This is a genomic window from Blautia difficilis (assembly GCF_014297245.1).
In the GTDB taxonomy this organism is placed as follows: Bacteria; Bacillota; Clostridia; order Lachnospirales; family Lachnospiraceae; genus Blautia_A; species Blautia_A difficilis.
Genome location: NZ_JACOQG010000020.1, coordinates 1 through 57671, shown reverse-complemented (window position 1 = coordinate 57671; position 57671 = coordinate 1). Strand labels below are relative to the sequence as shown.

At 41.8% G+C, this 57671-nt stretch carries 49 protein-coding genes and 5 pseudogenes (1 of these 54 running past the window's edge); 7 read left to right on the top strand and 47 right to left on the bottom strand.

Annotated features, from left to right (window positions below):
• Both tsaB and tsaE read right to left on the bottom strand, forming a co-directional pair.
• Window positions 1-59, bottom strand: the start of a protein-coding gene (tsaB, locus tag H8Z82_RS11965; protein ID WP_019160855.1) for a tRNA (adenosine(37)-N6)-threonylcarbamoyltransferase complex dimerization subunit type 1 TsaB. It extends 655 nt beyond the left edge of the window; the window shows 59 of its 714 coding nt (coding positions 1-59); its start codon is at window positions 57-59; its stop codon lies off the left edge, out of view.
• Window positions 56-496: a tRNA (adenosine(37)-N6)-threonylcarbamoyltransferase complex ATPase subunit type 1 TsaE gene (tsaE, locus tag H8Z82_RS11960; protein ID WP_019160854.1), complete on the bottom strand. Its 441-nt coding sequence runs from the start codon at window positions 494-496 to the stop codon at window positions 56-58. The genes tsaB and tsaE overlap by 4 nt, the downstream gene beginning before the upstream one ends.
• A gap of 90 nt (window positions 497-586) precedes the next feature.
• On the opposite strand from tsaE, the gene H8Z82_RS11955 reads away from it, so the two are divergent.
• A complete protein-coding gene (locus H8Z82_RS11955) occupies window positions 587-1105 on the top strand; it encodes a peptidylprolyl isomerase (RefSeq protein WP_019160853.1) in 519 nt (172 codons plus the stop codon).
• Window positions 1106-1176: 71 nt separating this feature from the next.
• Here H8Z82_RS11955 and H8Z82_RS11950 read toward each other — a convergent pair whose 3' ends face one another.
• Complete coding sequence (locus tag H8Z82_RS11950) at window positions 1177-1833, bottom strand: YigZ family protein (protein WP_186995244.1); 657 nt, start codon at window positions 1831-1833, stop codon at window positions 1177-1179.
• A 354-nt stretch (window positions 1834-2187) separates the two neighbouring features.
• Between H8Z82_RS11950 and H8Z82_RS11945 the strand changes: the two genes are divergently transcribed.
• Window positions 2188-4755 carry a transglycosylase domain-containing protein gene (locus H8Z82_RS11945; protein WP_186995243.1) on the top strand — a complete coding sequence of 856 codons (2568 nt, stop codon included), beginning with the start codon at window positions 2188-2190 and terminating at the stop codon, window positions 4753-4755.
• A 78-nt stretch (window positions 4756-4833) separates the two neighbouring features.
• On the opposite strand, the gene H8Z82_RS11940 is transcribed toward H8Z82_RS11945, so the two are convergent.
• The 4 genes from H8Z82_RS11940 to ftsH all read right to left on the bottom strand — a co-directional run bounded on the left by H8Z82_RS11940 (window position 4834) and on the right by ftsH (window position 10751).
• A complete protein-coding gene (locus H8Z82_RS11940; RefSeq protein ID WP_019160850.1) occupies window positions 4834-5769 on the bottom strand; it encodes an ROK family glucokinase in 936 nt (311 codons plus the stop codon).
• A gap of 68 nt (window positions 5770-5837) precedes the next feature.
• Window positions 5838-6773: an HPr(Ser) kinase/phosphatase gene (gene hprK / locus H8Z82_RS11935; RefSeq protein WP_019160849.1), complete on the bottom strand. Its 936-nt coding sequence runs from the start codon at window positions 6771-6773 to the stop codon at window positions 5838-5840.
• A gap of 78 nt (window positions 6774-6851) precedes the next feature.
• On the bottom strand, window positions 6852-8708 hold the full coding sequence (gene uvrC / locus H8Z82_RS11930) for an excinuclease ABC subunit UvrC (protein WP_186995242.1): 1857 nt from the start codon (window positions 8706-8708) through the stop codon (window positions 6852-6854).
• A gap of 105 nt (window positions 8709-8813) precedes the next feature.
• Window positions 8814-10751, bottom strand: a complete 1938-nt coding sequence (gene ftsH, locus H8Z82_RS11925; protein ID WP_019160847.1) for an ATP-dependent zinc metalloprotease FtsH — start codon at window positions 10749-10751, stop codon at window positions 8814-8816.
• Between the two features lie 225 nt (window positions 10752-10976).
• On the opposite strand from ftsH, the gene H8Z82_RS11920 reads away from it, so the two are divergent.
• Window positions 10977-12458, top strand: a complete 1482-nt coding sequence (locus tag H8Z82_RS11920; protein ID WP_019160846.1) for a DUF1846 domain-containing protein — start codon at window positions 10977-10979, stop codon at window positions 12456-12458.
• A gap of 236 nt (window positions 12459-12694) precedes the next feature.
• Here the strand turns inward: H8Z82_RS11920 and H8Z82_RS11915 are convergent, their stop codons facing one another.
• The 7 genes from H8Z82_RS11915 to H8Z82_RS11885 form a co-directional block, all read right to left on the bottom strand.
• Window positions 12695-13504: a carbon-nitrogen hydrolase family protein gene (locus tag H8Z82_RS11915; RefSeq protein ID WP_186995241.1), complete on the bottom strand. Its 810-nt coding sequence runs from the start codon at window positions 13502-13504 to the stop codon at window positions 12695-12697.
• A 162-nt stretch (window positions 13505-13666) separates the two neighbouring features.
• Window positions 13667-14683, bottom strand: a complete 1017-nt coding sequence (gene galE / locus H8Z82_RS11910; RefSeq protein WP_186995240.1) for a UDP-glucose 4-epimerase GalE — start codon at window positions 14681-14683, stop codon at window positions 13667-13669.
• Window positions 14684-15025: 342 nt separating this feature from the next.
• Window positions 15026-16120 (bottom strand): phosphotransferase enzyme family protein, encoded by a 1095-nt coding sequence (locus tag H8Z82_RS11905; RefSeq protein WP_019160843.1) that lies wholly within the window; start codon window positions 16118-16120, stop codon window positions 15026-15028.
• A 4-nt stretch (window positions 16121-16124) separates the two neighbouring features.
• Window positions 16125-17051 (bottom strand): sugar phosphate nucleotidyltransferase, encoded by a 927-nt coding sequence (locus tag H8Z82_RS11900; protein ID WP_019160842.1) that lies wholly within the window; start codon window positions 17049-17051, stop codon window positions 16125-16127.
• A gap of 159 nt (window positions 17052-17210) precedes the next feature.
• A complete protein-coding gene (locus H8Z82_RS11895) occupies window positions 17211-18089 on the bottom strand; it encodes a carbohydrate ABC transporter permease (protein WP_019160841.1) in 879 nt (292 codons plus the stop codon).
• Between the two features lie 13 nt (window positions 18090-18102).
• Window positions 18103-19008, bottom strand: a complete 906-nt coding sequence (locus tag H8Z82_RS11890; protein WP_186995239.1) for a carbohydrate ABC transporter permease — start codon at window positions 19006-19008, stop codon at window positions 18103-18105.
• 250 nt (window positions 19009-19258) lie between these two features.
• Window positions 19259-20509 (bottom strand): ABC transporter substrate-binding protein, encoded by a 1251-nt coding sequence (locus H8Z82_RS11885; RefSeq protein WP_019160839.1) that lies wholly within the window; start codon window positions 20507-20509, stop codon window positions 19259-19261.
• A 256-nt stretch (window positions 20510-20765) separates the two neighbouring features.
• On the opposite strand from H8Z82_RS11885, the gene H8Z82_RS11880 reads away from it, so the two are divergent.
• On the top strand, window positions 20766-21665 hold the full coding sequence (locus H8Z82_RS11880; RefSeq protein ID WP_186995238.1) for an AraC family transcriptional regulator: 900 nt from the start codon (window positions 20766-20768) through the stop codon (window positions 21663-21665).
• Between the two features lie 18 nt (window positions 21666-21683).
• On the opposite strand, the gene H8Z82_RS11875 is transcribed toward H8Z82_RS11880, so the two are convergent.
• From H8Z82_RS11875 to H8Z82_RS11850, 6 genes are all read right to left on the bottom strand, one after another.
• Complete coding sequence (locus H8Z82_RS11875) at window positions 21684-22940, bottom strand: ABC transporter substrate-binding protein (protein WP_243176467.1); 1257 nt, start codon at window positions 22938-22940, stop codon at window positions 21684-21686.
• A gap of 143 nt (window positions 22941-23083) precedes the next feature.
• On the bottom strand, window positions 23084-24421 hold the full coding sequence (locus H8Z82_RS11870; protein ID WP_186995236.1) for a sensor histidine kinase: 1338 nt from the start codon (window positions 24419-24421) through the stop codon (window positions 23084-23086).
• An 8-nt stretch (window positions 24422-24429) separates the two neighbouring features.
• A complete protein-coding gene (locus H8Z82_RS11865) occupies window positions 24430-25098 on the bottom strand; it encodes a response regulator transcription factor (protein WP_186995235.1) in 669 nt (222 codons plus the stop codon).
• A gap of 240 nt (window positions 25099-25338) precedes the next feature.
• Entirely contained in the window at window positions 25339-27108 is a 1770-nt protein-coding gene (locus tag H8Z82_RS11860) for a Na/Pi cotransporter family protein (protein ID WP_186995234.1), read from the bottom strand.
• Window positions 27109-27450: 342 nt separating this feature from the next.
• Entirely contained in the window at window positions 27451-27951 is a 501-nt protein-coding gene (greA, locus tag H8Z82_RS11855) for a transcription elongation factor GreA (RefSeq protein ID WP_008705914.1), read from the bottom strand.
• A 111-nt stretch (window positions 27952-28062) separates the two neighbouring features.
• Window positions 28063-28653: a TetR/AcrR family transcriptional regulator gene (locus H8Z82_RS11850; protein ID WP_019160833.1), complete on the bottom strand. Its 591-nt coding sequence runs from the start codon at window positions 28651-28653 to the stop codon at window positions 28063-28065.
• A gap of 526 nt (window positions 28654-29179) precedes the next feature.
• Between H8Z82_RS11850 and H8Z82_RS11845 the strand changes: the two genes are divergently transcribed.
• Window positions 29180-32374 (top strand): YhgE/Pip domain-containing protein, encoded by a 3195-nt coding sequence (locus H8Z82_RS11845; RefSeq protein ID WP_186995233.1) that lies wholly within the window; start codon window positions 29180-29182, stop codon window positions 32372-32374.
• A 60-nt stretch (window positions 32375-32434) separates the two neighbouring features.
• On the opposite strand, the gene H8Z82_RS17770 is transcribed toward H8Z82_RS11845, so the two are convergent.
• From H8Z82_RS17770 to H8Z82_RS17765, 3 genes and pseudogenes are all read right to left on the bottom strand, one after another.
• Window positions 32435-32725, bottom strand: coding sequence for a DUF4368 domain-containing protein (locus H8Z82_RS17770; RefSeq protein WP_330607954.1), 291 nt, complete (start codon window positions 32723-32725; stop codon window positions 32435-32437).
• Window positions 32699-33733, bottom strand: a pseudogene (locus H8Z82_RS11840) (DNA primase family protein); the annotation flags it as partial. The pseudogene H8Z82_RS11840 and the gene H8Z82_RS17770, both read right to left, overlap by 27 nt.
• Before the next feature lie 15 nt (window positions 33734-33748).
• Window positions 33749-33937, bottom strand: a complete 189-nt coding sequence (locus H8Z82_RS17765) for a hypothetical protein (RefSeq protein WP_330607951.1) — start codon at window positions 33935-33937, stop codon at window positions 33749-33751.
• Between the two features lie 90 nt (window positions 33938-34027).
• On the opposite strand from H8Z82_RS17765, the gene H8Z82_RS17160 reads away from it, so the two are divergent.
• Complete coding sequence (locus tag H8Z82_RS17160) at window positions 34028-34183, top strand: hypothetical protein (RefSeq protein ID WP_207724663.1); 156 nt, start codon at window positions 34028-34030, stop codon at window positions 34181-34183.
• A 135-nt stretch (window positions 34184-34318) separates the two neighbouring features.
• Here the strand turns inward: H8Z82_RS17160 and H8Z82_RS11835 are convergent, their stop codons facing one another.
• The 24 genes and pseudogenes from H8Z82_RS11835 to H8Z82_RS11720 form a co-directional block, all read right to left on the bottom strand.
• On the bottom strand, window positions 34319-37021 hold the full coding sequence (locus H8Z82_RS11835; protein ID WP_186995232.1) for a translation factor GTPase family protein: 2703 nt from the start codon (window positions 37019-37021) through the stop codon (window positions 34319-34321).
• Between the two features lie 194 nt (window positions 37022-37215).
• Window positions 37216-37332 carry a terminase gpP N-terminus-related DNA-binding protein gene (locus tag H8Z82_RS11830; RefSeq protein ID WP_147641545.1) on the bottom strand — a complete coding sequence of 39 codons (117 nt, stop codon included), beginning with the start codon at window positions 37330-37332 and terminating at the stop codon, window positions 37216-37218.
• 126 nt (window positions 37333-37458) lie between these two features.
• Entirely contained in the window at window positions 37459-38109 is a 651-nt protein-coding gene (locus H8Z82_RS11825) for an ABC-2 transporter permease (RefSeq protein ID WP_186995231.1), read from the bottom strand.
• Window positions 38106-38951: an ABC transporter ATP-binding protein gene (locus H8Z82_RS11820; protein WP_186995230.1), complete on the bottom strand. Its 846-nt coding sequence runs from the start codon at window positions 38949-38951 to the stop codon at window positions 38106-38108. Before H8Z82_RS11820 ends, H8Z82_RS11825 begins: the two co-directional genes overlap by 4 nt.
• Before the next feature lie 3 nt (window positions 38952-38954).
• A complete protein-coding gene (locus H8Z82_RS11815) occupies window positions 38955-39326 on the bottom strand; it encodes a GntR family transcriptional regulator (protein WP_128866604.1) in 372 nt (123 codons plus the stop codon).
• 120 nt (window positions 39327-39446) lie between these two features.
• Window positions 39447-40697, bottom strand: a complete 1251-nt coding sequence (gene uraA / locus H8Z82_RS11810; protein ID WP_019160827.1) for a uracil permease — start codon at window positions 40695-40697, stop codon at window positions 39447-39449.
• Between the two features lie 117 nt (window positions 40698-40814).
• Window positions 40815-41150: an LbetaH domain-containing protein gene (locus H8Z82_RS11805; RefSeq protein WP_186995229.1), complete on the bottom strand. Its 336-nt coding sequence runs from the start codon at window positions 41148-41150 to the stop codon at window positions 40815-40817.
• 174 nt (window positions 41151-41324) lie between these two features.
• Window positions 41325-41480: pseudogene (locus tag H8Z82_RS11800) on the bottom strand (metal-dependent transcriptional regulator); the annotation flags it as partial.
• A 21-nt stretch (window positions 41481-41501) separates the two neighbouring features.
• On the bottom strand, window positions 41502-43235 hold the full coding sequence (locus H8Z82_RS11795) for an ABC transporter ATP-binding protein (RefSeq protein WP_186995228.1): 1734 nt from the start codon (window positions 43233-43235) through the stop codon (window positions 41502-41504).
• 3 nt (window positions 43236-43238) lie between these two features.
• Window positions 43239-44318: pseudogene (locus H8Z82_RS11790) on the bottom strand (ABC transporter ATP-binding protein); the annotation flags it as partial.
• Window positions 44319-44564: 246 nt separating this feature from the next.
• Window positions 44565-45176, bottom strand: a complete 612-nt coding sequence (locus tag H8Z82_RS11785) for an MptD family putative ECF transporter S component (protein ID WP_019160819.1) — start codon at window positions 45174-45176, stop codon at window positions 44565-44567.
• Window positions 45177-45308: 132 nt separating this feature from the next.
• Window positions 45309-46343, bottom strand: coding sequence for a helix-turn-helix domain-containing protein (locus H8Z82_RS11780; RefSeq protein ID WP_243176466.1), 1035 nt, complete (start codon window positions 46341-46343; stop codon window positions 45309-45311).
• Between the two features lie 3 nt (window positions 46344-46346).
• Window positions 46347-46859, bottom strand: a pseudogene (locus tag H8Z82_RS11770) (ATP-binding cassette domain-containing protein); the annotation flags it as partial.
• Between the two features lie 107 nt (window positions 46860-46966).
• The gene (locus H8Z82_RS11765; RefSeq protein WP_005341167.1) at window positions 46967-48133 is read right to left on the bottom strand and encodes an AAA family ATPase; all 1167 of its coding nucleotides are present in this window, start codon (window positions 48131-48133) and stop codon (window positions 46967-46969) included.
• A 205-nt stretch (window positions 48134-48338) separates the two neighbouring features.
• Window positions 48339-48638: a CD1845 family protein gene (locus H8Z82_RS11760; RefSeq protein WP_186995227.1), complete on the bottom strand. Its 300-nt coding sequence runs from the start codon at window positions 48636-48638 to the stop codon at window positions 48339-48341.
• The gene (locus H8Z82_RS11755; protein WP_119243844.1) at window positions 48635-48937 is read right to left on the bottom strand and encodes a hypothetical protein; all 303 of its coding nucleotides are present in this window, start codon (window positions 48935-48937) and stop codon (window positions 48635-48637) included. Before H8Z82_RS11755 ends, H8Z82_RS11760 begins: the two co-directional genes overlap by 4 nt.
• 134 nt (window positions 48938-49071) lie before the next feature.
• Window positions 49072-49200 (bottom strand): annotated as a pseudogene (locus H8Z82_RS17385) (ABC transporter ATP-binding protein); the annotation flags it as partial.
• 120 nt (window positions 49201-49320) lie between these two features.
• Window positions 49321-49623 carry a tyrosine-type recombinase/integrase gene (locus tag H8Z82_RS11750; protein ID WP_243101784.1) on the bottom strand — a complete coding sequence of 101 codons (303 nt, stop codon included), beginning with the start codon at window positions 49621-49623 and terminating at the stop codon, window positions 49321-49323.
• Between the two features lie 904 nt (window positions 49624-50527).
• On the bottom strand, window positions 50528-50920 hold the full coding sequence (gene rpsI, locus H8Z82_RS11745) for a 30S ribosomal protein S9 (protein WP_008705974.1): 393 nt from the start codon (window positions 50918-50920) through the stop codon (window positions 50528-50530).
• A 17-nt stretch (window positions 50921-50937) separates the two neighbouring features.
• On the bottom strand, window positions 50938-51366 hold the full coding sequence (gene rplM, locus H8Z82_RS11740) for a 50S ribosomal protein L13 (protein WP_008705976.1): 429 nt from the start codon (window positions 51364-51366) through the stop codon (window positions 50938-50940).
• 345 nt (window positions 51367-51711) lie between these two features.
• Window positions 51712-52452 carry a tRNA pseudouridine(38-40) synthase TruA gene (truA, locus tag H8Z82_RS11735; protein WP_019160800.1) on the bottom strand — a complete coding sequence of 247 codons (741 nt, stop codon included), beginning with the start codon at window positions 52450-52452 and terminating at the stop codon, window positions 51712-51714.
• 286 nt (window positions 52453-52738) lie between these two features.
• Complete coding sequence (locus tag H8Z82_RS11730; protein WP_118572419.1) at window positions 52739-53683, bottom strand: NmrA family NAD(P)-binding protein; 945 nt, start codon at window positions 53681-53683, stop codon at window positions 52739-52741.
• Window positions 53684-53702: 19 nt separating this feature from the next.
• On the bottom strand, window positions 53703-54896 hold the full coding sequence (locus tag H8Z82_RS11725) for an MFS transporter (RefSeq protein WP_019160798.1): 1194 nt from the start codon (window positions 54894-54896) through the stop codon (window positions 53703-53705).
• A 66-nt stretch (window positions 54897-54962) separates the two neighbouring features.
• Window positions 54963-56312 carry an aminomethyltransferase family protein gene (locus tag H8Z82_RS11720; RefSeq protein ID WP_044997035.1) on the bottom strand — a complete coding sequence of 450 codons (1350 nt, stop codon included), beginning with the start codon at window positions 56310-56312 and terminating at the stop codon, window positions 54963-54965.
• A gap of 143 nt (window positions 56313-56455) precedes the next feature.
• On the opposite strand from H8Z82_RS11720, the gene H8Z82_RS11715 reads away from it, so the two are divergent.
• Window positions 56456-57649 carry a hypothetical protein gene (locus tag H8Z82_RS11715; RefSeq protein ID WP_186995226.1) on the top strand — a complete coding sequence of 398 codons (1194 nt, stop codon included), beginning with the start codon at window positions 56456-56458 and terminating at the stop codon, window positions 57647-57649.
• Window positions 57650-57671: the final 22 nt, after the last annotated feature.

The following is a 57671-nucleotide window of genomic DNA, read 5'->3' as shown; positions in this document are numbered from 1 at the left end:
TCTTCAATAACTGCTACAGATGCGACAATTCCTGAACTGTCCAATGCTAAAATCTTCATTTACTATTTACCTCATTTCCTGTCACTGTGATTCTTCGATAGTCAAATCCTTTTTCCAGGTCTTTCTCAATCGTGATCTGAATAAGATTTTCCGGAAGTATCTCTTCAATAAGATTTGCCCATTCAATCAGGCAGATTCCCTGTCCAAAAAAATAATCATCATAACCGATTTCTTCCATCTCTTCAATGTCGCCAATACGATAAACATCAAAATGGTACAGCGGAAGACGTCCGGTCTCATATTCCTGTATAATTGTAAAAGTCGGACTACTGATAGGTTCTGTAATTCCCAGTCCTGCCGCTACTCCCTGAGTGAAAACAGTCTTTCCCACTCCCAAGTCACCGGTCAGAGTATAAATCTGTCCCGGTCTGGCATTTTCGCCGATTTTCTTCCCTACACAGAAAGTTTCCTGCGGGGTATTTGTCTCTATAATCATGTTTTCCACCTTTTTCTTGCAGAATTATTCTGTGCATATTATAATAGAGCGAACAAGGAAATACAATACTTTTTGAAAAGGAGAATCACTATGGCAAATCCAATCGTTACTATTACCATGGAGAACGGCGATGTGATGAAAGCTGAATTATATCCTGAAATCGCCCCAAATACAGTAAATAATTTTATCAGTCTTGTAAAAAAGAACTTCTACGACGGACTGATTTTTCACCGTGTGATCAATGGCTTTATGATCCAGGGCGGATGTCCCAACGGAAATGGAATGGGAGGCCCCGGATATAGCATCAAAGGCGAATTTACCCATAACAAATTCAAAAATGATCTGAAACATACTGCAGGTGTACTGTCCATGGCAAGAGCTATGAACCCAAATTCTGCAGGCAGCCAGTTTTTTATCATGCATAAAAACGCTCCACATCTGGATGGAGAGTACGCAGCGTTTGGCAAGATCACAGAAGGCATGGATGTGGTAAACCGAATTGCAGAGGAAGATACCGATTATAATGACAGACCTCTGGATGAGCAGAAAATCAAAAGTATGACTGTGGATACTTTTGGAACAGAGTATCCGGAACCGGAAAAATGCTGATTCTAAATATATAAAATTTCAGGGAGCAGTCCTGCAGATACTAAGTATCTGTAAGGCTGCTCCCTGTTACTTTATTCCTGAAAAATTTCTATTTCGCCATTTACCACTGCATAATACAAATCTCTGTCTTTTTTTAATCTGGCACGTCCATTGGTAGCCTGGGTAATCTTTTTTTCTGTAATCTGGATCTGGTCAGAAGGGACAAGGAGATGAACTACCACTTTATCTGTATATTCTGTGTCCAGAATAGGAAACCTTTGTTCTCCGGCTATATATTGGATTTTTCCGATCCCTGTGTAATCCGTAATTATTTCCATGGAAATCCCATGGGTTTTCTCAATTATCGTGCTGACCGCCAAACCTTCCTGGAGACTTTTTGAATAAGCACGTACCAAACCGCCGGTTCCCAGCAGAACCCCGCCAAAATATCTGGTAACTACTGCTGCCACATTATAAATATCTTCTCCCAGAATCACATCCAACATAGGCCGTCCTGCAGTTCCTGAGGGTTCACCATCATCACTGCATCTGGTATATTCCCTGTTTTTTCCTACAGAATACACGTAACAATTATGTCTGGCATCCCAATATTTTTTTTTCATTTCTTCTATAAATGCCAGAGCCTCTTCTTCTGTATTCACCGGACGCACAGTAGCAATGAATCTGGATTTTTTTTCAATAATCTCGCCTTCACCGCCTTCGTATACCGTTTTATATTTTTCAAGCATTTAGGATTCCTCCGTTTTTACTGTAAGCAAAGTATTTTATGATTTACAATTACTGTTCACACACACCTATCCCGCGAGGTGTTTTGGCATAAATATGCCAAAATCCCGAGACATACAAGCCAAAATTCCATTGCGCAGGCAATCTGGAATGAATTTTGGCTACGTTACTGTGAACGGAGTGAACAGTAACGATTTACAGTGTATCACGGATTACAAAAAAAAGCCAGTATTGTATATACTAATGAACAGATAAAACGATAGACCTGATAACAGATTATCTCTATTTTTTTATTTTATGCTTTATTTACTTATTCTTATTTGATATAATTAAACGGATTATAAAGGAGGTCTAACATGAACTATGGTAAAAAATCCGCAGCGCAGAAGCGAAATTCTCTGATTTCCCGTTCCTCCATGATGGGAAAACGTGCCAGGGTTTCGTTCATCAGATTGCTGTTTGTATCTCTGATCGCACTCTGTATCGGAGTGACCTGTCTGGGAATCGGATCTTTTAAAGGAGTTATTGATAATGCTCCTGATGTAGATGACATTGATATCATGCCCTTAGGTTATGCAACATTTCTCTACGATGATCAGGGCAATCAGATCCGTAAACTGGCTGCTCCCGATGCCAACCGACTGCCTGTAACCCTGGAACAGATTCCGGTAGAATTGCAGCATGCAGTGGTTGCTATCGAGGATGAACGATTTTATGAACATAATGGTATCGATGTCCGAGGGATTCTCCGCGCAGGCGTAAAAGCTCTCACAAGCGGCGATTTTTCTGAAGGTGCCAGCACGATCACCCAGCAGCTGCTTAAAAATAATGTTTTCACCAACTGGACCAGTGAATCTACCCAGCTTGAACGTTTCACACGTAAATTCCAGGAACAGTATCTTGCCATTCAGGTGGAGAAAAAAACTGATAAGGATACCATTCTTGAAAACTATCTGAATACGATCAACCTTGGTGCCGGTGCATATGGTGTACAGGCTGCTGCCAGACAATATTTTGATAAGGACGTATGGGATCTTAACCTTTCTGAATGTGCAACTTTAGCAGGTATCACCCAGAATCCTACAAAATTTAATCCTATCCTTAATCCTGACAGTAACAAAAAACGTCGGAAAGAAGTTCTGCAACATATGCTTGATCAGAACTATATTACTGAAGAACAGTATAAAGAAGCTCTTGAAGATGATGTATATTCCAGGATTCAGGCTGCCCAGGAAAAACACTCCGGCAATTCCAATACCATTTATACCTATTTCGAGGATGAACTGACAGACCAGATCATTAATGACCTTATGAATATTAAGGGTTATACAAAAACCCAGGCTACCAACCTGCTTTACAGCGGCGGTCTTAAAGTCTATACCACCCAGGATTCTGCTATCCAGAATATTCTGGATGAGGAATATGCCGATCCTTCCAATTTCCCGGATCAGGTACAGTACGAACTGGATTTTGCCCTTACTGTCACAGATCCTGAGGGCAATCAGGTTAACTACAGCAAAGAAATGCTGCAGCTTTATTTCCAGAATGAGGATCCGAATTTTGATCTTCTTTTTGACTCTCCTGAAGAAGGACAGACTTATGTAGATCGTTATAAAGAGAATATTCTGGCTGACGGCAGCAAAATAGTTGCAGAACGTGTAAATTTCGCACCACAGCCTCAGTCCTCTATGAGTGTCATCGATCAGCATACAGGTTATGTAAAAGCCCTGATTGGCGGGCGCGGCGAAAAAACAGCCAGCCTGACCCTAAACCGAGCTACAGACACTACCCGTCAGCCAGGTTCAACATTCAAAATTGTATCTACCTATGCTCCTGCATTAAATGAAAAGGGCATGACACTTGCTACTACTTTTGAAGATGAACCATATACCTATCCGGACGGATCTCCAGTCAATAACAGTACACGTTCCTATGAAGGAACAACTACTATCCGTACAGCAATTCAGAACTCCGTTAACGTTGTTGCGGTAAAATGTCTGGAAGAAGTAACTCCTGATCTGGGATTGAAATATCTGGATAACTTTGGATTTACCACCCTGGCACACGGAACAGAAGCAGATAAGGATGCCAATGGCAATATCTGGAGTGATGCAAACCTTGCCACAGCACTTGGTGGTATTACCAAGGGTGTCACAAATGTAGAATTATGTGCTGCCTATGCATCTATCGCAAATAGTGGCAATTATATCAAACCAATTTACTATACCAAAATCCTGGATCATAACGGTAATGTACTGATCGAGAATACTTCTGTAGAGCGTTCTGTAATCAAGGAAAGCACTGCTTATCTCCTTACAAGTGCTATGGAGGATGTTGTCAAATACGGTACAGGTACCGCCTGCCAGCTTGATAATATGGCTGTAGCCGGTAAAACCGGTACTACTGAAGCTTATAACGATGTTTGGTTTGTGGGATATACCCCTTATTATACCTGTGCAATATGGTCCGGTTATGATAACAACGAAAAGCTTCCTGATTACGCACGTAAATATCACCGTAATCTTTGGAAAAAAGTTATGACAAGAATCCATGAGGGACTGCCTCAAAAAGATTTTGAGAAACCTGCAAGTGTAGAAAAACTGAGCATCTGTGCTATCTCTGGACTTCTTCCAAGAGCCGGCTGTCCTGTAACCACAGAATATTTCGATGTAGGTACTATGCCAACAGAATACTGTGAAGAACACTTCTACGATGAAAGCAGTTATGATTATGATACTTCAGATCAGACAAATTCTTCCAGCACAGACACTTCTGATGCCGAAAATACAGACACTTCTGATGATAGCACCGATGGCACTGAAAACACGGATGGCACTGACGGTGACAACAACACCAGTGAAGATGATAATACTGGTAATACCGGTGATGATGACGATGATAGTCAGTATCAGATTGATTATTAATTACTCTTCAAAAAAACCACATTCTGCAAAAACAGAATGTGGTTTTTTAATTTTCTAATTTTATCTATATCTTCTTTATCAGATCACCATTCTGGCAGATCCATAAATTCCTGCATCATTTCCCAGCTTTGCCAGAATGATCGGAGTTTCCTTGCATGCTGAGAATGCATACTTTTTATAATGTGTTTCAATACAATCGATCAAAGGCTGTCCTGCTCTGGAAACGCCACCACCTATTACAATTGCCTCCGGATCAACAACGCAGGCAAACACAGCAAGGGCACTTCCCAGCTTCTCTCCAACCTCATCCATAACTTTTGCAGCCAGCTTATCCCCTTCTTTGTATGCATCCAGAACATTTTTCGCAGAAAGTCTGGAAAAGCCACGAAGAACACTCTCTTCATCACTAGCTTCCATAGCTCTTTTTGCCACACGTACAATGCCTGTTGCAGATGCATACTGTTCCAGACAGCCCCTGTTTCCACAGTTGCATTTCTCTGTCTCATCATGCTGGACTGCAGCATGACCAATCTCTCCTCCAGCTCCATGGGAACCAGAAATAATTCTGCCATCCAAAATAATTCCGCCCCCAACACCAGTACCAAGGGTAACCATAATTACATTTTTGGCTCCTGCTGCCGCGCCCTTCCAGGCTTCGCCGAGAGCAGCTACATTGGCATCATTGCCTGCCATAGATGGAAGACCTGTCAACTCTGTCAGCTCTTTGGTCACCGCTTTAAATCCCCAGAAGAGATTTACTGCACACAAAACCTCCCCTTTATCATTGACCGGTCCCGGAACGCCAATTCCCACACCATCGATTTCTGCCTTATCCAGCTTTCGTTCTTCGATCTTATCCAAAATTGTTTTCGCAATATCCGGAAGAATGGCCTCGCCGTTATTCTCCTTACGCGTAGGAATTTCCCACTTTTCCATCAAAATACCATCTGTCTGAAAAAGTCCGCATTTTATCGAAGTACCACCTACGTCAATTCCAAAACAATACTTTCCCATATTAGCCTCCATTATTTATCTTTTTTCAGTATTTGTACCGTGCCTTCTTGCCCGGTCATACTCATGTATTATTTAGTCTCCCGTTTCTTGGCAATATTAGCCTGTACTCGCTTATAAAGCTCCTCCGCCGCATTATAACCCATTTTTTTCTGTCGATGGTTAACTGCCGCAGATTCAACGATAATTGCCAGATTTCGTCCCGGACGAATTGGCAGGGAATGGCATACTATCTTATTGCCCAGATATTCCGTGTATTCCTCATGAAGTCCCAGACGATCATACTCTTTATCTCTGTCCCACTCCTCTAGCTTGATCACCAGATCCACCGACTGTGTATCCTTAACACTCTCAACACCAAAAAGAGTCTTTACATCAATAATTCCAATACCCCGAAGCTCAATAAAATGTCTGGTAATATCCGGTGCAGAGCCAACCAGAGTAACATCACTAACTTTTCGAAGTTCTACCACATCATCGCTTACCAGACGGTGTCCTCGCTTGATCAGTTCCAGCGCAGCTTCACTTTTACCGATTCCACTCTCACCTGTAATAAGTACACCTTCACCATATACATCCACCAAAACACCATGAATAGAAATACAGGGTGCCAGCTGAACTCCCAGCCAGCGGATAATCTCAGCCATAAAACTTGATGTTGTTCTCTCTGTCACAAATGTAGGCACATGATATTTCAACGCCAGATCAATCATATCCTGAGATGGTCTGGTCATAGTACTGAAAATCACACACGGAATCTTGCTTGAAATAAACCTCTCATATTTAAACTTACGTTCTTCGTCACTGAGCTGCATCAGATAAGTATACTCCACATATCCGATAATCTGCACACGTTCATTTGCAAAGTGCTCCAGATACCCTGTAAGCTGAAGTGCCGGTCTGTTGATCTCAGCAGTTTTTATCCAGATCTCAGCCAGATCAATTTCGGGAGTAAGATTGTGAAGTCCCAGCTCCTGTACTAATTTTGTCAACTGTACACCCTTCATTTGTTTTCTCCTTTTCAGTTAAAATCTCCTGTTTTTTATTATAGCACACTCCTATATATAATGTAACCCTTAACCTGATTACTTACTATTTGATACATGAAAAAAATCATATACCTGCTGTGCACTTCCTGCATTCATACTCTCTGTCTCTGTCAGTTCTTCCAGGGAGGCATCCCGGATATTTTCCAGGGATTTGAATTTCCGCATCAACGCCTTACGTCTGGTTTCTCCGATTCCCGGAATATCATCCAGCAGAGAATGTACCTGTTCTTTGCTTCGCAGAGACCTATGGAATTCTATAGCAAATCTGTGGGCTTCATCCTGAATTCTGGTGATCAGACGAAAGCCCTCGCTTCCTGCATCAACAGGAATTTCCGCATTGTTATAATAAAGCCCCCTGGTCCTGTGATGCTCATCCTTTACCATACCACATACCGGAATATGAATTCCCAGTTCTTCCAGAACCTTCAGTGCAATATTCACCTGTCCTCTGCCTCCGTCCATCAGAATCAGATCCGGCAAAATAGAAAAGCTGTCAAACTCATCCTTTCCTTCATGGGTGAAACGTCTGGTCAATACCTCTTCCATGCTGGCATAGTCATTGGGGCCCTGCACCCACTTAATCTTAAACTTACGGTAATCACTACGTTTTGGCTTTCCTTTTTCATAAACTACCATAGAGCCAACAGATTCAAATCCACTGATATTAGAAATATCATAAGCCTCCATCCTTCTGATCCCGGAAAGTCCCAGCCAGGTCTCTATCTCATGGACAGCACCGATGGTTCTGCCCTCCTCACGTCTGATACGTTCTCTGTCTTTATCCAGAACCATTCTTGCATTTTCTTCTGCAAGCTCCACCAGTTTTTCTTTGGTTCCTTTTTTCGGCACCCGGATATATACTTTCTGTTTTCTCCTGGAAGTCAGCCATTCTTCAATAATCGAAGCGTCCTCTATTTCTCTCTGGAGCATGATCTCCCTGGGAATAAAAGGTGTCCCTGCATAAAATTGTTTGATAAAGCTGGATAACACCTGCGATCTGGTATCTCCCCTTGCCACTCTAAGAAAGAAATGTTCTCTGCCGATCAGTTTACCTCCTCGGACAAAAAACACCTGCACTACCGCGTCCTGCTCACGCAGATCCAAACTGTCATCCATGGCAGCTGCAATAATATCCTTATCTTCTTCCCCGTAGCTTGTAATTTTCTGTCTCTCTCCAATCTTCTGAATACTACGGATAAGATCCCGGTATTCCATAGCATCTTCAAACCGCATTTCTTCGGATGCTGTCATCATTTTCTCTGTAAGCATGTCAATGGTATCCTGAAAATCTCCATTTAAAAATTTCAACAGTTTACTGATGCTCTTTTTGTACTCCTCAGAAGTTACATATCCCTGACAGGGAGCAGCACACTGTTTCATATGATAATACAGACATGGTCTGTCCTTTCCACAGTCCTTGGGAAGAACACGGCTGCATGAACGAACTTTATACAGCTTGCGCACCAGTTCGATCACATCCTTTACTGCCCCTGCACTGGTATAAGGGCCAAAATATTTAGCTTTATCCTTACGCATTCTCCTGGCAAACAGTACTCTGGGATACTCTTCATTTACCGTTACTTTGATAAAAGGATAACTTTTGTCATCCTTAAGCATGGTATTATACTTTGGCCGATGCTCCTTGATCAGATTACACTCCAACACAAGAGCTTCCAGTTCAGAGTCTGTAATGATATATTCGAATCTGGATATATGTGTTACCATCTGTTCTATTTTGGCCCCTTTATTCCGGCTACTCTGAAAATACTGCCGAACCCGGTTTTTCAGGCTTACTGCCTTTCCCACATAAATGATCTCATCCTTCTCGCCATGCATAATATAAACCCCCGGTTTCCCCGGAAGCTTCTTTAATTCTTCCTCTATCTGAAACAATATCTATTACCTGTTCCTTTCACTTACCATAATATCAGAAGCATTCATTAGAGAGTCATAATAAAGGCTGTTACATCATTTTTAACGTAACAGCCCATTTTTCATCTATTCTTCTGTTTTATCTTGCAGTTCAAACTCGTCCAGATTCTCCGGAATATCCATTCCCATCTCCACAGCACGAAAAATCTTCATAAACTCTTTGCCTGTGATCGTTTCCCTTCGGATCAGATATTCAGCAATCCTGTCCAGTGCTGCTCTGTGACTGCCAAGAAGCTGCTTCGCCTCCTCATAAGAATTATGAAGAAGTATCATTACTTCATGATCTACCTCTGTTGCTGTATCATCTCCACAATTCAGCACAGCTCTTCCGCTTAGATACTGATTCTCCTGTGTAGCCAGTCCCATCAGTCCAAATTTCTCAGACATACCATATTGCGTAATCATAGCTCTTGCCACCTTGGTAGCCTGTTCGATATCATTTGCCGCACCTGTAGTCACTGTATCAAAAACCAGCTCTTCTGCTGCACGGCCGCCAAGATAACCTACAAGCATAGCTTCCAGTTCCTTCTTGGTATTAAGATATTTCTCTTCCTCAGGTACCTGCATAACATATCCCAGCGCTCCCATGGTTCTGGGTACAATGGTAATCTTCTGTACTGGCTCTGCGTCTTTCTGCAGTGCACTGACCAATGCATGTCCCACCTCATGATAAGAAACAATCTTTCGCTCCTGAGCACTGAGAATCCTGTCTTTCTTCTCCTTGCCCACTAGAACTACTTCCACGGCTTCCAACAGATCTCTCTGAGATACTGCACGCCGGCCATTTTTTACTGCCAGAATCGCAGCTTCATTGACCATATTTGCCAGGTCTGAGCCAACTGCACCGGAAGTTGCCAATGCAATGTTTTCAAAATCCACAGTCTCATCCAGACTGACATTTCTGGCATGTACTTTCAGAATCTCAATTCGGCCTTTCAGATCCGGACGGTCAACGATCACCCGTCTGTCAAAACGTCCCGGACGGAGAAGAGCAGGATCCAGAACCTCCGGACGATTGGTAGCCGCCAAAATCAGAAGACCCTTGGAAGTGTCAAAACCATCCATCTCCGCCAGTAACTGATTCAGGGTCTGTTCTCTCTCATCATTTCCGCCGCCGTAACGGGAATCACGGCTCTTTCCTATGGCATCAATTTCGTCAATAAAAATAATACAGGGAGCATTTTTCTTTGCTTCCTCAAACAGATCACGAACACGGGATGCACCCACGCCTACAAACATTTCTACAAATTCAGAGCCTGATAAAGAGAAAAACGGCACATGCGCTTCTCCTGCAACAGCCTTTGCCAGAAGGGTTTTACCTGTTCCGGGAGGTCCAACCAGAAGTGCTCCCTTGGGAAGCTTAGCTCCAATAGTTGTATATTTACCGGGATTATGAAGAAAATCCACTACCTCCTGCAAGGATTCCTTGGCCTCATCCTGTCCTGCCACATCCTTGAAAGTTACTCCTGTATCCTTCTGGATATAAGCTTTGGCACGGCTCTTACCAACTCCCATCATTCCGCCGCCTTTATTCATCCGGCGCATAAATACCATGAGAAGTGCAAACAGCAACAACGTTGGCAATAGAACACTTACCAGCATAGCCACTACTTCACTGACAGCATCCGGAGGCTGTGACTGGAATTTAATTCCCGTCCCTTCCAGACGTTCCGTAAGCTTATCCTCTGACTCCATCTGATTGGTGTAATAAACCTTTTCCGAAAAGTCCGAATCCTGCTGCTTGGGCACAATCGTCAGGGTATCTGATTGCAGTGTGACTTTTTTCACTTCTCCGTTGTCTACCATTTTGATAAATTTATCATAACTGATCTCACTGGAATTATCTTTGAGCATATTGGTAAACATAGCAAAACACACCAGAGTGATCAGAAGGCACACCAGAAAGGCAAGAATCGACTGATGATTTTTATTCGGATCCATTTTACCCGGACCCTTATTATCAGGACCATTGCCATTTGGGTTATTGTCCATGTGATTATCCATTTTGTTCCTCCTATTTATTATCTATTTTATTATAAAGAGAATTTTCCTATAAATCAACCTGGATATTTGGAAATCCTGTCTGTTTTTGAAAAAAATAGAAAAATATATTTATTTTTAATTTAAATTTATCGTTACAAACCTGTTCTTTTGTAGTATACTAATGGCAAAGTGTTTTTAAACATAGGAACAGATAGAAATAATAGAGAGAGGAAAGGAAACGAACAAATGAAGATAGGATTTGACAACGACAAATATCTGAAAATGCAGTCCGAACATATTCGGGAACGTATCAATAAGTTTGGCAACAAGCTTTATCTGGAATTCGGCGGCAAGCTTTTTGATGACTACCATGCTTCCAGAGTTCTTCCGGGATTTGAGCCGGACAGCAAACTGCGCATGCTGATGCAGCTTTCCGATCAGGCGGAGATCGTCATCGTGATCAGTGCTGCTGATATTGATAAAAATAAAGTCAGAGGCGACCTGGGTATCACTTATGATGAAGATGTACTCCGCCTTATGGAAGTATTTACAGAGCGCGGGCTTTATGTAGGAAGCGTCTGCATCACCCAGTATGCAGGACAGGAAAGCGCAGACGCATTTAAGAAACGTCTGGAAAAGCTTGGTATCAGAGTATACGTGCTTTATCTGATCCCTGGTTATCCCAACAATACTTCCTTTATCGTAAGCGATGAAGGCTATGGCAAAAATGATTATATCGAAACAACAAGACCACTGGTTGTCATCACTGCTCCAGGACCCGGAAGTGGCAAAATGGCCACCTGCCTTTCCCAGCTTTACCATGAATACAAACGTGGTATCAAGGCAGGATATGCTAAATTTGAGACTTTCCCAATCTGGAATATTCCTCTGAAGCATCCGGTAAACCTGGCATATGAAGCTGCTACTGCTGACTTAAATGATGTGAACATGATCGACCCGTTCCATCTGGAAGCATATGGAGAAACTACCATCAACTACAACCGCGACGTAGAAGTTTTCCCTGTTCTTCAGGCCATGTTCGAAAAGATCATGGGTGAGTGTCCTTACAAATCTCCCACAGATATGGGCGTAAACATGGCAGGAAACTGCATCATTGATGATGAAGCCTGCAAAGAGGCAGCACGCCAGGAGATCATCCGCAGATATTATAAGAGTATGGAAGCTCTGGTTCGCGGAACAGGACGTGAAGAAGAGGTTTACAAGATTGAGCTTCTGCTGAAACAAGCTCACGTTAATATTGAAGACCGCAAGGTTGTTCCTGCTGCTCTGAAACGCGAGGAAGAAACCGGCGCACCTGCTGCAGCTCTGGAGCTTCCTGACGGACATATCGTTACAGGAAAAACTTCTGAACTTCTGGGTGCTTCTTCCGCATTGCTGCTGAATGCCCTGAAAGAACTTGCCGGAATTGACCACAGCAAACATGTTATTTCTCCGGAAGCTTTAAGACCGATCCAGGCTCTTAAAACAGAATATCTCGGAAGCAAAAACCCAAGACTTCATTCCGATGAGACTCTGATTGCACTTTCCATCAGTGCTGCTGATAATGAAGATGCCAAACTGGCTTTGCAGCAGATTCCGAAATTAAAAGGATGCCAGGTTCACACTTCTGTACTTCTTTCTCAGGTAGATATTCTGCAGTTCCGTAAACTGGGTATTGAGCTTACCTGCGAACCGAAATCTGAGCATGCTAAGAAGCTTCAGAAATAGTTTTTTAAATCTATACTCTCTAGAGGTATAAAAAAATCACGGCAAAGACCGTGATTTTTTTATACTTGTTCTGCTTCATACTCTTACAGTGATTCTGGTCTTTCTACTTCATAGTAATACCTCTCTGTTCTTTCTATGTTAAAATTTTCTCTGTTTCTTTTGTTTTTATTGATGGTATTACTATATATGACAAATGTGTTTGATCTATGGTCAGTCTGCGAAAAAAATGTGTTCTCCTATAAATGGTACATTTCAGATTTGCGGTGTTTTAATAATGGAAGCTGTTCTCTGATCTGGTCTTCTCGGTCCAAATCTATTTCTTCTATTAAAATGCCTTCTTTCTCATCCAACTGTTTCATGACCCTTCCCCAGGGATCTGTTACAATAGAATGTCCCCAGGAAATATATCCTGCCTGTGTATCTCTGGCAGGAGCACATCCAAGCATATATATCTGATTGTCAAGGGCTCTTGCACGGAAAGTCAGTTCCCAATGTGCAGGGCCTGTAGTCATATTAAATGCTGCAGGGACGAAAATCATCCTTGCATCGTCCAGTGCCATTGTGCGGGCAAACTCCGGGAAGCGGATATCGTAGCAGATCATGACACCCATTTTCCCAAATTCAGTATCAAATACTGTGGCATGATCTCCCGAAGTCAGAGTATCGGATTCTTTGAAGTACTGGCCATTTTTTACATTGATATCAAAGAGATGAGCTTTTCTGTGCTTACCAATCTGTTTTCCATCTCTGTCAAAAATATAAGAAGTGTTGTAAACCTTTCCCACATCATCTGTTTCCGGCATGGAGCCTGCAATCAGATAAATATGATACTTTCTGGCATAATCAGACATTGCCTGCCAGGATGGACCGCCTTCTCTTTCTGCATAAATTGGGAAGTTTTCGGTCTGATACGGACAGCAGAACATCTCTGGAAGGATTACAAAGTCCGGATTTTCTGCCTTTATTTTTTCTATATAAGTGCCGACAGTACGGATATTTTGTATTTTATCTTTTACTGTAGGCATCTGAATTGCTGCTACTTTCATATGCGTCTCTCCTTTCTTTTATCTATTATAGCCGAAAAAAATCACATAGCCAATCCTACATTAAAACATCCCCCACGCATGAACATTCCTTCCATGTGTGGGGGATATTGATTTTCCGCAGGTAAGTTGCTAAATGCACCTGCATTCAGTTGATTTAATTAATTATTCTTCATAACCATTTGGGTTATTGGACTGCCATCTCCAGGAGTCGGCGCACATTTCTTTAATATCGTTTTCTGCTTTCCATCCCAGTTCTCTCTCTGCTTTGGAAGCATCGGAATAGCAGGTTGCAATATCGCCTGGACGACGTGGCTTGATCACATATGGAATTTTAACACCTGTAGCAGCTTCAAAATTCTTTACGATATCAAGAACGCTGTAGCCCTTTCCTGTACCAAGGTTGTAAATGCTTAAACCGGAATTATCTTCGATTTTCTTAAGAGCTTTTACATGTCCTTTTGCAAGGTCAACTACGTGGATATAATCTCTGACACCAGTTCCGTCCGGAGTATCATAGTCATTTCCAAATACACCCAGTTCTTTCAGTTTTCCAACTGCAACCTGTGTGATATATGGCATCAGGTTGTTCGGGATACCGTTTGGATTCTCACCGATTGTTCCGCTCTTATGAGCACCGATTGGGTTGAAGTAACGAAGAAGAACTACATTCCATTCCGGGTCTGCTTTCTGAATATCTGTCAGAATCTGTTCCAGCATGGATTTTGTCCATCCGTATGGGTTTGTACACTGTCCTTTCGGGCATTCTTCTGTAATCGGGATGATTGCCGGATCTCCGTATACAGTTGCAGAGGAGGAGAAAATAATATTCTTTACATTATGCTTTCTCATCACATCTACCAGTGTTAATGTTCCGGCGATATTGTTCTCATAATATTCCCAAGGCTTTGCAACAGATTCTCCTACTGCCTTCAGTCCTGCAAAATGAATACAGGAATCAATATCTTCTTTATCAAAAACTTCATTTAAAGCATCGCGGTCCAGGATATCTGCTTTGTAGAATTTCACTGGTTTGCCTGTGATTTTTGAAACTCTTTCCAGAGATTTCTCACTTGCATTGCTTAAGTTATCCAGAACAACAACATCATATCCTGCGTTCTGCAATTCTACAACTGTATGGCTTCCAATATAGCCTGCTCCACCTGTAACTAAAATTGCCATAATAATTCCTCCTAACCTGTCTTCCTGCTACAATATCTGTTTTTTGCAATTTCTTTTTTTTCTCTTTCAACAATACCTATATTAGTTCACAGCATCAGAAATATCCTTGATAATTCTGAGTGTAATCTATAAAATTCTGCGATATCCTGTTTCACATCTGCAAAATTTACCTCTGTATTTTACAGCACCCTATATTCAGAACTGTAAAATACTGTTGTCTGGCACATCATGTATTGTAGAAAATCCTGCGAAAATATGATTTCTCTCATATCCCCGCAGGATAATTCTATCCGAATCAGTTCATAAATACAAGTCTTTATGGACATGTACGTTTTTTTATACCTATTTATACTTATTTACAATCTCTTTCATCCGGGAAAGTTTTTCTTCCATGTCTTTCACCAGTTTAAACTGTGTTCTGCAACGATCCAGATTATGTCCCTCTCTATGAATCTTGAAATAATGATCTCCCTCCAGATAGTCTGTGAGGAAACGCATTCCACATTCAAAGGTCATAAGGATTGCTCCCATGGGAAGCATATCCAGTTCTGTCTCAGTCAGCGCACCGCCACAGCCTTCGATAAAGCCTTTGACATAAACTTCATACAAGTGAAGATCACAGGACACCTTCGTCAGGTCTTTCTCATCCTCAGCTCCGGTACTTGCGCCAAAGCGGATAGAATCACCGAAATCATTTACAGAAAGTCCCGGCATTACAGTATCAAGATCAATCACACAAATGGCTTTTCCCGTTGCATTATCGATCATTATGTTATTCAGCTTGGTATCATTATGTGTAACACGTAACGGCAGTTTTCCCTGATCCTGCATATCGCACAGGACATGTGCCAGTTCTGTGCGGTCCAACACAAACTGAATCTCTTTTTCCACATCTGCTGCCCTGTGACATACATCTTTCTCCACAGCAGTTTTAAACTTATCCAACCTATCCACCGTATTGTGAAAATTTACGATGGTCTCATGAAGAGTTTCTGCCGGATAGTCTGCAAGCAGCCTCTGGAAATGCCCGAAAGCAACTGCACTCTGGTAAAAGTCTTCCTCATCTTTTACCATATCATAGCATGTGGCATCTTCAATGAACAAATATACTCTCCAGTATTCCCCGTCCTCATCTACATAATAAGGAAGTCCATCCTTTGTCATCACAAGATTCAGAGTCTCTCTCTCCACATCTCCACCGTTTTCCTGGATCTTTTTCTTCAGCCAGGCAGTAACACCGCTGACATTCTCCATCAGTTCCACAGGTTTGGTAAAAATACTCTTGTTCATTTTCTGAAGAATATAATGTTTGCCTGTATCATAAGTCAGGCGGTAAGTGTCATTGATATGTCCACTTCCATAAGGAACACATTCTGTCAGATTATCTTCCAGAACAAATGCACTGGTAATATTCTTTATTTCCCGGTTAATTTCCACTCAATTATTCCTCCCATAATTTCTGTGGATACAGCCCTCCATCTTTTAAATTCTGAATGGCAGCTACTACCACAGGTTTATCTTCTTTGTAAGTTACGCCATACCATTTATCCATAGATTTCAGAACTTTTACAGTTGCTCTCTTCTCACCAAGAAGTTCATCTACTACAAATGGCAGAAAATATTCACATTTCAGCGGGTTTACTTTCAGATTCTCATCCAGAAATCTGGGGAATCTGTCTTTCAGCTCTTTCAGGATACTTGCGGAAAATCCCCACATATTCATGGATACTGTACTGCCCTCCGGAAGCATGGTCCATGTTTTTCCATCATCTTCTGTATAAGCTGTGCCGCCGTCATGCTTTTCGATATGGGTACGCTCGTTGATCTTAAGAAGATGTCCTTCTTCGTCTGTGACGCACACACCTCTTGCCACATGGCCATTCTCTGTCAAAGTATTTTCCAGTTTATAGCCGACCATCATATATCTGTAAGTATCCGCGGTATCTTCATTCTCTGTCAGGAAATCATACGCCATCTTAAATGCATGGCTTCCGTAATAATCATCTGCATTGATCACAACGAATGGTCCGTCGATTTCATTGATGCAGCTTAATACTGCATGTCCGGTTCCCCATGGTTTCACACGTCCTTCCGGTACTTCATAGCCTTCCGGAATATTGTGAAGATCCTGGAAAACATATGATACTTCCAGTTGATTGCTGAGACGGTCACCGATGGCGCTTCTGAAGTCTGCTTCATTTTCTTTTTTGATAATAAATACTACTTTCCGGAATCCGGCCTGTACTGCATCATAAATGGAGAAATCCATAATGATGTGTCCCTCTTTATCCACCGGATCGATCTGTTTCAGACCACCGTAACGGCTTCCCATACCTGCTGCCATAACTACTAATACTGGTTTTTTCATGATTTTTTTCCTCTTTTCTTTAAATGTTTTTCGTTACTCTCAGATTGTCTGGTAACTTTTTTACATTCATCTTATCATACTATGATTTTGAGGTCAAAACGTGTTACATAATATCTTTCGCAATCGCACCAATCATTACTGCACTTCTATTCTCTATTATTATCCCTTAATACCACCGGTAACACCGCCGATAATCTTCTCTGACAGGAAAATATACAGAATAAATGTCGGCAGGAATACAATGATCACCGCTGCAAACATTCCGGCCCAGTCACCTGTATATTTCATGGAGTTGATCATTCCATAAAGTCCGGGTGCAACAGGTTTCAGCTTGTCCGAGCTTGCGAAGATCAAGGACAGGAAATACTCGTTCCAGATATTAATAAAGTTAAAGATTGTTACTGTTACGATTCCTGACTGTGCCATTGGGAACATGATTTTCCAGAAAGTACGCATGGGAGGGCATCCATCGATTGCTGCCGCTTCCTCATAGGTTCTGGATATATTGCTGAAGAATGTAAGCAGGAATATGGTCGTATAAGGTACATTAATTCCTACATATAATATGATCAATACCGTTCTTCCTGCTGCTACATTATTCAGAATTCCCATACCGGAAATAATACTGAAAAGTGGAAGAACGACCATGATCGCCGGAACACCCATGGCAGATACGAAACTGGTCTGGATAAATTTATTTGCAATAAAATCAAATCTGGACAGTACATAAGCTGCCGGTGCGCACACCAGGATCAGTATTGTGCAGGAAATTACGGAATAGATCAGAGAGTTTCCGAAGAAGCCTGCGACTCCGGCACCATTCCATGCTTTTGCATAATTTTCAAAATGTAATCCGGACTCAAACTTCAGGGCTTTTCCCTGGAAGATCTCTGCTGTTGTGGAAAAACTCGCCCCAAATACCCAGCCCAGAAGCGCAATGGTAAAAATTACCCAGAGCAGCAGGATGATGTATCCCGGCAGGAGTTTGACTTCTTTTTTCAGATTAAAGGGTCTGCGTGCCTCTTTTTCTTTTGCCATTTCTCATCCCTCCTTAGAATTCCAGATCATCATCTTTGATCACTTTGTTACAGATTGTAAATACAATGACTACGCAGACGCTGAGCAGTACACCGATGGCAGCTCCCAGACCTGCATTTCGTTCTGTAACTGTATTACCGCCGCCGAAAATCTGCATGTACATATAAACATAAGGGGTAATTGTCTGTGTGTCTGCAGTTACTGTAGAGAAAAGCTGTGACCATACAAAAAATCCTACACTGCTTACAGACCACATGGTGATGTTGGTCTTAAATACTCCCTTTAACAATGGAAGTGTCATATAGCGGAACTGCGCAGGTTTTGTCGCTCCGTCAATAGTTGCCGCCTCATAATATTCAGGGCTGATACGCTCAATACCGCTGAGCCAGATCAGCATATGGTATCCAACCATTCCGAAACAATATGCAAACAACAGTGCCCAGAATTTGTGGTCATTATCCAGGAACTGGATCTTTGCCAGATTGTCCAGATGTAATGCCGTAAAAAGATCTTTCAGCAGACCATATCTTGGACTATATACATACTGCAGCCACATAGTTGCAAGTGCTACTGCACTGACGATATTTGGCATATAAATGATCGCGCGGAAAAATTTCTTTCCTCTGATCCCGCTGGTAAGGATAACTGCAAATAAAAGAGACAGACTCATTACCACCAGGCCGCCGATCAGCCAAATACGAAACAGGTTAAAAAATGAAGTCTTAAATAAGCTGGTACTCATCAGCTTTGTATAGTTGCCGAATCCAACAAATTTCCATAAGTTCATGGAATCTGTAACTCCGTCAATCTTGAAAAAGCTCATGATCACTGTTCTGATAATCGGATAAAGAAAGATTCCCAGAAACAGCAGAACTGCCGGAGTCAGAAATACAACAATCATGGTTTTATTTTTCTTCAAACAAATACCTCCTTTGTAAGTTACACCATATCTACGGATTGCTACGCTTCGCTCCCGCAATCCTCCAGCCATTCGGAATCCGCTGATTTACTTCGTAAATCGCTACTTCCTCATGTCTGGCGGTTTCCAAGTCTAAAAGTCTTATCGTGCAAGCACGAACGACTTTTTGCCTTTGAAACCTGGATATTCAAAAAGACAGATGGCGGCAGCGTAGATACGATGCCACCATCTTTATAAATTCTTTGTTTATTTATTTCGCTGCGTCCTGCATAGTGGAAACAAATTCATCTGCTGTAATGGAACCTGCCATTAATTTGATAAAGTTTTCTTTGATAACCGGAGTCATATCTACGTTGGATTCTACACCGCATGCCCATGTGAAACGGTTTGTGCTCTGCTCGATCACAGGTTTTGCACACTCAACCATTGCCGGCCATTCTGTATTTGTTGTATCAGCCGGGATACCTACAGTTTCATCTGCAAGTTTCTGGTCGTATTCACCTTTTGTAAGGAATGTGATCAGATCAAATGCTTCTTTTGCAAGTTTTGTATCTTTGTTGACACCAAATACCTGTGCGCCGAAGTTGTTTGTTTCGATTCCATTTGCTCCGTCTGTAAGTGCCGGATATGCGAAGCATCCCCAGTGGAAGTCAGGGCCTGCCATCTCTTTTACTTCGTTTGGTAACCAGGAGCCATTCAAATACATTGCAGCTGTTCCAAGTGCAAGCTCTGTGTTCTGACCTGCAGGCCATACGTTGGAACCAACCATTTCTGAATAATATCCGTTAGATGCAAGTTCTTCGATATCCTGTGCCATCTGAAGAACTGCAGGATCATCCCATTTACCTTCAGTTACGATCTCTTTTACTTTATCTTCGCCAACCAGTCTTGCAAGATGATATCCGATCACACATGTTGCATAGGCATCATCCATAGTCATTGGTGTGATTCCTGCATCTTTTAATTTCTGGCATACATCTTTAAATTCATCCCATGTCTTCGGTTCTTCTGTGATTCCTGCCTGCTCAAACAGATCTTTATTATAGAAGAAAGCAAATACGTTTGGCTGATATGGAATTGTTTTTAATGTACCGCCACCAGCATCACGGCAGGCTGCCATCAGACCTGCATTTGCAGTTGCTTCATAGTCATTGTCTTTCGCAAGGTCTTCCAGATCCAAAAGATATTTACCGTACATTCCGTTTACACGGTCGATATCTTCATCAAAAATATCAATCTGTGTGCCGCCGTCCAGTGCAGGCTGAAGTGCTTCACGGTTTCCGGTACGTCCCTTAAACTGGAGGTCTACCTTAACTCCTGTCTGCTCTGTATAAGCGTCAACTGCTTCCTGAATTACCTGACCCTGTGGCTCTGTAGCTTCCCACATTGACCAGTAAACTAATGTGTCATCAGCTGCCTGAACCGTAAATGCAGGTGCTGCAAGAGAGCCAACCATCACTGCACATAATGTTGCGCTAAGCACTTTTTTCTTCATTCCCATAATTTCTTTTCCTCCTTTGGATTTTTGAACCTTTGTCTTTTTCTTTTTTCGCTCTTTCTCGTTTTTTGTTGATTTTCAACAATTATTTCTTTTGGTAGTTCTTATTCTATCATTTTTACACAAATAGTATTTGCACAAACGTCCATTTCTTTTGTACAAAAATTCATTTTTAACTGGTTTTTCTCCTGTTTTTGTTGTATACTTATACATAACAATCACATGATAGATTTCTGACAACGAAAAGGAGATGACAGCAATGGCTTTTGAGAGTATGTATCTGGAAGAAGATATTCATATTGACCGAATTTATACAATCCACTATTTTGAATACAAAAGTGATTTTCACTTTGCAGGAGAACGCCATAATTTCTGGGAATTTCAATGTGTAGATAAGGGAAAGGCGGAAATAGAAACAGATAACGGTATCTACCATCTGACAAGTGGCCAGCTCATCTTTCACAGACCAAATGAATTTCATAACCTTATTGCCATAGGAAATACCGCTCCTAATATTGTGGTAGTTTCTTTCGAATGCGATTCTCCATGTATGAAATTCTTTGAGAAAAAATTGCTGAAACTTTCTGATTCTGAGAGAAATCTCATGGGAATGCTGATCGCTGAGGCCCGCCGCTGTATCAAAACCCCTCTGGATGACCCTTATACAGAAAAGATGGAAAAGAAAGAAGATTTTTTGTTTGGTTCTCAGCAGCTGATCCGAATTTATCTTGAACAGATGCTGATCTATATGATCCGGAGAAATTCTTCTCCTCCCATGACTGTACCTGTCAGCCAATTTGTGAATCTGAAAAATAATTCCGCTGTCTATAAACGTGTCATTGCTTATATGGAGGACCACATCCGGGAAAATATTACACTCTACGATCTGTGCCATGACAATATGATCGGACGCTCCCAGCTTCAGAAAATATTTCAGGAACAACATCAGTGCGGTGCCATGGATTTCTTTTCCCAGTTAAAGATTGCCTATGCCAGACAGCTGATCCGTGAAAACCAGATGAACTTCACACAGATTTCGGAATTTCTGGGATACTCTTCCATCCATTACTTTTCCAGACAGTTTAAAAAAATTTCCGGAATGACACCTACCGAATATATTACATCAATAAAGGCGCTCTCAGAACGAGAGCGCCAGTAATACCAGACAGCTTTTTTCTTATTTCATATTACTGAGATTTTCAATAAATTCCTCCGGTGTTTCCTCCAGTTTTGTAAGTTTTACAAGTTCTCTCTGTAACCCGTCTTTATAATCTGCCGTTTCCAGCCCTGCTGCCCACATATAAGTTTTTTTCATTTTATCCAGATAATCACTTGCCTCCGCAATGGCTTCCGGCCATTGGGCATTCTCTGTATCTGCCGGAACAGACTGCACAGCATCAGTAATCTTCATATCATTTTCCCCAGTGCAAATGGAATAGGCAAAATCAAAGGCTTCCTGCTTTTTCTCAGATCTGTCAGTAATTCCAAAGCCCTGGGCACCTGCCATAAGCCCCTCAGTGCCATCCACTCCATCATTTACAGAGGGCCAGGGAAAAAATCCCCATCGAATATCACAATGCGTGTTCTCCATCACTTCATTTGGTCCCCATGACCCCTGCAGGAACATAACAGCTTCTTCATTGCCAATCTGATTTTGTCCCTCTGGAAACTCGGCCGGAGAAATTTCACTCATATACCCTGTCCAGAATAAGGTTCTGATATCCTCTGCTGCCTGTAACGCCTCCGGAACCTGATCCCAGGTATCATTCTTAATAATCCGCACTGCCTGATCCTGTCCTACATATCTGGCCAGCTGATACCCAAACAACAGATCAAGATAGGCAGAATCACAGGCCATAGGGCTGGCACCAATGTCACTTATTTTAAGCTTTCTGCACACTCTGAGAAGCTTTTGCCAGGTTTCCGGAATATCCTCATCTGTAAGACCAGCCTTCTCCCAAAGATCCTTGTTATACCACACTCCTGTTATATAAGGCTGATAAGGCATGGTCAGAAGCTTATCCTTTCCCCACCTTTCAATCTGTTCCAAAAGTATGGGCATTACATGTTTCTCATAATCTACGGAAGCAGCTATTTTTTTCAGATCAGTGAGATATATTCCATGCTCCTGCACCATTCGCTGATAATCATCATCAAAAAGATCTATTTCCTCTCCTGCGTCTAAGGCCGGTCCGATCAGAGATCTGATCTCCCTGCCCTTCCACTGGATCTCCACAGAAATACCTGTAGCCTCCTGATAAGCGTCTGCTGCTTCTCTGATCACCTCTGCCTGGGGTTCATCCTCTTCCCACATAGACCAATATATAATACTCTGTTCCGGGATTTCATCGGATGCGGATGCAGGAATCTCTCCTGCTGCAAGCAATATCGAAAGGCAACTCAAACCAACCAAAATGCTTTTCCATTTTTTCATACTGAAAATACCCTCCATTGTCTCTGCCACCAAAAAACATAACTATATGATTCTATTTTCCCTAATATTCACCTGTCTGTCAATCCCCAAAAAGGAAACGCATTACTGTTCATTCTGTCTGCAGTAATGCGTTTCTGTTTTTTTCAATTGTTAAATAGAATCTCCATCTTTGTTCCCCGTCCGGGTTCACTGTCAAGGAGTATCTTTGCATGATGTAAAGCTGCACCATGCTTTACAATAGAAAGCCCCAGACCTGTACCTCCAGTTTCACGGGAATGGCTTTTATCTACTCTGTAAAAACGCTCAAAAATCCTCTGTTGTTCGTTTTCCGGAATACCGATTCCGTTATCTTCCACACGGAAATAAGGTTTTCCATTGAGTTTTCCCACAAAAACTTTAACCTCTCCACTTTCTGGTGTATAACGTATCGCATTATCCGTAAGATTATAAAACATTTCATACAATACATGACGTACTCCCTGAATCTGTGCAGAGTCTCCTGTATATTCCAGCCTGATTTTTTTCTTTGCCGCACGATTCTGGAGATTATTGATCACATCTTCTCCAAGTTCACCCAGGTCAACAGGCTCAAACATAGTTTCCCCATTTTTCTCATCCAGTCTGGAAAGTTGGATAATATCTGCAACCAGATTGGATAATCGTTCAGACTCATGATAAATTCTCCCTGAAAAATCCTGCATCTTATCCTGTGGGACCATTCCGTTCATCATAAGCTCTGCATAGCCGGAGATTGACATAAGAGGCGTTTTCAATTCGTGGGAAACATTTGCCGTAAACTCTTTTCTTGCACTCTCTGCGCTCTTAAGATCTTCCAGCTGCTTCTGAATCTGTCTGTTCTGCTGATCCAGACGAAAAAGCAATGGTCTTAATTCTTCGTAGCATACATACTCCAGAGGATGTTCCAGATCAATCCGGTTGATAGGCTCTATCAGCTTTCTGGTCTGTTTCTGTACAAGAAAAAGTTCAATCACAAGGATTACGCATACCAGTCCGCCAAGCAGAAGAAAGCTGGTTAGCATTGTTAACAGAAGACTATCTGTAGTCCTGGCTACTCGCAGAACCTGATCATCCTTTAATTTTACAGCATAATAAAACGTCTGTTTGGATAATGTGTCTGAATAGCGGACCATCTCACCGGAACCCTGCTTCTCAGCTTCAATAAATTCCGGTCTGTTACTGTGATTTTCCATTTCTTCCGGATTCTCAATACTGTCAAACAACACCTGACCATCTTTTCCCAGAAGAGTGATCCTGCTGCTGGTGACATCTCCGATCCTGTCTGAAAGAAAAACGTCTCCGTCTTCTTCCAGACCTGTTTTAATATATGCGGCTTCATCCCTTATGCCCTGCTTCATATATATGTCATATCGGTTATACATAACGGTTCCTGCTGCCAGAAATGTAAGTATCACTGATAGGATAATAAGCAAACTTGTATGACTGAATATTTTCTGTTTCATCTCTTCCCCTATTCTCCGATCCTGTAACCCACTCCACGAACTGTCTCGATCAAATCTCCGGCTTCACCCAGCTTCTGTCGTAAAGTTCTCACATGAACATCCACCGTTCTTGTTTCACCGTCAAAATCATATCCCCACACATGGCAGAGAATCTGATTTCGGCTCATGACCAAACCTTTATTTTCCATCAGATACTGAAGAAGTTCAAATTCCTTTCTGGTAAGTTCAATCTTTTCTTCCTGATATCGCACTTCATGACGTCCCACATTCAGATAAAGTTCCCCATAATGAAGTTCCCTGTCCTCATTCTGACGGGCACTTCGCCTGAGTACAGCTTTTACTCTGGCAATAAATTCCATCATTCCAAAAGGCTTGGTAATATAATCATCTGCTCCGCCTTCCAGTCCTTTTACTTTATCAAATTCCGCTTCCTTGGCCGTTACCATGATCACCGGAACATCTTTCACCGACGACATACTTTTCAGCTGTGCCAGGATTGTATAACCATCATCTCCCGGAAGCATGATATCCAGAAGGATCAGCTCCGGTATCTCTTCCTTAAGTGCTTTCATCAGCTCAGCACCATTCCCAAACCCCTTGGCTTTGAATCCTGTTGTTTCCAGTGTATAAATAAGAAGCTCTCTGATATTACGTTCATCTTCCACACAATAGATCATCTTTTCTTTCCCTCCTCTTTATTTTTCAGTATACTTATTTTTTTATATTTACACAAGTCTGTAACCTGTATCTTCCCCAAATTCCATTACCCCAGTCAAGAAAATCCATTGCTGTAAGTAAGTCAGTAACATGAAAAATCCGGTGCATCTCCTAGCGTGTATTCCAGAGTGCCCGGACTTTTCTTTTTCTGTTATTTTTTACACCAGTTTCTATTCACCATTCAGATGGCTTTCATATGATTACGACAACTGGTATTTAAGCCGCGCATCTTCCAGGTCATGATAGAAGGATTCATCAGGATGAGTTTTCACTGTATTCAGATGACTGTGCGTATCATACAGATCTTCACTGACCTGCGTCACACAGACTCCAATATTGGAACAATGGTCTGCCACACGTTCCAGACATGTGGTGATATCTGAAAGGATAAATCCCATCTCAATGGTGCATTCACCGTTTCTCAGTCTCTGTACATGACGACGTTTCACTTCTTTGGAAAGCTCATCGATCACTTCTTCCAGCGGTTCAATTTTCTCCGCAAGCTTCATATCCTGTTTGTCAAAAACTTCATATGCCGTATTTACGATATCTTCTACTGCCTGCCCCAGCACTTCCAGATCTTTCTTTGCATTTTCGGAAAACTTCAGTCCTTTTTCATAAAGCTCCTGTGCTGATTCCATAATATTGACTGCATGGTCGGAAATACGTTCAAAATCCCCGATGCAATGAAGCATAATGGAAAGGCTGTGACTATCTGCTTCTGAGATATCTTTATGGCTCAATTTCACCAGATAAGTTCCAAGTTCATCCTCATAACGGTCAACCTTGGCTTCCATGTTTTCCACACGTTCTACGCCTTCTTCACTGTATTTGTCCACCAGACTCAGCGCTGTAAACAGTGCATTGTGGGATTCTTCTGCCATTTTTCTTGCTGCATTGCGGCTCTGCTCCACTGCAAATGCAGGTTTCTCCAGGAAACGTGGTTCCAGGATCATAAACTCTCTGTCCTCTGCCGAAACAACAACGTCCTCTTTTTTGTCCCGGATCGTAAGACAGGCAAGTTTCTCCAGTCCCTTTGCAAAAGGAAGAAGAATGATCGTTGCAGTAACATTAAATACACTGTGGATAACAGCAATTCCTGCCGGTGTTGCCGCCTGATGGAAGAAAGAAAATCCAACAACTGCATTTATAAGATAGAAAACAGTCATAAAGATAACTGTACCGATCAGGTTGAAATACAGATGTACTGCTGCTGCACGTTTTGCATTCTTCTTGGCTCCGATTGCAGAAAGGATCGCAGTAATACAGGTTCCGATGTTCTGTCCCATAATGATCGGGATTGCTGCACTGAACGGTACTGCACCTGTAAGACACAGAGCCTGCAGAATACCTACGGATGCAGAAGATGACTGGATCACAGCAGTAAGAAGGGCACCTGCTACAACACCTAACAACGGATTTGAGAATTTAAGTAACAAGTTTGTAAATTCCGGTACTTCTGCAAGGGGTTTTACAGCAGAACTCATCATATCCATACCGTACATCAGGATTGCGAAACCAATAAAAATACTTCCGATATCTTTCTTCTTTGAATCATTGATAAACAAAATGAAAATCACACCAACGATCGCAAGTACAGGGGAAAATGATGTTGGTTTAAACATCTGAATGATAAAGTTGTCACTCTGGATTCCTGTCAGACTTAAGATCCAGGAAGTGATCGTAGTACCGATATTGGCACCCATGATCACTCCTACTGCCTGTGACAATTTCATGATCCCTGAATTTACAAAACCTACTACCATAACAGTCGTAGCTGAAGATGACTGGATCACCGCTGTTACTCCAGCTCCCAAAAGCACTGCTTTTATGGGATTTGAAGTAAGATTTTCAAGAATCTTCTCCAGCTTTCCTCCGGAAACCTTTGCAAGGCCATCTCCCATTGCATTCATACCATACAAAAATAATGCAAGGCCTCCGATTAATGTTAATATACTGAATAAATCCATGATTATTCTCCTTTTCCCTTTTCATAAGTATATGGTTATTTACTTTCTGCCATCTGATGGCAGTCTCAGACATGTGCAGGCATATATATGTTTTTTGCGATACATATCCCTGACTTGCTTCTCATCATAACCATGCTTTGTAAAATCATCCCCATGAGAATGTTAAATCCATGTAAAATTTCCAGTCATCCTATTCATTCTGTGTAAGGTTCCCATAAATCCATCCGTATTTTTGATATAAAAATAAAAAGAACCATTGCAGGAGATATGACACTAACCGGTGTTCATCTCTTACAATAGTTCTTTTATCAATCCGGATCCTGTATTTCGACAGTATTATTATCAGAATCCGCGGATTTCTTCATCCTCGGAACCAGTCTTATCAATAGAACGGATTTCCAGGAAGTAACTGTAGTTATCATTTACCTTTACTTCCACTCTGTCTCCAACCTTATGACCTTTTAATGCCATACCAATGGGAGATTCAATGCTGATGCGGTTTTCCATGGAGTTTCCTCTGATGGAAGTAACCAGTTTGTATTTCTCAATCTCATCGTCTTCCTCGAAATATACCTCTACAATATCATCCATTCCAACTTCATCGTCTTTGGAATCATCAGAAACAATGGTTGCTGTTTTCAGCATATTCTCAAGGTAACGGATACGGCTTTCGTTCTGATTCTTATGCTTCTTGGCCGCATAATACTCAAAATTCTCACTCAGATCCCCCTGGGCTCTTGCTTCTTTTACAGCTTCGATTGCTTCTTTTCGCACAACCAGCTTGCGATGGTCGATCTCCTGCTGGATTTTCTCAACATCCTTTTGTGTAAGCTTTTCTTTCATTGCCACATCTCCCCTTTATTGCTTCTGTTTTCTATTTCTGCTTTATATTGGCTTAACCATAGCAGAAGGGCATCATTTTGTCAAATCATTACTGTTCACGATGCGCAGGATTTATGCATTTGGTATCTGCCGCAGGAAATCATGTGTCGTATTCTCGATCATTCTGTTCGTCAGTTCTGCAATATGTTTGGTTGATTCCCGGTGCTCTGAAGAAAGCCATGCTTTGATCATTCCCACGCACCCATTAAGGCAAAATGCATAAACATATTCCACGTCATGGTTATCTGCTGCAAATTTTCCGGACAACTGCCGGAGAACAGTGTCTGCAACCATCTTCTCCATCCTGCTCACAAACCCCATATCTCCATTGCTTCCCAGCAGAGCAATACAAATATCCTTATTATTATCAAGAATTGTAAAAATATGCTCGATCATCGGATAAGAACTTCCATTTTGTACCAGATCCAGAGGATGCTCCTCCATTACCTGAGCAATCTCATCCATCAGCTCATTTTCAATACTCTCCAGCATTTGATAAATATCACTGTAATGAAGATAAAACGTAGATCTGTTAATATCTACTTCATCCACCAGTTCCTTAACTGTAATTTCCTTGATACTCTTCTTCTGCATCAGTCTTGCAAGTCCTGCCCGAAGCTGTGCTTTGGTTTTTCGTACTCTTCTGTCCACTTTTTCTGCCATTAACATTTCCCCCAGTTCTTTATTTCACATTCTATAGCAATTCCAAAAATGCCCAGACATCTCTGTTATGTTATTCCGTCTTCTGCCTTTGCCTGGATAAATGCTTATTGCTTGCACAACCTTCACAATTGGCTTATTTGATTTATTCAAATTGTAAATATCACTAATTTTATTCTCATGTTTTTGTATATTTTATCTAAAATGTAGATTCTGTGTAAAAATAGTCATTTTAAGCAAATATGTCTATTAATATACGTCGAATAGCAAATTTAATGGTTGTATCTTATTTTTAGTTTTAGTATAATACCATCCATAGAAAAAATCAACACTTTGTCGATTAATAGTTTCAGAAGCTATTAATCAATTATGTTTTGATTATTCAATCTGCTGTTTATCAGCACCTTACTGTTCCACTCCAGCACATTAGTTTGCCGACAAGTTGATTCTTGAAACAATCTTGTAAGCTCACTAGCTGTAGACCGAACAGTTTTCACTACAACTAATTATAGAAAGAAAGGGATAAGGTATGATCAAAAACGAATGGAAAAATCTACTGCATAATAAGATCATGTTCGTTGTGGTAATTGCAATTATCGCAATCCCGATCATTTACGCAGGACTGTTTCTGAAATCCATGTGGGATCCATACGGAAGTGTTGACCATCTTCCTGTAGCAGTTGTCAATGAAGACAAACCTGTAGACTACGATGGCACCACGCTAAGTGTAGGAAAGGACATGGTAGAAGAATTACGTGAGAATGATTCTATGGCATTTAATTTCGTAGACAGCCGTACAGCCGAAGATGGCCTGGAAAACGGTACTTACTATATGGTAATTACCATTCCGGAAGACTTTTCCGCAAATGCTGCCACACTTATGGACGATGAACCTAAGAAAATGGAGCTGAAATACGAAACCAACCCCGGAACCAACTACATTGCTTCCAAATTAAGTGAAACCGCACTGCTGAAGATCAAGGATGCAGTTGCCACCAAAGTAACAGAAACCTATACACAGACAGTTTTTGACCAGATAGCCAAAGTCGGAGACGGTATGCAGGATGCAGCCGATGGTTCCGGTGAACTTAAAGACGGTATCGAATCTGCTGCCAAAGGAAACCAGACCATCACCGAGAATCTGAAAAAACTCTCTTCCAGCACACTGACCTTCGCAGATGGCGCCGAAACCCTTACAAAAGGTATTCAGGAATACACAGATGGTGTCTCTCAGGTAAATGAGGGTGCCAGACAACTTGATGACGGCGTCAGCACACTGACATCAAAAGTACCAGAACTTACCTCCGGAATCGATACTCTCAACAGCGGTGTTAAAAGTTACACAGACGGTGTTGCAAAGCTCAATGAAAACTCTGAGAAATTAAAAGAGGGTGCAAGTGCCCTGGAATCAGGAATTAATTCCCTTAGCGCAGGTGTGACAACCCTGGCAGATGGAGCTACTCAGTATATTGACGGTGCAAATTCTCTCGCAGACGGAACCACCGCTTATGTAAAAGGTGCCGAGCAGTTAGCAGCCGGTGCTTCTCAGTTAAGCGGGCTGGAAAATCTCGGTCAGGTATCCAGCGGTATTTCTCAGTTAAATGCAGCAGTTTCCAAAGGAAGTAATTCCTCCGCTGCATTAAAAGACGGAACCCAGCAGCTTGAGGATGGTCTGGGACAGCTCTACACACAGTTGTCAGCTTTACAGAACAGTGCATCCGCTGCTTCCGTTGACAAACTTACCACCGGACTGAGCCAGGCAAAAACAGGAATGGAAAATGCCAGTGAAGGGATGACCTCCGCAGCAACCGGAATCTCCAATGCCTCCGATGCGATCAGCCAGGTAAGCAGCCAGATCTCCGATACTCTTGTACCGGGACTTCAGGATGCAGCTTCTCAGGCATCTTCCGCAGCAGAAAGTATTGGTTCTGCACTTGGTGAGTATACTCAGGCTACTTCTTCCGCACTCGAAACAGCCAACAGCGAGATTGCTTCTGCTCAGACCGCCATGCAGGCAATGCAGAATGTCGCAGCAGCTCTGGATAATGCCGCAGCTTCTGCAGATGAAAATGGTATGATCTCCGCTGATTCTATTGCCGGACTTTCTGATGCACTTTACTCTTCTGTTACAGATCTGGAAGGTGTGGATGGTTCTTTCGCAGCACAGTATTCCAGTGAGATCAGCAACGCCGTAAGCAGTATGTCCTCTGAACTCTCTTCCAGGGTTTCTGAACTGAATTCCGCAGCTGAACAGATGAATGCAGTTGCAGGTCAGCTTTCTGACGGTGCTTCCACTTTAAGTAACGGCGCACAGAATATGTCTGCAGGTGCAGATCAGATGAATGCAGGTGCAGGTCAGATCCCAGATGTTTCCGGTAATGCATTCAGCTCTGTGACTGCTGCCGTAAAACAGCTCTATGCAGGTGCTCAGGCAGTAAATTCAGGAACTCAGTCTGTTTCTTCTGCACTGACTACACTGGAAAACAGCACAGCATCTTTCCCACAGGCAGCCACAGGTGTGAAAGCATTAAATGACGGATTCAAAACTCTGACTTCCAATGACACAACACTTACAGACGGTGCTGCAAGCCTGAAATCAGCAGGTAAGAAACTTACTGCTGCTGTACCTCAGATTTCCTCAGGTGCTTCTCAGTTATCAGAAGGAGCCTCTACACTTAATGATGGAATCAAAGAGTACACGGATGGTGTGTCCACTCTCGCTTCTAACAATGAAGCACTGACAAGTGGAACCGGACAGCTTGCCGATGGTGCCAAAACCCTGGCAAGTGGCGCTGATACCCTCAGTAATGGCACAAAAACTCTGGCAAGTGGAACAGCGAAGCTGGTTGCCAATAATGATTCACTGACCAGCGGTGCCCGGAAACTTGCAGACGGTGCTTCCCAGATTCAGAGTGGTTCCTCTCAGCTCTATGATGGTTCCAAAGAACTTGGAGATGGCATGACAAAATTAAAGGATGGATCCTCTACACTGTCATCCAGCCTCAGTGAAGGTGCAGATCAGGTAAAGAACACGAAATCCAGTGATACAACTGTCAGCATGTTCGCAACACCGATTGAAGATGAGGAAACCCAGATCACAACCGTAGAAAACAACGGTCATGCAATGGCACCATACATGATGTCTGTCGGTCTCTGGGTCGGTGCACTGGCCTTCTGCCTGATGTATCCTCTGACTACATACAAAGGCAAACTGAAATCAGGATTTGCATGGTGGGCAAGCAAAGCTTCCATTCTTTATCCGGTAGCAATCCTCCAGGGACTTCTCCTGATCATTCTGCTTCATGTATTCAATGGATTTACACCTATAGAGATGACAAAGACAGTATTATTTGCCTGCCTGACAGCAATGGCATTTACATCTATCATGTATTTCTTTAATATTACCTTTGGTAAGGTTGGAAGTTTCCTTATGCTGGTATTCATGGTAATCCAGCTTGCAGGCTCCGCTGGTACTTATCCGGTAGAAATTTCTCCGGAATTTGTATCCAAAATCCACTCTTATGTACCATTTACCTATACAGTAAATGCATTCAGAAGTACAATTGCAGGCGGCACAAGTATCCGTCAGTCAGTTTATGTACTGATCGGATTGATCGTAGTATTTACTCTGCTTACAATCCTGCAGTTTAATCATATGGCACGTCAGCGTAAGGCAAACAAGGAAACACTTTATGACTGGTTAGAAGAAAAGGGACTGGCTTAAAGGGCAACTCAATAAGGGATTTATAATCCTGTAAAATATCGGCATAGTCGTAACCATCGGCTATGCCGTTTTTACGTTACTTGGAATATGTACTTCTCCGATGAAGTTGAAGATGACTTTTATCTTCTTGGTATTCCTATACCAAGGTTTCTCGTTTCCATATACATATACCTTCTCGATGAAGGTTCTGATAATTTCTGCATTCAGTTCCTTGATATCTGTGTAGGTCTTAACCAATCGCAGGAAACTGTCTGCATTGGAAGATTTTTCTCTGGCAGCATCAATGATATGCTCCAACTCTGCCACACGCTCTGTAAGCTGATTCTGTTCAGCCTCATAGGTAGCTGACATTTTCATGAAACGCTCATCACTGATTTTGCCTTCGATGTTATCCTCGTAGAGTCTTTGAATGATAGTATATCCTTCGATGAGCCAATTGAGAATAGCTGACTGTACCTCCGGCTTTGCAAATTCCTTTTTCAAAGTTTTATCTTGTTCCGATTCATCGAAATGCTTTTCAAATGGAATGATGAACAATCGGTTACTGCTAAACACAGTCATATCATTAATAGCAGGCAGATAATTGGTATTGATGTAAAGCTTGAATAAAGGCTGAAAATCAAAGCTGTTCTCATGAAGGAAACGAGCATTGATGGTGTCGTTTCCTGTTAGGCTTTTAACCTGTGCAGCATTTAGCACTAATCCTTTACCGGGTTCTGAGATATTCACAAAACGAACTCCTGCAAGACGTGCAATATCCTCGGTAGGTTGAGAACTGTTTGCATTCATCTTTTGAGCGAGGGTTTCCGGTCTTGCTGTACATCCATATGAGCCAAGTACCTTTAATACACTTTCACAGAGTGTTCCTTTGCCATTACGTGTGCTTGCTCCATAGAGGATAGTCATACACTCATGACGGGTATCTCCGGTAAGACCATAGCCGAACAGCTTTTGTAAGAACTTAGCTTTTTCTTTATCCTCGGACATGATTTCTGAGATGAATCTGTCCCATCGGTCACTATGTGCCTGTGGGTCGTAAATAACATTAGAGATCTTGGTAAGCTTGTCGGTGCTTTTATGCTCATAACATTCAAAGCTGTCCTCACGGATAGTGCCGTTCTTGCAATTGAAGATGTAAGGATCTGAATCAAACTCTGTTGCTGAGATTGGATGATAAACCTGTGCATCCTTGAGAATGTTGACTCTCGTTCCATGTGTCTGCCATCGTCTGGTGTAATTCATATATTCCTTACGTTTATGCTCATCTGTAATTTTCAGAGCATACATATGGAGCAGATTGGCAAGTTCCATGCAAAGCTTCATAGCTTTCAGGCCACCGACATCCTGCTGCCAGATTCCATCTGCGTAGTAGAATCACGTTTTTCTCTCTGGTACATATCGAAGAATCGGTTTATAGAAATCCGCAAAGAGCATTCCTGCACCAATATCTGTCCACGGATACTTTGTGCTGTCTTCCGGATAAAGTGATGCGAGTCTTGCCATTTCATCATCAAAATCTTCACTTGCAGGTGCAGGCACAATAGGCGAATAGAAGTTCTTCATTCCGGTAAGCCAAATGAAAAGAAGACATTTCAAATTGCCTATTCAGATTCACCAGATATAAAGAAGTGGAAAAATCACGTTATTGAAATTTTGGAATCAGAACATGAAAGAGATAATGAAGGGATTCCCAAATGGTTTAATATTAATTACGATGACATTGATGGGCATTCGATGTTTCAAACTTTTGAACTTAAAGACTTTGATGGAAAGAAATATTATTCTTTAGAAAGCACTGAAGAAGCATAAAAAAATGGCCACACCGGAGCAATCTATACTCTAGTGTGGTCATTCTGTTTTTGAGTTCCGTTGGAAGGCTTTGCTTAGAAAATAATCGTTGTTTTCGTTAATCCCTAATTGAGCCATCCAAAAAGCCAGTCCTTCTTATTTTTCCAGTCGTTTCTCTTTCATATATTGTGCCATCTCATCAGAAATATTGTCAATCAGATAATTCTTACTGCTCTGACGTTTCTCATGCCATTGCTGGCGAATCTGGTTTTCTGTAGCTTTTATTTCGTCACGAAGACCTCTGGCAGACATACGGTGGGCGCCCTGTCCCATAATGATGATCTGCTCCAGTCCATCGGATGTTGCCACAGTTACCTGGTTTTCCCGTCCAATCTTATGAACCGTTTTCTCAATGTATTGATCCGCTGTCTCAGCTTCCTTGGTGTAGACTACATAGATGTTATGGTAGGTGATCACTTCCTCTGCATGGCCTTCTATCTTATAAGCGTCAAATACAAGAATTAACGTACATTTCTTAAAGCCCTGATAGTTGCTCAGAATATCCATCAGTTTTGTCTGAGCTGCATGGAGATTTGCATCTGCCAGTTCTTTTAAATCTTCCCAGGCATAGATGATGTTGTAACCGTCTACAAGGAGATATTCTTTTTCTTTCTTCTTAGCAGAAGAACTGTTGCGGTAATAGCTGCCGCTGTCGGATTTTGCAGAAAATGTTCGTTTAAACTGTGGTTCTTTGTAACGCTTGACCGGTCCGAATGTACGCTCGAAAATAGCTTTCAGTTCTTCCTCATCCTCATAACTTCCTACGCCGGCATTCTTTGGCGGGCAATAACCTGCGTCTCCCTGATTCCTTCCATTCCTGTTTCCTGTTATGCTTTCTTCACTATCCGGTATGGTACCACCCAGCTCAGACTCGTCAACCCCTTCCAGGTGCATATAATCCTCTACTTCATACCATGGCACCACAAATCCTGCTCCATGAGCACAGAATACAGAACCTGTGGGATTGTCCAGGTCACGTTCGGAATCATATCCAATCTCCTCTACAATCTCATCCTGATTCTGACATGGGGCATAGCCCTTCAATGAACAGAATAATCTGCCACGTCCCTTTGTATAGGAGGTTACCTGAGTTTGATAATCTCGCATCATTGATACCGGTGCACTCCCCTTCAACACCATCATGTCATCCTCATCCGTTTCCGGCTGCTGGAAGGTTCCATTCATTTTCTGAATGTCAGTCATAGCACGCCCGATCATGTCTCCCGGAATCTCAATTCTGAACTCATAATATGGCTCAAGCAGTACACTTTTTGCTTTCTTTAATCCCTGACGCACAGCCCTGTACGTTGCCTGCCGGAAATCGCCTCCCTCTGTGTGTTTCAGATGGGCGCGTCCTGTGATCAGTGTGATCTGCATATCTGTGATGGGAGAACCGGTCAGTACTCCCGGATGTTCCCGCTCTTCCAGATGAGTCAGAACCAATCTCTGCCAGTTACGGTCCAGCACATCCTCACTGCATGCAGTAAAAAACTGCAGACCGCTTCCCGGCTCTCCGGGTTCCAGAAGCAGGTGTACTTCTGCATAATGACGCAGCGGCTCAAAATGACCCACCCCTTCTACCGGCTCTGCAATCGTTTCTTTATATACGATATTTCCTGTGCCAAACTCTACTGCTACATGGAAACGCTCCCAGATCAGATACTTTAATATCTCAATCTGAACCTCACCCATCAGCATGGCATGGATTTCTCCAAGCTGTTCGTTCCATACAATGTGAAGCTCCGGTTCCTCCTCTTCCAGCTCTTTGAGTTTCTTCAGCATCTGGTGAACATCGCAGTCCTCGGGAAGCAGAATTCTGTAATTTAATACAGGTTCCAAAACCGGCATCTCGGATTCCCGTTCAATTCCAAATCCCTGTCCCGGATGTGTCTGGGAAAGACCGGTTACTGCACAGATAGTTCCTGCAGGAGCTTCCTTTGCAAGCTCAAATTTCGCACCGGAATAGATGCGGATCTGATCTGCTTTCTCTGTATCTGTGAGAAGTTCCTTTACCTTCAATGTTCCACCGGTGATTTTCATATAGCTTAAACGGTTGCCCTGATCGTCTCTGGCAATCTTGAATACTTTTGCGCCAAACTCAGACGGATATGTCGGTGTCTCGCAGTATTTTTCCAGCCCATGAAGGAATTCTTCTACACCTGTCATTTTCAGAGCAGAGCCAAAGAAACATGGGAAAAGTTTTCGCTCCCTGATCACTTTTTGGATATCTGCTGTTGAAATCTCTTCCGTTTCCAGATATTTTTCAAGCAGTTCTTCATCGCAGACAGAAATATCTTCCAGAAACTGAGACTGCAGATCTGATTTTTCCCAGGTGAAATCAACACAATTATCACTTAATCGCTTCTTTAATTCTGCCAGAAGTTTCTCTTTATCTGTTCCATCCTGGTCCATTTTATTGATAAACAGAAACGTCGGGATCTGATATCTCGCCAGAAGTCTCCATAAGGTCATAGTATGCCCCTGCACGCCATCTGCACCATTGATCACAAGAATGGCATAATCCAGAACCTGCAGTGTTCTCTCCATCTCTGCCGAGAAATCCACATGTCCCGGCGTATCCAGAAGAGTTATCCCCCTGTTCCCCAGTTCAAACTCCGCCTGTTTGGAAAAAATCGTAATTCCTCGTTCCCGTTCCAGGTTATAGGTGTCCAAATAAGCATCCTTATAATCTACACGCCCCAGCTTACGGATTTTTCCCGTTAAATATAAAATCCCCTCCGACAACGTAGTCTTACCTGCATCTACGTGGGCAAGGATACCAATGACAAGTTTCTCCATAGTATATTTAAAAGCTCCTTTTTTTTATAAAATCAGTAGTTATTCTTTTATCGCTTCATCTGTTAAAATCCTTTATCAATTAATTATTTTAACATACTGATATAGATAAATCCAATAGGGTTGTGTTTTTATGTGTTCATTTAGTCCAAAAGAGCCCACATTTACAGTTAATGTGGACTCCGCTTCCATTATTTTTAATATGTGGTTTTCATCTTCTTTTTTTCATTCAACCACTTATGTACAGTCTTTTCTTCTACTTTTACTCCCTGAGCAATCTGCTGCACAGATAATCCCATTTCAAATATACTCATAGCGACTATCTACGCTCGATTCTTTTGCAGAAATTCTTTGAGAATTCCCTCCTGAATGCTTTCACTCACTGCACGTTCTACTGCCGTATTCAGTTCCTTATGATGTTAGGGTCAAAATATTTTTCCTCAGAATTCTTTCTTCTCCATAAGCCGGACACCAATCCAGAAAGACCCCATATATACAATTACTGTGAACAATGCAACTCCGGCCAATACCATTCCCCAGTTCAGTCCATTCAGCCATGCATCGACTGCGTCTGCTGAAAGTCCCATTGTTTTTATCAGAGTATAAACTACGGCAATTATAATAGCCCACATGACCATTGCAATATAACGTCCTTTTTCCGCTCCAAAATGTATTACAAGCGGGAGTGATGCCGCCAACATAAGAAGTGCCAGTGGAATGTATATCAGAGTGCCAATAATTTTCTCACTCAGGCACCCCTGAAGCTCTGACACACCTTTACAGATCACTCCCGTTATTGCTTCAATTCCCCACGCTGCAGCCGTAAGCCCTGCTCCCAGCAGATATTTCTCCGCCACATACTGTTTTCTGGTAACCGGCAAGGTCATAAGAAACGCAAGACCATTATCAAACTCATCATAACTTATAGTTGTAATGGCAAAAATTGCTGTGACAATCGTAAAATATCCTATAGCAAAACTGACGCTCCCGCTTCCTGCCAGATTCAGGATGACTCCCATTACAATAACCAGGATAAAAGACTGTTTCTGCTGTTTCATCAGTTCTATATCCTTTACAAATAATCCCTTCATACCTGTTCCTCCATCATCACTACCAGATCATCAATCTTTCCATTCTCAATTACAGCATCCGGGTAATTTTCCATATAAAATTGTTTCTGGTTTGTCAGACACCTGTATCCATAAGCTTCTTTCCGGATCTTAATAAGGTATTGCTGATCCAGTTTTTCGTACTCTTCTTCTGCAACTTTAAGAACTGCATAATCTGACAGCAGTACATCTGTATCCTCATGAAGGATAATTTTTCCGGCATGGATCATATAAAAATCGTCACAAAGACTCTCCAGATCTGATGAAATATGGGAACTGATCAGAATAGAACTGCTTTCATTTTCTTCCATATATTCTCTCAGCATGTTCAGCACTTCATCCCTAGCTATCACATCCAGACCAACTGTGGGCTCATCCAGAATCAGCAGTTCTGCCTTATGGCTTAATGCTACCAGTACTTTAAACTTTGCTTTCATACCAGTGGAAAATTCTTTGATTTTCTTGTCTGTGGGCAGATTGAATCTTTTGCACTGCTGCAGGAATTTCTCTCTGTCAAAATCCGGATATATGCTTTTCATAATATTGGCCACGCCCGCTGCTGTCAGATACATACTGAAGCCTGAATCTGCAAAAACAACTCCCAGTTTCTGCTTATCCTCCGGCTTAAGCTCTTCTGCCTTTTTCCCAAAGACCTCTATCTCTCCGCCATCCGGATGAATCAAGCCGAGCAAAGCTTTAAATGTGGTGGATTTCCCGGAACCATTTCTTCCAATAAGTCCTGTAATCATCCCAGGCTGTACTTCCATAGAACAGTCCAGCGAAAAACCTCTGTAATTTTTCTGCAAATGACTGATTTTCAACATATCTTAGTCCTCCATGATCATTTCAAAAAGATTTCTGATTTCCTCATCGTCCAGTCCACTTCTTCTGCCCTTCATAATTGCCTGCTCCAGATCATGTTCTACTTCTTTGAGCTGTTCTTCCCTCATCAGGTCTTTATTTGTGGCTGCAACGTAGGTTCCTTTTCCATGAACAGTGACGGTAAATCCCTCTTCTTCCAGATTGTCGTAGGCTTTCTTCACAGTCAAGGCACTGATCTTCAGCTCCTTTGACAGACTGCGTACTGAAGGTAATACAGTGTCCGGCTGTAACTCTCCTCTGATAATCGCAGACTTAATCTGGTCTATGATCTGTTCATAAATAGGTACCATGGATGAATTATTGATTATTATATGCATATGTTTCTCCTCCATCTACAAACAGTATATAACAGTGCATAACTGTTGTCAACTGTTTTATACTGTTATATATAAAAACCTCCGGACATTCCTGCCCGAAGGTTTTCGTTAGCTTATATATCACTGATCATTTGTCAGATGAAGCTTGTCCAGAATATAGAACACCAGACTCAGTGCCATGCCTACAACACACGCCAGTACCATACCTGTAAGTTTTACATTTCCCAGATTCAGGGAGATTCCGGAAAGACCTACGATAAATACAACCGAGGTCAGTGTCAGATTTCTGGATTTACCGTAATCTACTTTATTGTCTACCAGCATACGAAGTCCGGAGGTACCGATCATACCATAGAGCAGGAAAGAAATTCCTCCGATCACAGGACCGGGAATGGTATTGATCAATGCTGCCAGTTTTCCAAGGAAGGAACAGCAGATAGAGAGAACAGCCGCACCTCCGATTACCTGCACACTGTAAACCTTTGTCATGGCCATAACACCAATATTCTCACCATAGGTAGTTGTGGGTACAGAACCCATGCATGCAGACAGTGTTGTAGAAAAGAAGTCTGCAAAAAGGGAACGATGTAAGCCCGGTTCTTTCAGCAGGTCTTTCCCTACAATCTTGCTGGTTACAATCTGATGTCCGATATGCTCGGATGTTACCAGAAGAAGTGCCGGGAAGATTGTCAAAATCGCTTCCAGATTAAATTTCGGATGCTGGAAATTAGGCAGTGCAAAAAATGCAGCTTCTTTTACTGCTGTAAAATCCAGGATTCCGCAGAGAACTGCTGCCACATACCCAGCAATGATCGCGATCAGGATTGGGATCACTGATAAGAATCCTCTGAACAGGATCTGTCCAAACACTGCAACTCCCAATGTTACCAGAAATACGATCACATTTTTCATATCTATCTTATCGTCAAGAAGTCCTGCTGTACTTGCAGCACTTCCGGCAAGCTCCAGACCGATCAGTGCAACTACAGGTCCCATTGCAGCTGTGGGAAGCACGATATCGATCCATTTGGTTCCACATTTTCCAATGATCAGCGCCAGGATCATACCTGCAATGCCAAGAACTACAAATCCGCCCAGTGCATACTGGTATCCGAATTTTGTCATAACCAGGATTCCCGGTGACAGAAAAGCAAAGCTTGATCCAAGGTAGGCCGGAGCTTTTCCCTTTGTGATCAAAATAAACAGTAAAGTTCCCACACCGTTCATCAGCAGTACAATGGCCGGATTAATTCCAAACAGAAACGGAACCAGTACAGATGCGCCAAACATGGCAAACATATGCTGGATACTAAGCGGGATCAGCAGCTTTGCAGGCACCTTGTCTTCTACCTGAATAATTCTTTTTTCCACTCTTTCTTCCTCTCTTTTCCCTTATTTTTTCACAGTTCGCTTCATTATACACATATTAATATAAAAAATCCACTGTTTTTACATAAACAGTACGCCAAAAAGAACCTTCCATGGATTTCATTTCCACAGAATCCACTTAAATGTCTCTCCAAATAATGTAATATCAATTCCCGCAACGGCAAAACCAATAACAGAAGCTGCATTTCCCATCATCAGACCGCCGGCAATCATCACATTACTGGCAATCCAGCAATTCGAATGAATCGTAATAGGTTTTCCATATTCATCATCATAAGCAGTGCCGTCTTCCTTGAATTTAATATTTCTCTCCTGCCACCGGAAAGGATGAACCGGTGTAGCTATTGTGCAATTGGGACCGAAAAACACATTATCTCCTATATTGACCGGACAAGTATCTAATACAGTAAAATTAAAAAGCGACGATTTTCGCATCCATCGTTAGACTGTACCCACTGGACAGTATGGATTTTTTTGACAGTTGCGAAAATACAGTCAGAATTTGTCGGCGGTCAGATCGTATCATGGGCGGCTCCCTCCTGTAAGCCGCCGAAGCTGCCAGCGCGTCATTCCATTTGAGGGCAAAAGAAACGGCAGCCTTGATTTCTCAAAACCGCCGTTTTTCAAAACGCCCACCGCATGACTGATACTCGGTTTGCTAAAACCCATGTGCCGAGCAAGGTCAACGGAGCGAACCATGCCTTGTTTCTTTTGAAGTATCAGCACAGCCTCCAGATAATCCTCCCCGGACGCATGAATCTTCATAGGACATCCTATCCTCAAAAGTTATACCTCCCAGCCAAGGCTCTCCTGCTGGATGCAAAACAACTTGTGATACAAACCTTTTTTCTTCATCAGTTCATCATGTGTGCCGCATTCCACCAATTTTCCATTGTCGAGGACAAGAATCTGGTCGGCATCCACAACGGTACGAAGCCGGTGAGCAATCATAATGACCGTCTTACCCTCCACCAGCTTTGCAATGGCCCGCTGGATTAAAACCTCGTTCTCCGGGTCAAGAGATGCTGTTGCTTCATCAAGAAGAATAATCGGGGCATCTTTCAGCAGAGCGCGGGCAATGGAGATTCGCTGACGTTCTCCGCCAGAAAGAGTGCTGCCGTTCTCCCCCAAGATAGTCTGATAACCATCCGGCAATCGCTGGATAAATTCGTTACAGTACGCTGCCTTTGCCGCTGCCATGACCTGTTCTTCGGTAGCGTTCATGTTACCTACACGGATATTGTTAAAAACAGTATCGTTGAACAGGGTCACATCCTGGAATACAAAGGACATACAGCGCATCAGGTGTTCCGGTTCAATGGTGCTGACATCCATACCACCAATGGTGATCTGGCCTTTTCTTATATCCCAAAAGCGGGCGATCAGTTTGGAAATCGTGCTTTTGCCGCTGCCGGAAGGCCCTACCAGGGCCGTTACGCTGCCAGCAGGAATAGAAAAAGACACATCCTTGATAACATCGTCCTGGTTATATCCGAAAGTGACATTTTTCAGTTCAATGTCATACTTGGATACATCCTTATCCTCGCCCTCCATAGCGGGCGTGGTCAGCAGGGTACGCATACGGTTGGTGACAGTCTCCAAATGAAACAGAGAAGTCAACTGTGAGAGAATGGCAAGGATCGGGCCGTAAATCTGCGTGGAGAACATGAGCAGCACCAGCAGAGGGAGCAATTCGATTTTGCCGCCGGTTATCAGCACCGTTCCAATGAAAATAGTAATGCCAAGCCCTGCTTGCAGGATCAGGCTGGCTCCCTGAACCAGAATACCGGAGGCCAGTTCCACTTTAATGGCGATTTTTTTCATGGCCTGGAGTGCTTTATCCAACGCATCAAAGCGGGAACCGCCAAGACCACAAGATTTGATGATCTTAATACCTTCCAGGTATTCCTGAATCTGGCTAGACGCCTCCAGTTTCACATCCACCTGTTTGTCAAACAGACGAAGTTGTAGCTTGCGCCCGCACCAGATGATAAGGAATGTAACCGGCATTGTGCAGAAAATCGCAAGGGCCATTCTCCAGTCAAAAAATGCCAGACAAACGCAGGTCAGGGTAACAGAGATGATATTTGCAATCAGCGGCGGGATGGTACTGCTGAGCATGGATTCCATGCTGCTGCAATCCGCCATCATGTTGGTGGTAATATCGGACAAATCTTTTGTGTTAAAGAAGCTCATTGGGAGCTTGCGAAGATGCTCTGCGATCCGAAGTCTGGTCGTACTGGCCTCCTTATAGGAAGCAATATAGGTTTTCCTATAATCGTTTTTCGCGGCCAGGAATACCAGAATAGCCGCCACCAGCCCCAGGCCCAGCAGCTTCCACAACGCGGCCCACGAAATTGCTTCTCCCGTAAACGGCTTTAACAGCTCCCAAAAGATCAGGCAGGCTACCATTGATGGGAGCAATAACGCGATATTGGTTATTGTGCAGGCCGTAATTGCTTTTTTCAGGTCGGAATAGCCTTTCTCCGACAGCATTAACTTTTCTTTCAGCTTACTCATAGATCACACCGCCTTTCCTGTACCAATTTTCCAGTTGATCGACTCCGTATAGCTGCTCCACATCTGTGCGTATTTTCCGTCCTTCTTCAGCAGCTCGTCATGGGTGCCGGACTCAATCAGACAGCCCTTTTCCATGACAAGGATATGGTAAGCATTACGAATCGTGGACAGGCGATGGGCGATCATTACAACCGTTTTATTCTGGATCAGCTTTTCAAAGGCTTTTTGAATCAGGTACTCGTTCTCCGGGTCGCTGAACGCGGTTGCCTCGTCCAGAACGATAATGGGCGCGTCTTTTACGATAGCCCTTGCAATGGCAATCCGCTGGCGCTCACCACCGGAAAGGTGGACGCCGGTGCTGCCGATCACGGTCTGGTAGCCGTTCGGAAGCTGCTCAATAAATTCATGGCATCTTGCAGCCTTTGCCGCCGCAATCACCTGTTCTTCCGTAGCATCTGGATTTCCCATACGGATGTTGTCCAGGATGCTCTGTTTGAACAGGAACGTATCCTGAAATACGAAGCTGACCTTATCCATCAGCGCATCCAGCGGAATATCCCGAATGTCAACGCCGCCGATTTGAATACTTCCGTCCGTCACATCATAAAACCGGGAGATTAGGCTGGCGATGGTACTTTTACCGCCACCGGAGGGGCCGACAATGGCTGTCACCTTGCCCTGATCCGCAAAGAAAGAAACATGAGACAGGGCCTTGACCTGGGAATCGGCTTCGTAGGAAAAGCTGACATCCCGGAAAGCAATCCCATAGTTTTCGATTGCTTGCGCCGTACTCTTTTCGGGCAGGGCCGGGATACGCAGGATTTCATCCATACGCTCCACGCTGCCGTCAATCTGCGTAAAGGACTCAGAGATATACATGATTTTATTCAGGACACCGGAAATCGCATGGACAATAATCAGGTAGAAAATAAATGTCAACGAATACTCCCTGAAATCCGTAGTGTGCATCCCGATCAGAATGCCCACCGGAATCAAAAGCAGATAAATATTGTTGATGATCGTGGTAAAAGCAGGCATACAGTTCTGCCAGCCCAATGCGTACTTCAACACAAAAGAGGTATGGGATACTGATCTGATACTTTGTCTCGATCATCAGCCATACAATCGCTACCAAATAGACCGCAAAGCATCCAATAGCCTGCTTATACAAGCCGAACCAGCACAGGATCAGAAAAATCCAAAAGGTAAAAATCCCATGTCCCCAAAAACTCGTGGTAAGGAAAGTCACAAGGCAGGCGCACAGCGTCAGGAAAAGAACTGTGCGCCCGTCAATCCGGTCAATCCGCCTTTGCTTTTTTTCTCCGGCCATCATCCTACAATGCCAGCTTTTTGGAAATGCTTTCTGAGCAACCGCTGGCCGAACAATGTACCAAGAATTGCAAGAACCGCAGTAATGACAACACCCAGAAGCATCAGCGCCGGAGAAGTCACCATAGAGAGCTGCATATTCAAGGTATTTGCATCAAAACCGCTGCTTGCTGCCATTTCCTGATAGCTGTCCCAAGACCACCACAGCGGTACGGCACAGCCTACAAAATTTCCGATTGAGTTGACCATCCAGCCAATTCGGTTACGAACTGCACTTCGGTATGTATTCTTGCCAACCATGCATAACTCGGCAATGAGGGCTACAATCAAGAAATAGGGAACCAAGAACATATAACCCATAACACCTTGGATTAGTCCATAAACCGTAGCCCAAGCAAACAATAATCCGTGTTTGTTAATACGATTTGCCGCAACCAAATAAAATGTTGCTCCAATAAAGGCATCAATACCAGCAGAGCCGTATAAATATACTGCTGGGAAAGGCAATGTAACCATACCAATCACCATTGCAATTGCAAAATTGATGACCATCATTGCGGCAATCGTCATAATATCTCGAACGCCAATTTTTTTCTTTACCGTTTGTTCCATCTTTGAAACCTCCTTAAAATAAAATGACAGTGTAGTTAGTAACAACTAACTACACTGTCATTTTACACCGGTTTGCAGTCTCTAACTACTCCAAAGGGAAAAGTAAATCAAGAAAACAGCCCAAAAGTTAAATCACTTTTTTGCTTTACGGTAATCCTTTGGAAGCATTCCAAACACTTCTTGAAAAGCCCTCGCAAACTTACTAATATTTGAATATCCAAGTTCACCGGCTATTTGCGTGATTGATTGATCTGTTTCCTGCAAATAAACAGCCGCAAGATTCATTTTATACTTTTTGATATGTGCATAGGGCGTATCGCCATAAATCTGTTTGAAAATAGCTTGAAATGTGACCTTGCTCATTGGCTCTTTTCGCAAGAGTTCTTCTATGGATAGTTTTTTGTCGAGGTTTTCTATAAGCTGATGTCGGATACGCTTAATGATTTCAATTTGCTCTTTGGAATAATATGTTGCTTCATACTGATCTTCAATCCGCAGTTGTTTGATATGGTAAAACAATTCCAATAATTTAATACGGAAGTAATCTTTTCCTTCCACGCCTTTTGCAGCGTATAATTCATCAAAGATATGTAACAATCGCTGTGGTGTCCGGCATAAAAACCACTTTTTTTCTATTTCCAATTCTTGTCCAAGATTTAAGACATCAATATTATAGTAAGAAAAAATTTGTTTTGTTTTCGCATCAATAGAATCTTTGTCAATCACACAACTCAATCCAACACTATATCCAAAGGGAAAAGAATATGCCGCAGGAACATTAGCAAGAGCATTGATACATAATTCTCCTTCTTTCATGTGAAAAACCTTACTGATAGAAATAAGCAATGCTAAAAATATCGCTGAAACAAGCAGTTTTTCGACTAAGATAATGCCCTTGGCAAATTCAAATCTCGAAAGATTTACAGGCATAGAAAATACCGAATAGTATTTCCCGGCGTTTTCTTCTTTTCTGTGTGACAAAGAACACAAAATTGCGATTGCTCCCGGAAGCAGGAACGCATACCACCAGTAAAGCGTCATGTACTGATACCCTATATATCCACCCATAAGCCATGCAAAAATAGCCGTAATTAGCGGAACAATGAAAATCAGTTTGTTCGATATTGTCCTCTTGAATTTCAAATGTTCTGATTTTAGATAGTCCATGCCTTAACCCTCCCTGTGATTGCTTTTTACAACGTCCATAAAAAGATGTTCCAAATTTTCGTTTGCATTAAGTTTCCCCTCATAGCCTAAGACGCCGCCCGCAATAATGCCGATGTGGTCAGCGGTCTGTTGTACCTCGGAGAGAATATGACTTGATAAAATAACGGTAATACCCTTTGCAGGAAAGGAACGGATAAGCTCTCTAAGTTCTTCAATCCCAATCGGGTCAAGCCCGTTGGTTGGTTCATCAAGTATGAGCAGCTTCGGGTTGTTTAGTAATGCAACTGCAATTCCAAGACGCTGTTTCATACCAAGAGAAAACTGTCCGGCTCTTTTCTTGCCTGTTTCCGTCAGCCGGACGATTTGCAGCACTTCGTCAATCCACTTATCTGTCAGCCCTAAAATAGTAGTCCTTACTTTCAGATTTTCATAGGCGGTCAAATTTTCATAAAGCGGCGGCATTTCAATTAACGCTCCAATATGGTTTAAGTCGCTGCGTTTCCATGCGTGGCCGTCAAACTCAAGTGTCTCTGTTTCTTTTCCTTCGCAGATGATATAAACAATCGGTTTACGCTTACGCCGCTTAACTTTGTTCGGGTCATACTCTTTTCGCATCTTGCTCATCAGGCGTCACCTCCGATAAAAGGGATTGCACCAAACCGTCCCTGAAGATAACCCTTACGCACATTTTCTCCTTTTCTTGGAGAGAAAGATGCCAACGAGTAAAGCTCTGTTGCACAAGTCTCATCATTCTTTTCAGCAAACCAAATCTGATCTCTACGGAAGAAATTCAAGTCAAGTAGCATTGCATCGTGTGTTGTAAAAATCAGCTGCGCTCCCTTTGTATTGACAGCCTTATCCTGCACCATTTCAATCAGCCTTCTGGTTAAAAGAGGATGCAGACTATCCTCAATTTCATCAACAACTAAAAGTGCGCCGTTTTCAAGTGCCTGCAACCATCCTCCAATGCGGGCAAAAAAGTGTTGTGTACCGACAGATTCCTGCTCCATTAAAAGCTGGAAGTATTCTGTTGTACCATCCTCGTTAATAATTCGATGTGTTGTCGTAATAACCGGAATTTTACCGGAAGTGTTCTTGATTGTAACATCGGTAATTCCAAGATCGGCAAGCAGCAATTCCTTTAAGATTCGAGCTTTCTTATCATCACCACTGGCAATCTGGGCAACAGTTTCTGAGGTAGCTGGTTCTTCATCCATCAAGAATGTCAACTTTTCCAGGAACCACCGATAAGCATTTTCCGTCTGAGGCAGATTCCAGTCATTAGAAGATACCAGATAGAGCTTATTGTCTGGTGTTCGATTGCTCAGAGTTACCTGCTCATTTACATTTTCCCGGAACTCATATACTCCGTTTTCTCTTGAAAAGATTAAGGCTTCACGACCATTTGGCCAATGGTAAAGATACTCTTTATAAATCTTCTTTGCATCAAAAGAAAAACCGTATGTGTAACGAACTCCCTGAAAAATAAATACCATCTCAAAAGACGTCGGTTCCTTTGTTCCGCCAAACGGCTCCCACGGCAACTTTTGTCCCTTAGAAACTTTTGCTGCATTTCCTACAACCATTTCTTTCATTGTCATCATTGCGTGTAATACGTTACTTTTTCCGGCTGCATTGGCACCGTAAATTGCAAGTACGGGCAACAATGCCTTCTTTTCATCTGGATGAAGCAGATATTCTTCAAATGACTTATCCTTAGAGGCCGCAAAACTGATTACGGCACTGTTCTTTATTGACCTGTGATTTTCAACTGTAAACTGAATCAACATAATTGAATACCTCCATTCTCAGTATTCGTATTTTCAGCCACTATTATAACAGTTAAAAATGCTTTGGTCAATATTTATAGCTTGTTTTTGCAGTTTTTCTGCAAAATTTATGAATAAATTATTTCTCAACCATTTTTCACAAAATATTTATCGTACTATAACCACACCATCTTAGTCAGTGACCAAGATTGTGAGTAAGATACCTTCACCCATACACCCTGTCCTGAATTGCATATTTCAAATCCTGCACCTTACCCAACAGCCAGATCGCCGCAAGCGGCAATCCCATCGGGCTAATCAAAAAAGCTATAACCAGCAAAATCACACCATTCTGCGGGGAATAGGTAATAATCACAGCCACGCCAAGCAGAGCAATTACCGTGCTGAGCAGACCAAGCACCAGACCGGATATGTAAATCAGCCCCATGCAGAGCCAGACAAAAAGCGTCAACACCAAAATGACCGGTGCAGTTACAATCATCAGCAAGCATTTCAAAATCTTCATTCCAGTTCCTCCCTCCAACGCTCCAGATGCCGTTTGCACAGGGCATCCGCTTCTCTCTCATCATCTTCCGTCACTTCCCGTTTTCCTTTGGTCAGTTCAATCTCCAGATAAGTCCGGTAATCATCGGCTAAGAGGTCGAACAGTTCCTTGGGAGTATGGCACACTTCGCCAGAGCAATAGTGAAAATCTTGGTCAAATTCAACTCTTACACATCCATGGCGGCTGATATAAACTTCCATGGTCTCGTCTGCGGTCAGGTAATCCGCAAAAATCTCCAGCACCTTTTCAAAGGTCAACATCTGTTTTCGCTCCTTTGCTACGCTTCTTATTCTACTCATATTATCCGGTACGGACAGGCAAAAGACAAGGATACAGACAAAAAGAAAAATCGGAGGAAGGTGCGGCGAAGAAACGCCGTTCCTCCCTCCGCAAATGGAGTATCTATCCCTGTTATGAAAGTTTGGAGAGTTTCTATGGAGAGGGTCACACCATCCAAGGCTCTGGTAATGTCCGGCTCTGTGCCATAATATTTTTTCAGTTCAGTCGTTTGCAAAATTCTCATAAAGAACACCATCCTTTCTTTTTGATAAACCCATTGTAACGACCAAACCTCACAAAAATGTCACGAGCCACAAAAAATTTCCGCTAAATTCGACCCCAAATGTCACAAGTCTGTGACATTTCAATTTTTGGGGCGTGTCGGCGCTACTTTCGGAGCAGGAAAACAGAAAAGGTTGAGCCTTTCCCAACTTCCGATACAAGCCTCTTTCACAGAGTCTGATAATGAGATATATCGGTCACGGTCAGTTTTGGCTTCACGGATTGTAAGAATCCCATCTTCGAGATTTACATCCTTATAGCGAAGTCCAACAACTTCAGACACACGAAGTCCACAGCCATAGAGAATACGAAATATCACAGGTAGCGCCAGATGCATGTTTCTTGCAACCTCCCGAGGTTCTGTTTCATCAGCGGCTTTTATCACAGATACTATCCCCTCTACCTTTTGCTTCCGTAGACATACGTTTCCACTTGTTAAGCATATCTTTGATTTCGGATTATTCTAACCTTGCTTACAGCGATTTGCAATATATTGACATTAGACCCTTTTCCCATTGGTGCTTCGGGATACTATGGTCTCAGCTGACTCCTAGGTATGAACTTTTTATCGCACGTACAAGTTGTACGCTACCTAGGCCTCCCAGGGTAAGACACAAGTCTTTCACCGCACAACCTCTGGATTTACTCTCTTGGCGTTACGTTTACCTTTTGGGCTTCGATTTGTTTCGCAATCTTGCCCGCCATTTAGTCTCATATCCAGTTTCTGTTCGTAGGCTCAACGGTTTTGCTACACCACTTCCTCCCCCTAAACATTGCTGTCTTCGGCTTGTGGTTCGCTACACTTGGCGGTAAATACCCGTGACGGGACTTTCACCCGTAAGACTTGTGCCATGCCTGGCACACGAAAAAGCCGCCACTTCAAAATCATAAAGTGACGGCCCTTTCTAATGCCGGAATCTCTGAAACAAAAAAAGCACCCTGTTATTTGTTACTGAGTACCTGCATTAGAATCGTATTTAATTGTTCAGATTTGGTCAGATTATGCCAAACCCTCCAGCGAAAAATCCGGTGTCTGAGAGTGCCAAAATCGCCCTCAAAAATACCCCCGAAATTGTTCTCTGGTTGTCCTATTTTTTAACCACTAAGGCCGTTTTTTGACCCCATTTTTGCCGGTTGTCCTATATTTAACCACTAAAAATTGGGTGAAAACGGCTCTCATTTGGTCAAATGAGGTCAAACTTTTGTCACCCGTTTAGGTATAAAAAAACCCCGGAAAACCTTGATTTTCCGGGGTTTTGTAAACCTTTTGATATAGTCTGAGCAGTCGATTATCGCTTGCTGAACTGCGGAGCTCTACGAGCTGCTTTGAGACCGTATTTCTTACGTTCTTTCATACGTGGGTCACGAGTTAAGAATCCAGCAGCTTTCAGAACTGGTCTGTAGTCGTTGTCTGCCTGAAGAAGGGCTCTTGCAACACCATGTCTGATGGCACCAGCCTGTCCTGTGTATCCACCGCCATGAACGTTAACTAATACATCGAATTTGCCTTCTGTTTCTGTAGCAGCTAAAGGCTGACGAACGATAACTTTCAGTGTATCTAATCCAAAATATTCATCGATATCTCTTTTATTGATTGTGATCTTACCGGTTCCAGGTACAAGATAAACTCTTGCGATTGATTTTTTTCTTCTTCCTGTTCCGTAGAATTTTGCGCTAGCCAATGTTTTCTACCTCCTAATTAAAATGTTAAAGCTTCTGGTTTCTGAGCTTCATGTTTGTGTTCCGGTCCTGCATATACGAAAAGTTTTGTGTACATGCTTCTTCCTAAAGGTCCTTTTGGAAGCATACCTTTAACTGCGAGCTCGATAACTCTCTCAGGTTTCTTTGCTAACATTTCTTTTAATGTGGTTTCTCTCATTCCACCTACATAATCGGAGTGATTGTAGTAGATTTTCTGCTCTAATTTCTTACCTGTAACTTTGATCTTGTCAGCGTTTACGATGATTACATAATCACCTGTGTCTACGTGTGGTGTAAACTGTGGTTTATTTTTTCCTCTTAAAACGCTTGCTACTCCGGATGCCAGACGGCCAAGAGTACATCCATCAGCGTCAACTACATACCATTTTCTTTCGATTTTATCTGGATTAGCCATATAAGTCTGCATGGTTTTACCTCCTGTTATTTATCAACGATAGTTTAATTAACCGCGGAATTTCCCGCGAATATAAGTTATTGGAAACGCCGGTGCTAAAAATGCGGAAATGTCCGAAACCGCTGATAAATACTTTCGCCTGGGCTATTTGGCTTAAGCATCTCGCACTACGTCACATTTGGTTATTATATTATAAGGGTTCTGTTCTGTCAATAGGTTTTGTGTCGTTTTTTCAACTTTTTTCGTTACTCCCACGTTTTTTGTTTTCCATACTCATTGTTGTAAAAAAATTGCATGCTACATTTCAGTCATTCAGTCTAAAAAATGTAGCATGCAATAATTTTTACATTTTATAGATCAGTCAAAAAATTCAATTCCCATCAATGTTAATCCCTGTGCCGGAGCTGTCGGGCCTGCCGTTTCGCGGTTGCAGGCTTCCAGGATTGTCTTTACTCTCTCCGGTGGATATTGACCGTTTCCTACTTCTATCAACGTTCCTGCGATAATACGAACCATGTTGTAAAGGAATCCTGTTCCTGTTACGCGGATAGTTACGATGTCTCCGTCACGCCATACGTCAATTCCTGTTACTGTACGAATGGTTGTTTTTACCTGCGCTTTTGCACCGCAAAAAGAAGCAAAATCATGCTGTCCAATCAGGTATGAGGTTGCAGCTTTCATCTTATCTACATCCAGTTTATAGTGATAGAAATAGGTGTATAAGCGCTCTGTCGGAACCGGGAATTTGCGGTTCAGGATGCGGTATTCATATGTTTTTTCGCTGTCGCAGTAGCGGGGATGGAAATCCGGTTCTACTTCTTCGGAGAGCTGAATACGGATATCTTCCGGAAGCCGCTGGTTCAGTGCATAAGAAATCTTTTCTCCCGGGATGCGTGTGTCAGTGTCAAATACTGCCACATTTCCCATGGCATGAACACCTGCATCTGTACGGCTTGCACCGATAGTTTCTATTTTCTCTCCCAGAAGCTCGGACAGTGTATCATTTAATACCCCCTGCACGGTAATTCCGTTTGGCTGTGTCTGCCAGCCGCAGTAGTTTGTGCCGTCATATGCAACTACAAGGCCAATTCTTTTCATCGTTTTCCTCCATAAAATAAATCTATAATATCTTACCCAAGCAAAAAATCATCTGCTTCGTTGTTTACTGATTCATAACCAATAACTGCCTCGCAGTTCAGTTTAACATTTCATTTTAATGTATTTGTTAAATAATATCATAAATCTATTTTAGGGTAAAGCTATTTCACACGGTAAAAACCTGATACAGGAAAGATACATTACTGTTCAAAAATATACCATTTACTTTAAAAAAGAGATTCCTGTCTATTTCATGCACAATAATAAAGGCTTCTTATACTTTCCATTAATTATCTGTTGAAGTCCTGTTACCGATAAGATGATTCGAAAAATCTTCAAAAATCTGTCTAACAAACAATGGTTTTCTGCCTGTCAGTTTTTCAAAATCATTCGTATAAACACTCATCTGATTTTGACGGATTGCTTTCCCGAAAGTAACCATTCCATCAGAACAAAACGGAAAATTCTTTGCCGTATCAGCCCACATTTCTTCTGTTGTTCTGGGCACTCCGATTGAATCAAAATATGCATACATCTCATCATCCGTAATATATTTATATACCACTTTCTTCCCTGTTACTTCTGAGGCAATTTCGAGAAAATCAGCAATTGTTAACAGCTCTGCTCCATTAATATTCAAAACTTTATCAATATCTTCAGACATTGCCGCATATGCTGCAGCTGTTGCGCAATCGTCACGAGATATAAACGCCATCTTTCCTTCACCCATATTATTTGCCAGAACTCCATTAGTTCTCTCATATGCTTCTACAAAAGAAGAAACCATTGCCTCGGCATACTGCGAATCACGAAGAATCAGATAATGTATCGGTTGTTCTTTGATATAATTTTCTGTCCAGACATGATCATTTACCTCATATGTATTAATATCTTTTTCACCAGCACCTACAATAGAAGTATACACCAGCTTTTTGACACCGGCACGTACTGCTGCATCAATTGCAGTTTTATGTGCAGCTCTTCTTTTAGGTCCTACAAAAGGCATGGAAATCAATACAACAGTATCTGCTCCTTTAAATGTTTCCACAAGAGTTTCTGCATTATTAAAATCAGCCACCCTTGTTTCAATTCCCATTTCTTTGTACTTTTTAAGTGCTTTTTCTCTTGGTGCAGTAAAAATCAAATCCTCATGAGGATATTTTTCCAGAAGTATTCCGGCAGATTTTCCTCCGAAATTTCCATCAACACCATTAAGCAATATTTTTTTCATAATCAGTACTTCCTTTCTACTACAATTTAACCAGTTCTTTTTCAAGCAATACACCCAATCCAACAGCAATTGCAATCACAACTGCAGTCAGGATAAAAATTTCTGAATAATTATTTCCTGCAATTGGAGCAATAATATAAGATGGAACTATTACCGCTCCCCCTAACTGAAATGTTGTAATCAACCCTCCTGCTGTAGAAATATTATCAGATGAAATTTCTCTTAATCTAATCGGCATTGTGAAATAAATTGGCATTGCACCTCCAATAGCAATCCCTGTAATAAAATATATAATTATCATAAGGATTTGTTCATGAAGCATCCATCCCCCAATACATCCTATAATAGAAATTCCTCCAAATAAAAAGATAAGTCTTGAAAATTTCTTTAACTTTCGATACAAAACGGGCCCTATAACTGCACCAAACATATTTCCAAATGATATCATAGATGCAACAGTACCTGCCTGCGATTTAGAAAATCCATGAATTTCCATAAGTGCAGCTGGAAGAAATGTATTTAATGTAATAGTCGCTCCCAGAATACAGAATAAACTGACTGCAGTAAACCAGATACCTTTGCAGCTCAGAACTTCCGAAAATTTTCCTTTTTGCTCTGAAGATCTATCTGCATTTCTGAATTCTGTATTTTCAGCATTTTCTTTCTCTATACAATAGTTCCCTGCCCATATAACAGTAATTACAACTGCGTATACTAATGCTCCAACATAAGCTTTTTGTAATGTTGAATACAAAACTGCAGATGTTGCAGTTGCAAAAGTCTGCGCAAGCATACTGGCCGTAGTATATATTCCCATAAATAAAACTGATTTTTCTGCAGGAACTACCTCTTCCAATACTCTTGCGCTATTAACAAACAGTGTAATAGAAGATGCGCCACTAAATGCCATGCAAATCCATAGTGTAGAATAACTTTCTGCAAAAATACGACCTGTAAGTCCTAATATAGTAAAAGCAAGTCCCAACTGTATTGCATTTCTATAGCCAATTTTATCAGACAATTTTCCCAATGGAATGCTCAGAAAAATTGCCGGAAGCATTGGTGCAGTAAATAAAAACGCAAAACGAGAAGCAGATATTTGATACGCTGTTATCAGATCAATCGAAAACACATTCATCTGATATTGAGCATAAGCAGCAACAGTAGATGCCAGCATAAGACTTATAAATGTATATTTCTGTTTTTTATTCAATATGTATCTCCTTCCAAACAATATATGAAAAGCGGCTGTCGTAAAACAGCCGCCCCCTGTTAAACCTTAGAATAAATGAGGAATTTCTTCTACATCTTTGTTTTCATTGCGGATAAACTCGCTATTATAAGGAAGTTTTTTTACTGTTGCACGTACTTTCATCTGACGCGTACCAGGAGTCCCCCACAAAATTTCCAGTTTCGTTCCTTCTTTTGCATATTTAGGATTAATAAATCCAAGAGAAATCATACTATTGTAATTATAGGAAATTATTCTTCCAGATGAAATGCCAATCTGGTTTTCTCCGGCAAATACCTTATCTGCTCTATAAGTGAATCCTGGTTCTTCCGGCTGTTCATTCCAGAATACATCACTCTGTACGGAAATATCTTCACAAGGTTCCTCTCCCGGAATCAGTTTCGTAGTAAAAATTTTTCCTACATCCTCTCCATTCCATTCAAGAGTTACTGCTGTTCTGCGTTTTTCTTCAGCAAGTTTCAAAAGAGCATCTTTTCCGGTAAAATCATGATTAAATTTCACAAGGAAATCCCATCCAACATCAAATGGCGTCATAAAACGACTTTCAAGATCATCTCCCACACTGCCAAGCAGATAACGTTTAATATTATAAAAAGCAGTCTCCGGATGCTGATACAGATAATTGGCAAGTCCTTCTCCCGATTCAAACCATGGAAGCGGATAATGGAGATTGATGTTTGGAAATCCTGCTTCCGTATGATTAAAAAGATTATAGGCATGAAGTCCTAATTTCTGAGCACCAAATTTTTTCCCGCTTTCACAAACCTTATCATAAATATATATAAACTCTGAAATATCCCCATGAATTTCATAAGCAAGGTTGCCAGACATCCCAAGGCGAATAATACGTACTGTCTTTCCATCTACATCCTGACATCTATGACGTGCAAATTTAATATCATGTAAATCCGCCTGAAAAGCATCTTCCAGAATTTCAAGAGATTTTTCTCCATCAATTTGAATAATATATTCTTTTCCTGACATATCTTCCCCATGTACATCCATTTCAGATGATTCTACAAGATACGCAAGAGGTGGATTTAACCAATATGTTCGGATTCTGTCCTCAGCAACCTTAATTGCAACACCATCTGTCATAATCTGTCCTTTTTCATTGCAGATTACTGCATGACGAAGCCCTTTCATACCGAGTTTAGAAAAATCATTTGTACAGATAGAATTAAAAAACTTGATCACATCCGGTCCATACACATCGTAAATTGGTGAAATCATCAGTGCAGTTCCAATCCATGCACTTGTCTGGTATGCTTTAATCTCCGGTCTTACTCCTCGATATTCATATGGAAGCAATGCTCCCGGTGCAACCTGATATAGTAAACTGGCACCTTCCATTAGTGGATTTCTTGATTCGTTCATAATTTTCCCCTTTCTTTTTATATATTTTTGTACACTTTCTAAACCCAAGTATAATACACTTGTTTTTTATATTCATCGTCTGTATAATCAAAAAAACAGATACTATTTTTATACATAAATGTCCATATTACAGGAGGGTTCCTATGAAACTCAATATTCATCAAATTTTTGAACAAATTTCAGCAGATATTTTTGTAATAAAAGAACAAAATCAAAATTCCTGCACAATTACCCGCGTACGGAAATTTTTACCTGAAACAACAGTTATTGACTCTGATACTCTTTATCTGATTGATTCGTCGTATTCTTTCCCACCAGATTTTTCCTTTCCAGCACATATGCTTTTTATTAATCAATATCCCGAATCTGTTCCCTCTGTTTTTCTCTCCTGCAGTGTTCTCACTACAACAGATATTTCTATAGATTCGCTACTGTATACTATATCTGATATCATTGCAGAATATCAAAATTGGGAATGTCAGATTCTTCAATGTATTTTAAAAAATTCATCATTAAAAAATATTTTACAAATATGTACAGAAATGCTCAAAAATCCTATCGCTATTTTTGACATGCAACAAAATCTTTTAATGACGGCCGGCCATGTTCCAGATATTTCCACCAAAGGAGAACTTTGGAATTATGTTCTGTCTCATGGCCGTTCGCCTGACGAATCAGAAATCAGTCCGAATCTTAATTCACTTTTAAATAATGGACGTAAACCTTTTTTCTTCCAGTCAGATAATCGCTTCCACAAAATAAAGCGACTCATTGCACCACTCTATCGAAATGAATCAATATTTGGTACATTGGCATTAAGTGATGTTTCTGCAGAATTTACACCTGGAGAATATCTGAATGTCGTACAGATTCAGACATTTATTGAACAGGCAATTCAACATACCACTGAATTTGCTTTTTCAAGTAAACATATGCCATGGTACATTGAACAGCTTATAAGAGGGAAAGAAATTAATCAGGAAGTACTTTTTTTCAATCTTGCGCGTAATGGATTTATTAAAGAAAAGAAATATTTTGTCTGGACTTTTCAAAAAGACTCAGCAGATGGACCATCTATAAAAAATTTCATTCCTAATATTTCATATCTCCTGAATCTTGAGATGATATATAATTATTCTGATCAAATTGTTGCAGTCGACCAAAATCTTGAACACTATCACAACTTAACACTTTACAAAAAAATGACTAATTTTCTAAATCAATGTCATATGTATTTTGGTCAAAGTATGTGCTTTGAAAACATTACGGAGTTGCATACTGCATTTATGCAGTCTCAGATAGCTTTAAGTCAAAGAAAAAAAGAACCAGGGATATGAAATATTAGGAATGAAATTTTTT

Excerpts from the sequence above, each read along its gene's own strand:
- tsaE (WP_019160854.1), bottom strand. The coding sequence starts at position 496 with ATGATTATAGAGACAAATACCCCGCAGGAAACTTTCTGTGTAGGGAAG.
- H8Z82_RS11955 (WP_019160853.1), top strand. The coding sequence starts at position 587 with ATGGCAAATCCAATCGTTACTATTACCATGGAGAACGGCGATGTGATG.
- H8Z82_RS11950 (WP_186995244.1), bottom strand. The coding sequence starts at position 1,833 with ATGCTTGAAAAATATAAAACGGTATACGAAGGCGGTGAAGGCGAGATT.
- H8Z82_RS11945 (WP_186995243.1), top strand. The coding sequence starts at position 2,188 with ATGAACTATGGTAAAAAATCCGCAGCGCAGAAGCGAAATTCTCTGATT.
- H8Z82_RS11940 (WP_019160850.1), bottom strand. The coding sequence starts at position 5,769 with ATGGGAAAGTATTGTTTTGGAATTGACGTAGGTGGTACTTCGATAAAA.
- hprK (WP_019160849.1), bottom strand. The coding sequence starts at position 6,773 with ATGAAGGGTGTACAGTTGACAAAATTAGTACAGGAGCTGGGACTTCAC.
- ftsH (WP_019160847.1), bottom strand. The coding sequence starts at position 10,751 with ATGGATAATCACATGGACAATAACCCAAATGGCAATGGTCCTGATAAT.
- H8Z82_RS11920 (WP_019160846.1), top strand. The coding sequence starts at position 10,977 with ATGAAGATAGGATTTGACAACGACAAATATCTGAAAATGCAGTCCGAA.
- H8Z82_RS11915 (WP_186995241.1), bottom strand. The coding sequence starts at position 13,504 with ATGAAAGTAGCAGCAATTCAGATGCCTACAGTAAAAGATAAAATACAA.
- galE (WP_186995240.1), bottom strand. The coding sequence starts at position 14,683 with ATGGCAATTTTAGTTACAGGTGGAGCAGGCTATATTGGAAGCCATACA.
- H8Z82_RS11900 (WP_019160842.1), bottom strand. The coding sequence starts at position 17,051 with ATGAAAAAACCAGTATTAGTAGTTATGGCAGCAGGTATGGGAAGCCGT.
- H8Z82_RS11895 (WP_019160841.1), bottom strand. The coding sequence starts at position 18,089 with ATGGCAAAAGAAAAAGAGGCACGCAGACCCTTTAATCTGAAAAAAGAA.
- H8Z82_RS11885 (WP_019160839.1), bottom strand. The coding sequence starts at position 20,509 with ATGGGAATGAAGAAAAAAGTGCTTAGCGCAACATTATGTGCAGTGATG.
- H8Z82_RS11880 (WP_186995238.1), top strand. The coding sequence starts at position 20,766 with ATGGCTTTTGAGAGTATGTATCTGGAAGAAGATATTCATATTGACCGA.
- H8Z82_RS11875 (WP_243176467.1), bottom strand. The coding sequence starts at position 22,940 with ATGAAAAAATGGAAAAGCATTTTGGTTGGTTTGAGTTGCCTTTCGATA.
- H8Z82_RS11870 (WP_186995236.1), bottom strand. The coding sequence starts at position 24,421 with ATGAAACAGAAAATATTCAGTCATACAAGTTTGCTTATTATCCTATCA.
- H8Z82_RS11865 (WP_186995235.1), bottom strand. The coding sequence starts at position 25,098 with ATGATCTATTGTGTGGAAGATGAACGTAATATCAGAGAGCTTCTTATT.
- H8Z82_RS11860 (WP_186995234.1), bottom strand. The coding sequence starts at position 27,108 with ATGGATTTATTCAGTATATTAACATTAATCGGAGGCCTTGCATTATTT.
- greA (WP_008705914.1), bottom strand. The coding sequence starts at position 27,951 with ATGAAAGAAAAGCTTACACAAAAGGATGTTGAGAAAATCCAGCAGGAG.
- H8Z82_RS11850 (WP_019160833.1), bottom strand. The coding sequence starts at position 28,653 with ATGGCAGAAAAAGTGGACAGAAGAGTACGAAAAACCAAAGCACAGCTT.
- H8Z82_RS11845 (WP_186995233.1), top strand. The coding sequence starts at position 29,180 with ATGATCAAAAACGAATGGAAAAATCTACTGCATAATAAGATCATGTTC.
- H8Z82_RS17770 (WP_330607954.1), bottom strand. The coding sequence starts at position 32,725 with ATGTCAGCTACCTATGAGGCTGAACAGAATCAGCTTACAGAGCGTGTG.
- H8Z82_RS17765 (WP_330607951.1), bottom strand. The coding sequence starts at position 33,937 with ATGAAGAACTTCTATTCGCCTATTGTGCCTGCACCTGCAAGTGAAGAT.
- H8Z82_RS11835 (WP_186995232.1), bottom strand. The coding sequence starts at position 37,021 with ATGGAGAAACTTGTCATTGGTATCCTTGCCCACGTAGATGCAGGTAAG.
- H8Z82_RS11830 (WP_147641545.1), bottom strand. The coding sequence starts at position 37,332 with ATGAGTATATTTGAAATGGGATTATCTGTGCAGCAGATTGCTCAGGGA.
- H8Z82_RS11825 (WP_186995231.1), bottom strand. The coding sequence starts at position 38,109 with ATGAAGGGATTATTTGTAAAGGATATAGAACTGATGAAACAGCAGAAA.
- H8Z82_RS11820 (WP_186995230.1), bottom strand. The coding sequence starts at position 38,951 with ATGTTGAAAATCAGTCATTTGCAGAAAAATTACAGAGGTTTTTCGCTG.
- H8Z82_RS11815 (WP_128866604.1), bottom strand. The coding sequence starts at position 39,326 with ATGCATATAATAATCAATAATTCATCCATGGTACCTATTTATGAACAG.
- H8Z82_RS11805 (WP_186995229.1), bottom strand. The coding sequence starts at position 41,150 with ATGCGAAAATCGTCGCTTTTTAATTTTACTGTATTAGATACTTGTCCG.
- H8Z82_RS11795 (WP_186995228.1), bottom strand. The coding sequence starts at position 43,235 with ATGAGTAAGCTGAAAGAAAAGTTAATGCTGTCGGAGAAAGGCTATTCC.
- H8Z82_RS11785 (WP_019160819.1), bottom strand. The coding sequence starts at position 45,176 with ATGGAACAAACGGTAAAGAAAAAAATTGGCGTTCGAGATATTATGACG.
- H8Z82_RS11780 (WP_243176466.1), bottom strand. The coding sequence starts at position 46,343 with ATGGACTATCTAAAATCAGAACATTTGAAATTCAAGAGGACAATATCG.
- H8Z82_RS11765 (WP_005341167.1), bottom strand. The coding sequence starts at position 48,133 with ATGTTGATTCAGTTTACAGTTGAAAATCACAGGTCAATAAAGAACAGT.
- H8Z82_RS11760 (WP_186995227.1), bottom strand. The coding sequence starts at position 48,638 with ATGAAGATTTTGAAATGCTTGCTGATGATTGTAACTGCACCGGTCATT.
- H8Z82_RS11755 (WP_119243844.1), bottom strand. The coding sequence starts at position 48,937 with ATGTTGACCTTTGAAAAGGTGCTGGAGATTTTTGCGGATTACCTGACC.
- rplM (WP_008705976.1), bottom strand. The coding sequence starts at position 51,366 with ATGCAGACTTATATGGCTAATCCAGATAAAATCGAAAGAAAATGGTAT.
- truA (WP_019160800.1), bottom strand. The coding sequence starts at position 52,452 with ATGAAAAGAATTGGCCTTGTAGTTGCATATGACGGCACAAACTACTGC.
- H8Z82_RS11730 (WP_118572419.1), bottom strand. The coding sequence starts at position 53,683 with ATGAAAAAAATATTGCTTAATGGTGTTGATGGAAATTTCGGAGGAAAA.
- H8Z82_RS11720 (WP_044997035.1), bottom strand. The coding sequence starts at position 56,312 with ATGAACGAATCAAGAAATCCACTAATGGAAGGTGCCAGTTTACTATAT.
- H8Z82_RS11715 (WP_186995226.1), top strand. The coding sequence starts at position 56,456 with ATGAAACTCAATATTCATCAAATTTTTGAACAAATTTCAGCAGATATT.